The organism is Streptomyces sp. NPDC060031, assembly GCF_042736805.1.
Taxonomy (GTDB): Bacteria; Actinomycetota; Actinomycetes; order Streptomycetales; family Streptomycetaceae; genus Streptomyces.
In genome coordinates this window covers 1-56,922 of record NZ_JBHWVM010000032.1, presented here as the reverse complement: position 1 = coordinate 56,922, position 56,922 = coordinate 1, and the positions used below count along the sequence as shown (strand labels likewise).

At 72.5% G+C, this 56,922-nt stretch carries 47 protein-coding genes, 1 tRNA gene and 1 riboswitch (1 of these 49 only partly in view); of the genes, 17 read left to right on the top strand and 31 right to left on the bottom strand.

Features of this window, described 5'->3' with window-relative positions:
- Positions 1-21: the 3' portion of a peptide MFS transporter gene (locus tag ACFWB8_RS16815; RefSeq protein WP_385226682.1), read on the top strand. It extends 1,497 nt beyond the left edge of the window; the window shows 21 of its 1,518 coding nt (coding positions 1,498-1,518); the start codon falls outside the window, past its left edge; its stop codon occupies positions 19-21.
- Between the two features lie 69 nt (positions 22-90).
- Here the strand turns inward: ACFWB8_RS16815 and ACFWB8_RS16810 are convergent, their stop codons facing one another.
- From ACFWB8_RS16810 to hutU, 8 genes are all read right to left on the bottom strand, one after another.
- On the bottom strand, positions 91-1,326 hold the full coding sequence (locus ACFWB8_RS16810) for a hypothetical protein (RefSeq protein WP_385226680.1): 1,236 nt from the start codon (positions 1,324-1,326) through the stop codon (positions 91-93).
- Between the two features lie 14 nt (positions 1,327-1,340).
- Positions 1,341-2,465, bottom strand: a complete 1,125-nt coding sequence (locus tag ACFWB8_RS16805) for a hypothetical protein (protein WP_385226723.1) — start codon at positions 2,463-2,465, stop codon at positions 1,341-1,343.
- A gap of 110 nt (positions 2,466-2,575) precedes the next feature.
- Complete coding sequence (locus tag ACFWB8_RS16800; protein ID WP_385226678.1) at positions 2,576-3,655, bottom strand: hypothetical protein; 1,080 nt, start codon at positions 3,653-3,655, stop codon at positions 2,576-2,578.
- Positions 3,656-3,672: 17 nt separating this feature from the next.
- Positions 3,673-4,368 (bottom strand): LPXTG cell wall anchor domain-containing protein, encoded by a 696-nt coding sequence (locus ACFWB8_RS16795; RefSeq protein WP_385226676.1) that lies wholly within the window; start codon positions 4,366-4,368, stop codon positions 3,673-3,675.
- Positions 4,369-4,495: 127 nt separating this feature from the next.
- Entirely contained in the window at positions 4,496-5,674 is a 1,179-nt protein-coding gene (hutI, locus tag ACFWB8_RS16790) for an imidazolonepropionase (protein WP_385226674.1), read from the bottom strand.
- Positions 5,675-5,728: 54 nt separating this feature from the next.
- The gene (locus tag ACFWB8_RS16785) at positions 5,729-7,078 is read right to left on the bottom strand and encodes a formimidoylglutamate deiminase (RefSeq protein WP_385226721.1); all 1,350 of its coding nucleotides are present in this window, start codon (positions 7,076-7,078) and stop codon (positions 5,729-5,731) included.
- Positions 7,075-8,265: an allantoate amidohydrolase gene (locus ACFWB8_RS16780; RefSeq protein ID WP_385226719.1), complete on the bottom strand. Its 1,191-nt coding sequence runs from the start codon at positions 8,263-8,265 to the stop codon at positions 7,075-7,077. Before ACFWB8_RS16780 ends, ACFWB8_RS16785 begins: the two co-directional genes overlap by 4 nt.
- Positions 8,266-8,288: 23 nt before the next feature.
- Positions 8,289-9,974 carry a urocanate hydratase gene (gene hutU, locus ACFWB8_RS16775; protein WP_385226673.1) on the bottom strand — a complete coding sequence of 562 codons (1,686 nt, stop codon included), beginning with the start codon at positions 9,972-9,974 and terminating at the stop codon, positions 8,289-8,291.
- A gap of 104 nt (positions 9,975-10,078) precedes the next feature.
- On the opposite strand from hutU, the gene ACFWB8_RS16770 reads away from it, so the two are divergent.
- Positions 10,079-11,443 (top strand): diaminopimelate decarboxylase, encoded by a 1,365-nt coding sequence (locus ACFWB8_RS16770; RefSeq protein ID WP_385226671.1) that lies wholly within the window; start codon positions 10,079-10,081, stop codon positions 11,441-11,443.
- Between the two features lie 128 nt (positions 11,444-11,571).
- Here ACFWB8_RS16770 and ACFWB8_RS16765 read toward each other — a convergent pair whose 3' ends face one another.
- Positions 11,572-12,414: a MurR/RpiR family transcriptional regulator gene (locus ACFWB8_RS16765; RefSeq protein WP_385226669.1), complete on the bottom strand. Its 843-nt coding sequence runs from the start codon at positions 12,412-12,414 to the stop codon at positions 11,572-11,574.
- Between the two features lie 139 nt (positions 12,415-12,553).
- Here ACFWB8_RS16765 and ACFWB8_RS16760 point away from each other — a divergent pair, with 139 nt between their 5' ends.
- Complete coding sequence (locus ACFWB8_RS16760) at positions 12,554-12,928, top strand: hypothetical protein (RefSeq protein WP_385226667.1); 375 nt, start codon at positions 12,554-12,556, stop codon at positions 12,926-12,928.
- A gap of 306 nt (positions 12,929-13,234) precedes the next feature.
- Here ACFWB8_RS16760 and ACFWB8_RS16755 read toward each other — a convergent pair whose 3' ends face one another.
- Positions 13,235-14,620, bottom strand: a complete 1,386-nt coding sequence (locus ACFWB8_RS16755) for a cystathionine beta-synthase (RefSeq protein ID WP_385226717.1) — start codon at positions 14,618-14,620, stop codon at positions 13,235-13,237.
- Positions 14,621-14,740: 120 nt separating this feature from the next.
- On the opposite strand from ACFWB8_RS16755, the gene ACFWB8_RS16750 reads away from it, so the two are divergent.
- From ACFWB8_RS16750 to ACFWB8_RS16740, 3 genes are all read left to right on the top strand, one after another.
- On the top strand, positions 14,741-15,778 hold the full coding sequence (locus tag ACFWB8_RS16750; RefSeq protein WP_385226665.1) for an SGNH/GDSL hydrolase family protein: 1,038 nt from the start codon (positions 14,741-14,743) through the stop codon (positions 15,776-15,778).
- A 115-nt stretch (positions 15,779-15,893) separates the two neighbouring features.
- A complete protein-coding gene (locus ACFWB8_RS16745) occupies positions 15,894-17,114 on the top strand; it encodes an acetyl-CoA C-acetyltransferase (RefSeq protein WP_385226663.1) in 1,221 nt (406 codons plus the stop codon).
- A gap of 469 nt (positions 17,115-17,583) precedes the next feature.
- Positions 17,584-18,399 (top strand): hypothetical protein, encoded by an 816-nt coding sequence (locus tag ACFWB8_RS16740; protein ID WP_385226715.1) that lies wholly within the window; start codon positions 17,584-17,586, stop codon positions 18,397-18,399.
- Here ACFWB8_RS16740 and ACFWB8_RS16735 read toward each other — a convergent pair.
- Positions 18,383-18,730, bottom strand: a complete 348-nt coding sequence (locus ACFWB8_RS16735) for a hypothetical protein (protein WP_385226661.1) — start codon at positions 18,728-18,730, stop codon at positions 18,383-18,385. The two genes, ACFWB8_RS16740 and ACFWB8_RS16735, sit on opposite strands and share 17 nt — an antisense overlap.
- A gap of 101 nt (positions 18,731-18,831) precedes the next feature.
- Between ACFWB8_RS16735 and ACFWB8_RS16730 the strand changes: the two genes are divergently transcribed.
- Complete coding sequence (locus ACFWB8_RS16730; protein WP_365916646.1) at positions 18,832-19,062, top strand: DUF4287 domain-containing protein; 231 nt, start codon at positions 18,832-18,834, stop codon at positions 19,060-19,062.
- Positions 19,063-19,186: 124 nt separating this feature from the next.
- Here the strand turns inward: ACFWB8_RS16730 and ACFWB8_RS16725 are convergent, their stop codons facing one another.
- Positions 19,187-20,041 carry a Bax inhibitor-1/YccA family protein gene (locus tag ACFWB8_RS16725; RefSeq protein ID WP_385226659.1) on the bottom strand — a complete coding sequence of 285 codons (855 nt, stop codon included), beginning with the start codon at positions 20,039-20,041 and terminating at the stop codon, positions 19,187-19,189.
- A 160-nt stretch (positions 20,042-20,201) separates the two neighbouring features.
- Positions 20,202-20,283: transfer RNA gene (locus ACFWB8_RS16720), tRNA-Leu, on the bottom strand.
- Positions 20,284-20,788: 505 nt separating this feature from the next.
- On the opposite strand from ACFWB8_RS16720, the gene ACFWB8_RS16715 reads away from it, so the two are divergent.
- Both ACFWB8_RS16715 and ACFWB8_RS16710 read left to right on the top strand, forming a co-directional pair.
- Positions 20,789-21,556: an ABC transporter ATP-binding protein gene (locus ACFWB8_RS16715; RefSeq protein WP_385226713.1), complete on the top strand. Its 768-nt coding sequence runs from the start codon at positions 20,789-20,791 to the stop codon at positions 21,554-21,556.
- A gap of 55 nt (positions 21,557-21,611) precedes the next feature.
- Positions 21,612-24,161 carry an ABC transporter permease gene (locus ACFWB8_RS16710; RefSeq protein WP_385226657.1) on the top strand — a complete coding sequence of 850 codons (2,550 nt, stop codon included), beginning with the start codon at positions 21,612-21,614 and terminating at the stop codon, positions 24,159-24,161.
- A gap of 99 nt (positions 24,162-24,260) precedes the next feature.
- Here the strand turns inward: ACFWB8_RS16710 and ACFWB8_RS16705 are convergent, their stop codons facing one another.
- Positions 24,261-25,592, bottom strand: a complete 1,332-nt coding sequence (locus ACFWB8_RS16705; protein WP_385226655.1) for a class I SAM-dependent methyltransferase — start codon at positions 25,590-25,592, stop codon at positions 24,261-24,263.
- A gap of 183 nt (positions 25,593-25,775) precedes the next feature.
- Positions 25,776-27,152 (bottom strand): NAD(P)/FAD-dependent oxidoreductase, encoded by a 1,377-nt coding sequence (locus tag ACFWB8_RS16700; protein WP_385226653.1) that lies wholly within the window; start codon positions 27,150-27,152, stop codon positions 25,776-25,778.
- Between the two features lie 634 nt (positions 27,153-27,786).
- Here ACFWB8_RS16700 and ACFWB8_RS16695 point away from each other — a divergent pair.
- Positions 27,787-28,059: a type II toxin-antitoxin system Phd/YefM family antitoxin gene (locus ACFWB8_RS16695; RefSeq protein ID WP_134073792.1), complete on the top strand. Its 273-nt coding sequence runs from the start codon at positions 27,787-27,789 to the stop codon at positions 28,057-28,059.
- Positions 28,056-28,325 (top strand): type II toxin-antitoxin system RelE/ParE family toxin, encoded by a 270-nt coding sequence (locus ACFWB8_RS16690; protein WP_385226651.1) that lies wholly within the window; start codon positions 28,056-28,058, stop codon positions 28,323-28,325. Before ACFWB8_RS16695 ends, ACFWB8_RS16690 begins: the two co-directional genes overlap by 4 nt.
- 64 nt (positions 28,326-28,389) lie before the next feature.
- Here the strand turns inward: ACFWB8_RS16690 and ACFWB8_RS16685 are convergent, their stop codons facing one another.
- The 7 genes from ACFWB8_RS16685 to ACFWB8_RS16655 form a co-directional block, all read right to left on the bottom strand.
- Positions 28,390-29,361: an exopolyphosphatase gene (locus ACFWB8_RS16685; RefSeq protein ID WP_385226649.1), complete on the bottom strand. Its 972-nt coding sequence runs from the start codon at positions 29,359-29,361 to the stop codon at positions 28,390-28,392.
- Positions 29,358-29,912 (bottom strand): DUF501 domain-containing protein, encoded by a 555-nt coding sequence (locus ACFWB8_RS16680; protein ID WP_385226647.1) that lies wholly within the window; start codon positions 29,910-29,912, stop codon positions 29,358-29,360. The genes ACFWB8_RS16685 and ACFWB8_RS16680 overlap by 4 nt, the downstream gene beginning before the upstream one ends.
- Before the next feature lie 44 nt (positions 29,913-29,956).
- Complete coding sequence (locus tag ACFWB8_RS16675) at positions 29,957-30,445, bottom strand: septum formation initiator family protein (RefSeq protein WP_385226645.1); 489 nt, start codon at positions 30,443-30,445, stop codon at positions 29,957-29,959.
- A gap of 90 nt (positions 30,446-30,535) precedes the next feature.
- Positions 30,536-31,822 (bottom strand): phosphopyruvate hydratase, encoded by a 1,287-nt coding sequence (gene eno / locus ACFWB8_RS16670; protein WP_385226643.1) that lies wholly within the window; start codon positions 31,820-31,822, stop codon positions 30,536-30,538.
- A gap of 252 nt (positions 31,823-32,074) precedes the next feature.
- Positions 32,075-32,773: a transglycosylase family protein gene (locus ACFWB8_RS16665; protein WP_385226641.1), complete on the bottom strand. Its 699-nt coding sequence runs from the start codon at positions 32,771-32,773 to the stop codon at positions 32,075-32,077.
- Positions 32,774-32,776: 3 nt separating this feature from the next.
- Positions 32,777-32,949: riboswitch (cyclic di-AMP (ydaO/yuaA leader) on the bottom strand.
- A 276-nt stretch (positions 32,950-33,225) separates the two neighbouring features.
- Positions 33,226-34,296: a transglycosylase family protein gene (locus tag ACFWB8_RS16660; protein ID WP_385226639.1), complete on the bottom strand. Its 1,071-nt coding sequence runs from the start codon at positions 34,294-34,296 to the stop codon at positions 33,226-33,228.
- 103 nt (positions 34,297-34,399) lie between these two features.
- Entirely contained in the window at positions 34,400-35,698 is a 1,299-nt protein-coding gene (locus tag ACFWB8_RS16655; RefSeq protein WP_385226637.1) for a cytochrome P450, read from the bottom strand.
- 148 nt (positions 35,699-35,846) lie between these two features.
- Here ACFWB8_RS16655 and ACFWB8_RS16650 point away from each other — a divergent pair, with 148 nt between their 5' ends.
- Positions 35,847-37,031, top strand: coding sequence for a globin domain-containing protein (locus ACFWB8_RS16650; RefSeq protein WP_385226635.1), 1,185 nt, complete (start codon positions 35,847-35,849; stop codon positions 37,029-37,031).
- Positions 37,032-37,052: 21 nt separating this feature from the next.
- On the opposite strand, the gene ACFWB8_RS16645 is transcribed toward ACFWB8_RS16650, so the two are convergent.
- Both ACFWB8_RS16645 and ACFWB8_RS16640 read right to left on the bottom strand, forming a co-directional pair.
- The gene (locus ACFWB8_RS16645; protein WP_385226633.1) at positions 37,053-38,042 is read right to left on the bottom strand and encodes a nucleoside triphosphate pyrophosphohydrolase; all 990 of its coding nucleotides are present in this window, start codon (positions 38,040-38,042) and stop codon (positions 37,053-37,055) included.
- 28 nt (positions 38,043-38,070) lie between these two features.
- Positions 38,071-38,694 carry a SurA N-terminal domain-containing protein gene (locus ACFWB8_RS16640; protein WP_385226631.1) on the bottom strand — a complete coding sequence of 208 codons (624 nt, stop codon included), beginning with the start codon at positions 38,692-38,694 and terminating at the stop codon, positions 38,071-38,073.
- 178 nt (positions 38,695-38,872) lie between these two features.
- On the opposite strand from ACFWB8_RS16640, the gene ACFWB8_RS16635 reads away from it, so the two are divergent.
- Positions 38,873-41,224 carry a YfhO family protein gene (locus tag ACFWB8_RS16635; RefSeq protein WP_385226629.1) on the top strand — a complete coding sequence of 784 codons (2,352 nt, stop codon included), beginning with the start codon at positions 38,873-38,875 and terminating at the stop codon, positions 41,222-41,224.
- Here the strand turns inward: ACFWB8_RS16635 and ACFWB8_RS16630 are convergent.
- The 5 genes from ACFWB8_RS16630 to ACFWB8_RS16610 form a co-directional block, all read right to left on the bottom strand.
- Entirely contained in the window at positions 41,212-42,708 is a 1,497-nt protein-coding gene (locus ACFWB8_RS16630) for a protein kinase (protein ID WP_385226627.1), read from the bottom strand. The two genes, ACFWB8_RS16635 and ACFWB8_RS16630, sit on opposite strands and share 13 nt — an antisense overlap.
- Positions 42,705-43,343 (bottom strand): hypothetical protein, encoded by a 639-nt coding sequence (locus ACFWB8_RS16625; protein ID WP_385226625.1) that lies wholly within the window; start codon positions 43,341-43,343, stop codon positions 42,705-42,707. The genes ACFWB8_RS16630 and ACFWB8_RS16625 overlap by 4 nt, the downstream gene beginning before the upstream one ends.
- A 307-nt stretch (positions 43,344-43,650) precedes the next feature.
- Positions 43,651-47,181 (bottom strand): transcription-repair coupling factor, encoded by a 3,531-nt coding sequence (gene mfd / locus ACFWB8_RS16620; RefSeq protein WP_385226623.1) that lies wholly within the window; start codon positions 47,179-47,181, stop codon positions 43,651-43,653.
- 172 nt (positions 47,182-47,353) lie between these two features.
- Positions 47,354-49,948: an ABC transporter permease gene (locus tag ACFWB8_RS16615; RefSeq protein WP_385226621.1), complete on the bottom strand. Its 2,595-nt coding sequence runs from the start codon at positions 49,946-49,948 to the stop codon at positions 47,354-47,356.
- The gene (locus ACFWB8_RS16610; protein WP_385226618.1) at positions 49,945-50,721 is read right to left on the bottom strand and encodes an ABC transporter ATP-binding protein; all 777 of its coding nucleotides are present in this window, start codon (positions 50,719-50,721) and stop codon (positions 49,945-49,947) included. Before ACFWB8_RS16610 ends, ACFWB8_RS16615 begins: the two co-directional genes overlap by 4 nt.
- Positions 50,722-51,246: 525 nt before the next feature.
- Here ACFWB8_RS16610 and ACFWB8_RS16605 point away from each other — a divergent pair.
- A complete protein-coding gene (locus tag ACFWB8_RS16605) occupies positions 51,247-52,695 on the top strand; it encodes an MFS transporter (protein WP_385226616.1) in 1,449 nt (482 codons plus the stop codon).
- 116 nt (positions 52,696-52,811) lie between these two features.
- Positions 52,812-53,693 carry a hypothetical protein gene (locus ACFWB8_RS16600; RefSeq protein ID WP_385226614.1) on the top strand — a complete coding sequence of 294 codons (882 nt, stop codon included), beginning with the start codon at positions 52,812-52,814 and terminating at the stop codon, positions 53,691-53,693.
- Positions 53,694-53,796: 103 nt separating this feature from the next.
- Here ACFWB8_RS16600 and ACFWB8_RS16595 read toward each other — a convergent pair whose 3' ends face one another.
- Positions 53,797-54,369 carry a CGNR zinc finger domain-containing protein gene (locus ACFWB8_RS16595; protein ID WP_385226612.1) on the bottom strand — a complete coding sequence of 191 codons (573 nt, stop codon included), beginning with the start codon at positions 54,367-54,369 and terminating at the stop codon, positions 53,797-53,799.
- Positions 54,370-54,460: 91 nt separating this feature from the next.
- On the opposite strand from ACFWB8_RS16595, the gene ACFWB8_RS16590 reads away from it, so the two are divergent.
- Positions 54,461-55,324: an alpha/beta fold hydrolase gene (locus ACFWB8_RS16590; protein WP_385226610.1), complete on the top strand. Its 864-nt coding sequence runs from the start codon at positions 54,461-54,463 to the stop codon at positions 55,322-55,324.
- A 29-nt stretch (positions 55,325-55,353) separates the two neighbouring features.
- A complete protein-coding gene (locus ACFWB8_RS16585; protein ID WP_385226608.1) occupies positions 55,354-55,890 on the top strand; it encodes a DUF6584 family protein in 537 nt (178 codons plus the stop codon).
- A gap of 31 nt (positions 55,891-55,921) precedes the next feature.
- Here the strand turns inward: ACFWB8_RS16585 and ACFWB8_RS16580 are convergent, their stop codons facing one another.
- A complete protein-coding gene (locus ACFWB8_RS16580) occupies positions 55,922-56,818 on the bottom strand; it encodes a cellulose-binding protein (RefSeq protein ID WP_385226606.1) in 897 nt (298 codons plus the stop codon).
- Between the last annotated feature and the right edge of the window lie 104 nt (positions 56,819-56,922).

Below are 56,922 nucleotides of genomic sequence, written 5' to 3'. Positions count from 1 at the left end.
CTGATGGGCAACGTGCACTGACGCACCCCGCCCCGCACGCCGCGAACGGCCCGGCACACCGCAAGGTGTGCCGGGCCGTCGCCGTTGGGGCTAGCGGGTGCCGCGCAGGCGGCGCCACGGGGTGAAGGTGAAGACCGCCGCGCCGAGCAGGACGACCGTGCCGGCGACCAGGGCCAGGGCCTTGATGCCGCCCTCGTCCTGCGCGCCGGTCTGGGCCAGGCTGTCCGAGCCGGTGGTGGTGCCGGTGGTGGTGCCGGTGGTGGACGGGCCGCCGGAGCCGCCCGCCTGGGCGGTGACGTCCAGTTCCAGCGAGACGCCGCTGCTGGCCGCCTTGCAGGGCACCTCGATCGGCTCGGCCGGAGCCGGGGCCATGACGACCTCGATCGTCAGCTGGTCCGGGCTCAGCGTCACCTTGCCGGTCTTGCCCGGCTTGTAGGTGCCGGTCATGTCACTGAGGGTGACCCCGGCCCCCTTCGGGGTCGGCTCCTTGTTCGCGGGGCCGGAGACCTTGACCGTGCCGCTGTCGGCTCCACCGAGCTTGATCGCCATCGAGGGCTTGAGGGCCCCCGCGGGCAGGTCGGCCGGGCTCTTCATCACGTCCTTGGCGGTCTTGACGGTCAGGTCGTAGCTGCCGCCGTTCTTCTTGGCGTTGATCGTCACCGGGGTCTTGATCCCGCCCTCGACGAAGTCGCCGCAGGTGTAGGCCACCTCGATCGGCTTGCCCGGGAAGTCGGTCTGCCCATCGGATCCGGCGGTGGTGCCGCCGTTGGTGGAGCCGCCGTTCGTGGTGCCGCCGTTGGTGGAGCCACCGCCCTCGGTGACCTTGATGGTGGCGCCCACGCCGACCGACTCCTGCGGCGTGCAATGGGTGAGCAGGCCGCTGAAGTCCACGTCGTACTTGCCGGGCGAGATGGTGACGTCCCCGGCCTTGGTCAGCTTGACCTTGGCCTTCATGTCGGAGAGGACCATGGGCGACTTCTTGGGGATGGGCGGGTTCGACCGCGCACCCTCCATCTTCAGCTCACCGCTCTGCGCCCCGCCGAGCTTGGCGTAGCCGATCGGCTTGATGCTGTCCTTGGGCAGGTCCATGAGGTCGGTGTTGTTCGAGGCCGGCTTGACGGTCTTCCAGACCACCTCGACCTCGTCACCGACCTTGGCGGTGGCCGGCGCGGTGACCGAGGCGGTGGTCGTGCCCTGGACCGGGCTGCCGCCGCCGGCCGGCGGTACGCACTCCACCTTGTACGAGACGTCGGCCGCCTGGGCGGGGCTCGCCGCCAGCAGGATGCCCGCGCCGCCGAACAACAGCGCGACTGCGGCCGCACTCATCCTCCGTTGGGTCTTCACGAATGTCCCTTCGTCGTCGGACTGATCTCAGACGGTGCGGACGCCTGTGGTGCAGGTGGTGCAGGTGGTGCAGGTGCTTCGGGTGGTGCAGGTGCTTCGGGTGGTGCGGTTGGCCCCGGCGCGCTGTCCGGGGTGAACCACGGCAGGACCGCCGTGGTGGTCTGGGGGGACCGGGCCGGTGGCCCGGTGCGTGGCTGCGCGAGGCCTCGTACGGCGGGGATCCCGGGCAGCCGGGCCGTCACGGCCGTCGCCGCCTCGGGGAGACGGGCGCCGCGGTGGCGGCCACCGCCTACGGGCTCGCGCGGGCGGACCTTGTCCACCACGGCCATGCCCACGCGGAAGAGCCCGGCGGGGATCACCAGCAGGAGCAGGCCCCAGAACAGCAGCACTCCGTACGGGCGGGCGACGCCCCAGGGCTGGGTGGCCACGACCGTCTCGCCGTACTTGAGGGAGACCGTGTAGTCGCCGTGGGCGCCCGCGGCGAGGGAGACGCCCAGCGAGACCTCGGCCTTGCCGCCGGGCGGGATGGTGCCCTTCCAGCGGACCTCCTCCCAGATCGGCGCGAACACCCCGTGTGCGATGCCGAGTTGGAAGACGGGGTCCTTGACCGGGGCGGAGCCGAGATTGCCGATGGTGACCGTGAACTTCCGGCCGGCCGGGGCGCCGAACCAGGTCAGCACCCCGTCCTCGCCCCCCAGCCGGACCCCAGTGAGCATGGCCAGGCGGGCGGTGCCGCCCTCGGCGGGGAGTTCCGCCACCGGGTGGTCGGTGATCTTCAGCGCGGCGGCGACGGTGGACTGGTCGCCGTTGACGGAGGTGACGTTGACGACGCAGGGGCACGGCTTGGGGGGCGCCACCACCGGGAGCTGGGCGGCGAAGCGGCCGTCGTCGCCGACCGATACGGCGACGCCGTCGGCGTTGGCGCAGCTGTTGGTGCCGCCGATCATGTTCTGCCCGCAGACCAGCAGCATCACCAGGGTCTTGGGCCGCCAGCCGGTGCCGGTGACGGTGATCTCGGTGCCCTTGGCGGCCTCCTGGAGGGAGAGCGCCACGGCGGGTTTGCCCGCGTCGGCCGCGGCGGCCGGGGGCGCCGGGAGCAGCAGGAGCGCGGGGACCGCCAGGAACACCGCCAGCCCTGCCGCGACGAGGGCGCGGCCCAGGCCACGGCCCCGGGCCCGACCCCCGGCCCGGGCACGGGCCTCGTCGCCGACTGCCCCGCCGACCTTGGCGCTCACCTGGGTGCTCCCGTCAACTCGTGTTCCGGTGCCGATGCCTGTTCGGGTACGCCGGCCGGGTCGGGCGGCGGCTCGTCCCGCCGGATCCGCCGCCTGCGTACGAGGAGCAGCGCGGCCGAGGTGGTCGCGCCGAGGCCGAGCAGGCCGACGCCGGTCCGGCCGGCGATGCCCCAGGGCACGAACCAGGCCGAGGCGCGACCTGTGGCCCGGGCGCCGCCGGGGGCCGTGACGGTGAGGATGAGGGAGGCGTGGTCCAGGACCGGGGCGCCGGGCCAGGGTTCGGTCAGCTCGACGCGCTGGCCGGGCAGCAGCTCCACCGGGAGGGGGTGGGCGCCGCGGCCGGGGACCTCGCCGAAACGGCCGCGGGCGGTGAGGGACAGTTCGGGGGCGAGGGCGACGTTGCCGCGGTTGACCAGGGTGTAGGCGACCCGCGTGGCCGCGCCCTTGCCCCGTACGGCGACGTCCTCGACGGTGAGGGCGGCCAGCGTCGGGCCGCTGACGCGCAGGTGGACCCGTACGCCCACCTCGCGGCCGCCCTCGGTGGCGACCACGGCCGCGGGGTGGTCGCCGGGCGGGGAGGCGGGCGGCACGGTGACGGTGAAGGGCACCACCGCGCGGGTGCGGGGCGGGATCTTCACCGTGGCGGAGGCTCCGAAGCTGATCCAGGAACCGGCGCCGGCGGCTGCCTCCGCCCGGCGGCCTCCGGCCGCGGGTGCGGCGGGGCGCACCGCGAAGGCACCGTCGGCGGTGTTGTAGGCGTCGGCCCCGCGCAGGGTGACGGTGCGCTCCTGGTCGGTGGTGTTGGCCAGGGCGAGCCGGTCCTCCATCACGGTGCCGGGGGCGCCCGCGAGGTAGAAGTACGGGCGCGCCGCGGCCGGGCGCCCGGCGGCGGGCTCGGCCGTCCAGCCGGGCTCGTCGGCGCTCGCGGGGCCGCCGTACAGCGCGGCGGCCGCGAGGAGCGCCGCGACGGCCAGGCGGGCCGGCCGGACGCGGGGGGCGCGGCCGGCGCGGCGGAGGCTCCGGTCGGGGGTGGGGGTGCGGGTGGGGATGCGGGTGGGGGTGGGGAGCACGGGCATGGCCGGGGGTGCTCCGTTCAGGACCGGGCCCGCTGGCCGCGTCGGGTCAGCCAGAGCACTCCGGCGGCGCCGGAGAGCAGCACGGTGCCGCCGAGGGTGCCGAGGGCGATCGCGGAGTCGGCGGGGCCGGTCTGCGGAAGGGTGTCCCCGCCGGAACCGCCGGAACCGCCGGCCTGCGGGGTGACGTCCTTGCCCGCGCCGGCGGGGGCCGTGACCTCCAGTTCGAGGGCGGGCTTGGGGCTGTTGCCGGGGGTGCAGGTCGTCGTCGTGCCCATGGCCTTGATGGTCAGGACGCCGGCGGTGAAGGTGACCTTGCCGCTCTTCTTGGGCGTGTAGGTGCCCGAGAGGTCGGTGATCTTGATGGGCGTCTCGGCCGGGACGGCCTCGGGGTTGGGCGGGCCGGAGACGGGGACGGACGCCTTCTCGGCGCCCTCGACGAGGATGACCGCGCTGGGACTCATCGCGCCCTTGCCGAGCTCGATGGGGCTGGAGGAGACGCCCTTCTGGAAGGACATCGTCAGCTTGTAGCCGTCCCCCTCCTTGACCGCCTTGATGTCGATCGGCGAGACCGCCGACTTGTCCCCGATCGGGGTCTTGCAGTCGTACTGGACCTCGATCACGGCGGCGTGGGCTGCGGGGGCAGCCAGCAGTACGGCCGATCCGGCCAGCGCGGAGGCCAGTGCGAGCGCGGTGGAGCGTTTCCGGTCGGACACCTTCGTCTTCCCCTCAAGCCACAAGTTACTGACGGCACATCAGATTGGTGGCTCAAGGTACGCCCGGGGCCTTACGGAGGGAAGACAAAGGACAGGCCCGGATCAACGGCCCGCGGGCCGGGCGGAATCAGGCCGTGCGGACGCCCTTCTGCCAGACGGCGGAGACCAGCGGGACGCCCGGGCGGTAGGCGAGGTGGACGTGGCTGGGGGCGTCGAGCAGGGCCAGATCCGCGCGCGAGCCGGGGGCGAGGGTGCCGATGTCGCCGCGGCGCAGGGCGCGGGCGCCGCCCGCGGTCGCGGACCACAGGGCCTCGTCGGGGGTCATCCGCATGTCCCGGACGGCGAGCGCGATGCAGAACGGCATGGAACTGGTGTAGGAGGAGCCGGGGTTGCAGTCCGTGGACAGCGCGACGGTGGCGCCCGCGTCGATCAGGCGGCGGGCGTCGGGCCACTGGGCGCGGGTGGAGAACTCGGCGCCGGGCAGCAGAGTGGCGACGGTGGTGGCCGCGGCCTGCGCGAGGGCGTCCACGTCGGCCTCGGTGAGGTGGGTGCAGTGGTCGGCGGAGGCGGCCTCCAGCTCCACGGCGAGCTGTACGCCGGGGCCGTGGGAGAGCTGGTTGGCGTGGACGCGCGGGATGAGCCCGGCGGCGGCGCCCGCGGTGAGGATGGCGCGGGCCTGGTCGCCGTCGAAGGCGCCCTCCTCGCAGAAGACGTCCACCCAGCGGGCGTACGGGGCGCAGGCGGCCAGCATCTCCCCGGTGACGAGGTCGACGTAGCCGGCCGGGTCGTCGGCGTAGTCGGGGGAGACGATGTGCGCGCCGAGGTAGGTGACCTCCTCGGTGTGCGCGGCGGCGATGCGCAGGGCGCGGGCCTCGTCGGCGACGGTGAGGCCGTAGCCGGACTTGGTCTCGAAGGTGGTGGTGCCCTGGCGGCGGGCCTCGTCGAGGTGGCGCAGCAGGTTGGCTTCGAGTGCGGCGTCGGTGGCGGCCCGGGTGGCGGCGACGGTGGTGCGGATGCCTCCGGCGGAGTAGCTGCGGCCGGACATCCGCGCGTTGAACTCGGCGGTGCGGTCGCCGGCGAAGAGCAGGTGCGAGTGGGAGTCGACGAAGCCGGGGATCACGGCGCGGCCGTCGGCGTCGTACGTCTCGTCCGCCGCCGGGGCCGTCTGGGCGGGGCCGACCCAGGCGATGCGGTCGCCGTCGATGACGAGGGCGGCGTCCTGGATCAGCCCGAGGGGGGAGCCGTCGCCGAGGGCGGGGTCGTTGGTGACGAGGCTGCCGATGTTGGTGACGACGATGGTGGTCATGATTCCTCTCGGGGGTTTCCTGGGGCTCCGCCCCGGATCTTTGAGCCGCGGCGGTCAGGACCGGAGGGTCGCGATGGCATCGGCCAGGGCGGACGGGACGTCCTGGAGCAGGGTGTGGGCGCCGTCGCGGACCACGTGGCGGCCGGCCACCACCGTGTGGCGGACGTCCGAAGCGGTCGCGGCGAACACCGCCGTCTCGGCGCCCAGCCTCGGCAGGGGGCCGGCCGTCCGTACGGAGTCCAGGGCGATCGTGGTGAAGTCCGCGAGCGCGCCCGCCTCCAGGCGGCCCGCGTCGGGCCGGCCGAGGGCCGCGTGGCCGTCGGCGGTGGCGGCCGCGAGCAGGGAGTTCGCCGTCCAGTGCCCCCGCGTCCGGCTGCTGAGGCGCTCGTTCAGCTCCATCGCCCGCGCCTCTTCGAGCAGGTCGATCACCGCGTGGCTGTCGCTGCCGAGCGACAGCGGGCTGCCCGCGTGCTGGAGGCGGACCGCGGGGCCGATGCCGTCGGCGAGGTCGCGTTCGGTGGTGGGGCACATGCACGTGCCGGTGGTGGTGCCGCCCAGCAGGGCGATGTCCGCGTCGGTGAGGTGCGTGTTGTGGACGCCGGTGGTGCGCGGGCCCAGCACCCCGTGGTCGGCCAGCAGCTGGGTCGGGGTGCGCCCGTGGGCGGCCTGGCAGGCGTCGTTCTCGGCGGTCTGCTCCGAGAGGTGCACGTGCAGCGGCGCCTCCCGCTCCTCGGCCCAGCGGGCCACGGTGGCGAGTTGGCCTGCGGGGACGGCGCGTACCGAGTGGATCGCGGCGCCGATCAGGGCGTGCTCGCGCGGCTTGAGGGCGCCGACCCGCTCGGCCCAGGCCTCGGCGGTTCCGTCGGAGAAGCGCAGCTGGTGCTGGTTCGGGGCCTGCCCGAAGCCCGCCGACAGGTACGCGGTGTCCAGCAGGGTGATCCGGATGCCGGCCGCGGCGGCGGCCTCGATCAGGGCCTCGCCCATGGCGTTCGGGTCGGCGTAGGGGGCGCCGCCGGGGGCGTGGTGGACGTAGTGGAACTCGCCGACGTTGGTGATGCCGGCCAGCGCCATCTCGGCGTACACGGCGCGGGCGAGCGCGAAATACGTGTCGGGGGTGAGGTTCTGGGCGACCTTGTACATGAAGTCGCGCCAGGTCCAGAAGGTGCCCGAGCCGACCTGGACCGTGCCCCGCAGCGCCCGGTGGAAGGCGTGGCTGTGGGCGTTGGCCAGGCCCGGGAGGGTGAGGCCGCGCAGGACCTCCGCGCCGGGCGGCGGGGTCTGCGCCCCGGCCCCGGTGCGGACGGCGGCGATCCGGCCGTCCGTGTTCACGTCCAGGGCGACGCCCGGCTCGACATGGGTGCCGAGCCAGGCGTGCTCCAGCCAGTACGTCTTGTGCGCGGTCAGCGGCACGCGAGACCTTCCAGTACGTCGGCGAGGGCGAGGACGCCGGCCACGCAGTCGTCCTCGGCGGCGAACTCCCGCGGGGAGTGGGAGACCCCGGTGGGGTTCCGTACGAACAGCATCGCGGTCGGGACGGCGGCGGAGAGGATTCCGGCGTCGTGTCCCGCCCCGGTGCCGAGGACGGGGACGGCCCCGCCCAGGATCCGGTTCATCTCGTCGCGCAGGGCGTGCTCGAACTCGACGACCGGGGTGAAGGACTCCCGGACGATGTCCAGGTCGATGCCGTCCTGGTCGGCGCGCTCACGGGCGGCCTTCTCGATGGCGGTGACGACCGTGTCGAGGGTGGCCTGGTCGGCGGCGCGGGAGTCGAGCCAGCCCCGTACGAGGGAGGGGATGGCATTGACCCCGTTGGGCTCGACCGCGATCTTCCCGAAGGTGGCGACGGCCCCGGCCAGGGCCGCCTCACCGCGGGCGGCCAGCACGGTCGCCGCGTACGTGAGCATCGGGTCCCGGCGGTCCACCAGGCGGGTGGTGCCCGCGTGGTTGGCCTCGCCGTGGAAGTCGAACCGCCAGCGGCCGTGCGGCCAGATCGCCGAGGCGATGCCGACCCGGTCGCCGGAGAGGTCCAGGGCCCGGCCCTGCTCCACGTGCAGCTCGACGTAGGCGCCGATGCGGGCGAGGCGCTCGGGGTCGGCCCCGATGGCCTCGGGGTCGTACCCGGCGGCCTCCATCGCCCGGGGCAGGGAGATGCCGTCCGCGTCGCGGAGCTCGTACGCCTTCTCCCGGGTCAGCTGCCCGGCGGCGAGCCGGGAGCCGACGCAGGCGAGGCCGAAGCGGGCCCCTTCCTCGTCACCGAAGTTGGTGATGGCCAGTGGCCTGGCGAACTCCGCGCCCCTCCTGCGGAGTTCGTCCAGGGCCGCGAAGGAGGACACGACCCCGAGGGGGCCGTCGAAGGCACCGCCGTCGGGGACGGAGTCCAGGTGGGAGCCGGTGACGACGGCGTCACCGGCCAGGGGGTCGCCGAGCCAGGCCCACTGGTTGCCGTTGCGGTCGGTCTCGTACGCCAGTCCGCGCGCCTCGGCCTGCTCCTGGAACCAGTTCCGGCAGTCGGCATCGGCCCCGGTCCAGGCGTACCGGCGGTAGCCGCCGGTGTCGGCGTTGCGCCCGAGGGGCGCGAGCTGCGCCCACATCTCGTGGAACGAGGGGGCGTCGCTCACGCGGTGTCACCCTCCCGCATGGGGACGCGGACGCCGCGCTCGTCGGCCACCGTCTCGGCGATGTCGTAGCCGGCGTCGACGTGACGGATGACGCCCATGCCGGGGTCGTTGGTGAGGACGCGGCGGATCTTCTCGCCGGCCAGCGGGGTGCCGTCGGCGACCGTGACCTGGCCCGCGTGGATGGAGCGGCCCATGCCGACGCCGCCGCCGTGGTGGATGGAGACCCAGGACGCGCCGGAGGCGACGTTGACCATGGCGTTGAGCAGCGGCCAGTCCGCGATCGCGTCGGAGCCGTCGAGCATGGCCTCGGTCTCGCGGTACGGGGAGGCCACCGAGCCGCAGTCGAGGTGGTCGCGGCCGATGGCGAGCGGGGCGGCCAGCTCACCGGAGGCGACCATGTCGTTGAAGCGCTCGCCGGCCTTGTCGCGCTCGCCGTAGCCGAGCCAGCAGATCCGCGCGGGCAGGCCCTGGAAGTGGACGCGCTCGCCGGCCATCTTGATCCAGCGGTGCAGCGACTCGTTCTCCGGGAAGAGTTCGAGCATCGCCTTGTCGGTCTTGTGGATGTCCGAGGCCTCGCCGGACAGGGCCGCCCACCGGAAGGGGCCCTTGCCCTCGCAGAACAGCGGGCGGATGTAGGCCGGGACGAAGCCGGGGAAGTCGAACGCCCGGTCGTAGCCCGCCAGCTGCGCCTCGCCGCGGATGGAGTTGCCGTAGTCGAAGACCTCGGCGCCGGCGTCCATGAAACCGACCATGGCCTCGACGTGCTTGGCCATGGACTCGCGGGCGCGGGTGGTGAAGCCCGCCGGGTCCTTGGCGGCGAAGGTCGCCATGTCGTCGAAGTCGACGCCGACGGGCAGGTAGGCGAGCGGGTCGTGCGCGCTCGTCTGGTCGGTCACGATGTCGATCGGCGCGCCCTCGGCCAGCATCTGCGGGAGCAGCTCGGCTGCGTTGCCGAGCAGGCCGATGGAGAGCGGCTTGCGGGCGTCGCGGGCCTCGACGGCCAGCTGGAGGGCGTGGCGGAGGTTGTCGGCCTTCACGTCCAGGTAGCGGTGCTCGATGCGGCGCTCGATGGCGCGCGGGTCGACGTCGATGCAGATGGCGACGCCGTCGTTCATCGTCACGGCCAGCGGCTGGGCGCCGCCCATGCCGCCGAGGCCGGCGGTGAGGGTGATGGTGCCGGCGAGGGTGCCGCCGACCCCTCCCTTACCGATTGAATGCAGCTTGGCCGCGACGGCGCCGAAGGTCTCGTAGGTGCCCTGGAGGATGCCCTGGGTGCCGATGTAGATCCACGAGCCGGCGGTCATCTGCCCGTACATGGTCAGTCCGAGGGACTCCAGGCGGCGGAACTCCTCCCAGTTCGCCCAGTCGCCGACCAGGTTGGAGTTCGCGAGCAGGACGCGCGGCGCCCACTCGTGGGTCTGCATCACGCCGACCGGGCGGCCGGACTGGACGAGCATCGTCTCGTCCTGCTTGAGGGTGCGCAGGGTGCGGACCATCGCGTCGTACGAGCGCCAGTCGCGGGCGGCCTTGCCGGTGCCGCCGTAGACGACCAGCTTGTCGGGGTGTTCGGCGACCTCGGGGTCGAGGTTGTTCTGCAGCATCCGCAGCGCGGCCTCCTGCTGCCATCCCAGGGTGCTGAGCTCGGTGCCTCGCGCGGCCCGTACGGGGCGGGGTCCTGACATGGCGGTGCCTCCTCCGATGTTGGTCAATCTATTCACATCCTTGCTCGCTGAATAGATTCAGTCAACAGCTGCGCGCGGCCCCGCCGGATGATGGGATGGCGGACATGGCTGCCGAGACCCCTGCGGGTACGCCCGCGCACGACCCCGCCACCCGGCGGGACCTGGCCGTACGGGCCGCGGTCGAGCAGGGCCTCGTGGGCGGCGCGCAGGACGCCGAGCCCCTGGCGTGCCTGCTGGACGTGGCCGGAATCCGCGCCTCGGCCGCCGCGCTGACCGAAGCCTTCGCGGCCGCGCTGCCGGCCGGAACGCCCGTGCTGCACGCCTTCGCGGTCAAGGCCGCCCCGCTCGTCCCGGTGCTCCGGCTGCTCGCCGACGCCGGGATCGGCTGCGAGGTGGCCAGCCCCGGCGAGCTGGCGCTGGCCCGCGCCGCGGGCGTCGCGCCCGAGCGGACCGTGCTGGACTCCCCCGCCAAGACCCCGGCCGAGCTGCGCGAGGCCCTGGCGCTGGGCATCGCCGTCAACGCCGACAACCCGCAGGAGCTGGAGCGGCTCGACGCGCTGGTGGGCGCGGGGCCGACCGCCTCGCCGCTGGGGATGCGGATCAACCCGCAGACCGGCGCGGGCACGATCGGCGCGCTGTCCACCGCCACCGCGACGTCGAAGTTCGGCACCGCCCTGCGCGACCCGGGCGCGCGCGAGTGGCTCGTACGGGCGTACCTGGACCGGCCGTGGCTCACCCGGCTGCACACCCACTCGGGCTCCCAGGGCGTGCCGCTGCCGCTGATCGCGCAGGGGGTACGGGAACTGCACGCCCTGGCCGAGGAGATCAACGCGGCGGCCGGGCGACGGCAGGTCGACACGCTCGACATCGGCGGGGGGCTGCCGGTGAACTTCGCCTCGGACGCCGAGACCCCGACGTACGCGCAGTACGTGGCGGCCCTGCGCGAGGCCGTCCCCGGCCTGTTCGCCGGCCGCTACGGCCTGGTGACGGAGTTCGGCCGGTCCCTGCTGGCCAAGCACGGGCTGGTGCTGTCCCGGGTCGAGTACACCAAGACCTCCGGGGCGCGGCCGATCGTGCTCACGCACGCGGGGGTCCAACTGGCGACCCGTACGGTGTACGCGCCGGCGGCGTGGCCGGTGCGGATCCTGGCGTACGACGCGAAGGGCCTCCCGAAGACGGGGGCGCCCGTCGCGCAGGACATCGCGGGGCCGGCCTGCTTCGCGGGGGACCTGCTGGCCGAGGGGCGGGAGCTCCCGCCCCTCGCCCCCGGTGACGTGATCGCCGTCCCGGACACGGGCGCGTACTTCTTCACCGCGCACTACGGCTACAACAGCCTGCCCCGGCCTGCGGTGCACGGCTTCGCACTCACCCCGGGGGGCCGGGTCCGCTTCACCCTGGCCCGCGAGGCGCAGCCCCTGTCCGCGATCGCCGCCGAAGCGGGCGCCGCCCTCCGCGACGCGCTGCTCTGACTGCCGGGGGGGGCTGGATTCGAGCTGCTGCCGTCTTGTGGCGAATTGCAGCGCCGCCCGGCAAGGATCAGCCTCGCCGGCGTTGAGGCGCGGGGTCTGGGGCGGAGCCCCAGGTGCCCCGCGCGGGCCTACTCCACGAACAGGCCCCGCGCCGCGGCCCGCGCGTCGAAGGCCTCCAGGCGCGCCTGCGCGTCCGGCAGGGCGTCCGCCATCGCCTCCAGCAGCACCCGCCCCAGCAGCATCGGCGCACACGCCGTGTCGAAGGCCAGGCCGGTGCCCACCGGCGCCGGAATCAGCAGATCCGAGTACGGGGCCACGGGGGCGAACGCCGAATCGGCGACCGTCACCACGGTCAGCCCGGCCGCGCGCCCGTGCTCCAGGGCCTCGGACACCTCCTTGGGGTGCCGCGGCAGCGCGAAGCACAGCAGCGCCGAGGCCCCCGCGGCCACGGCGGCGTCGATCCGGTCGGCGAGCATCGAGCCGCCCTCGTCGAGGAGCCGTACGTCCGGGTGCACCTTGGCGGCGAAGTACGCGAACCCGCGCGCCTGCGAGGACGCCGCCCGCAGGCCGAGCACCGGCAGCGGGGCCGACGCGGCGAGCAGCCGGCCCGCCTCCTGCACGGGAGCGGGATCGGCGAGCAGGGTCGCCAGCTGCCGCAGGTTCTCGATCTCGCCCTGTACGGCCTGCTGGTACTCGTTGTACGCGTCCTCCCGCACGGCGCCGGCCCGCTCGGCGGGTGCCACCTCGCGCAGGTGCCGGCGCAGCGCCGGGTAGCCGTCGAAGCCGAGGGCCACCGCGAAGCGGGTCACCGAGGGCTGGCTCACCCCGGCCAGCTCGGCGAGCTCCACGCTCGACAGGAAGGGCACCTCCGCCGCGCCGCGCACCATGCAGTGCGCGATGCGCCGCTGGGTCGGCGTCAGCCGGTGCCCCTCGAACAGCTTCTGCAACCGCGCGGCCGGGTTCTCGCCCATCCCGCCCCCTCAGTCCAGGTGATTATTCAGTCACCCAGCACTCTGCATGCGGTTATGCAGGACGGCAAGCCGCGGACCGTTCCGCGAGACGGGGGCTAGCCCCAGGGCCGGTATTCCGTCGGCTTCCTACACTGGCGGGATGGAGTCTCAAGAGCTGAAGAAGGAACTCGACGCCGCGCTGGACGCCCGGCGGGAACTGGGGCCGGAGTACGAGTCCGCGCTGGTGGACTCCTTCGTCGAGAAGGTCGACACCCAGGTCCGGCGCCGGCTGGCGGAGGACCGCCTGCTCGCCGCCCGCGGCGGCTCCGGTCGCCCCGGCGCGTCGGACGGCACCTTCGGCGAACGCTACGGCTTCGCCATCATCACGCTGGTCCTGGCGATGCCGCTCTCCGCCATCGGCGCGGCCCACGCGCACCTGAGCGGCCTGCTCGTGGCGTGGGCGGGGATCCTGGGCGTGAACTTCATCCACGCCAGGAAGAGCCTGGGCCGCCGCGACCGCGACCCGCGGGACTGACGCCGACGGCCCCGCGAACGGACAGCGCGGGAACCGCCGCACCCCGGTTGCCCGGGGGCGGGACGACGGCGGTCCCCGCGAAGGACACGGGCCGGGTCAGGGCCGTCCGCGCGTCCGTGACGTCGGGCGCTGTCCGGGAGCCGCTCCGGAGTAGCGCCGACGCCGTTGGTGGCGCCGGCCGGGTCCCGGTTTCCCGGGCTTCCCTGCCGACAACCACCACTGTGCCGGAGCCGTGTTAAGCCGGTGCTGCCGCCACGTGACGGGCCCGTACCGTTTGGGAGACGGACGCACGCGGTCCCGTAACGGCTACTTGGCGCCCTTGGCGAGGAACGCCAGCAGGTCCTGGCGGCTCACCACACCGGTCGGCTTGCCCTCGACCAGCACGATCGCCGCGTCCGCCTCGCCCAGCACGGCCATCAGCTCGGAGACCGGCTCGCCCGAGCCGACCTGCGGCAGCGGCGCGCTCATGTGCTTCTCCAGCGGGTCGCCCAGCGAGGCCTGCTTGGCGAACAGCGCCGCCAGCAGCTCCTTCTCCACGACCGAGCCGATGACCTCCGCGGCCATGACGTCGGGGTGGCCGGCGCCCGGCTTGACGATCGGCATCTGCGAGACGCCGTACTCGCGCAGGACCTCGATGGCCTCGCCGACGGTCTCCTCGGGGTGCATGTGCACGAGGGAGGGGATGCCGCCCTCCTTGTCGTTCAGCACCTCGCCGATGCGCGCGGAGGGGCCCGCCTCCTCCAGGAAGCCGTGACCGGCCATCCACTCGTCGCTGAAGATCTTGCTGAGGTAGCCGCGGCCGCTGTCCGGCAGCAGGACGACGACCACGTCGTCCGGGCCCAGGCCCTCGGCCGCCTTCAGCGCGGCGACGACCGCCATGCCGCAGGAGCCGCCGACCAGCAGGCCCTCCTCCTTCGCGAGGCGGCGGGTCATCTGGAAGGAGTCCTTGTCGGACACCGCGATGATCTCGTCGGTGACGTTCGGGTCGTACGCGGTCGGCCAGAAGTCCTCGCCGACGCCCTCGACGAGGTACGGGCGGCCGCTGCCGCCGGAGTAGACCGAGCCCTCGGGGTCGGCGCCGATGACCTTGACCTTGCCGCCGGACACCTCCTTGAGGTAGTTGCCGGTGCCGGAGATCGTGCCGCCGGTGCCGACGCCCGCGACGAAGTGGGTGATCTTCCCGTCCGTCTGCTCCCACAGCTCGGGACCGGTGGTCTCGTAGTGCGAACGGGGGTTGTTCGCGTTGCTGTACTGGTCGGGCTTCCAGGCTCCCGGCGTCTCGCGCACGAGGCGGTCGGACACGTTGTAGTACGAGTCCGGGTGCTCGGGGTCCACGGCGGTCGGGCAGACCACGACCTCGGCGCCGTACGCGCGCATCACGTTGATCTTGTCCATGGACACCTTGTCAGGGCAGACGAAGATGCACTTGTAGCCCTTCTGCTGGGCCACGATGGCGAGTCCTACACCAGTGTTGCCGCTGGTCGGCTCCACGATGGTGCCACCGGGCTTGAGGGCTCCGCTCTGCTCGGCGGCCTCGATCATCCGGACGGCGATCCGGTCCTTCACGGACCCGCCCGGGTTGAAGTACTCGACCTTCGCAAGGACGGTGGCCTGCAGGCCTTCGGTCACACGGTTGAGCTTCACCAGCGGGGTGTTGCCGACGAGGCTGATCATCGAGTCGTGGAATTGCACCATGTTCTCCAAGGAGGGGACTCCACGGGTTCTCCGGGAGGTCCGGCCAGAGTATGCGGAAAGGGATTGGCCGACCGGCAGTACGGGGCAGGTAGGTCACGGGGCCGGCAGGAAAGCGAGGTGGCTCGAAGGGTGTCCAGGGCGAGGACGGCCCGCCGGATCGCGGCGGGTGCGGCGTACGGCGGCGGCGGGCTCGGGCTGGTCGGAGCCGCCGCGGTGGGACTGGTACTGGCGGAGATGCAGTTCGCGAAGCGGACGGTCGGCACCGGGCTGCCGGACCCGCCGCGCGCGGACGGGCTGTACGGGAGCGAGTTCGGCGGGCCCGAGCTGAGTCCGGGCCCGCTGCGCCTGGGCATGCTGGGCGATTCCACGGCCGCGGGGCTCGGCGTGCGCAGAGCCAGACAGACCCCGGGAGCCCTGCTGGCGTCGGGGCTGTCCGCCGTGGCCGAGCGGCCGGTGCAGCTGCGCAACGTCGCGCTGTCCGGGGCCATGTCGGACGACCTGGACCGGCAGGCGGCCCTGCTGCTCGACGGGGACGAGCCGCCCCCGGACGTCTGCGTGATCATGATCGGCGCCAATGACGTGACCCGCCGGATGCCGCCGACCCAGTCGGTGCGGCTGCTGACCTCGGCCGTACGCCGGCTGCGGCTCGCGGGCTCCGAGGTCGTGGTCGCCACCTGCCCGGACCTCGGCACCATCGAGCCGGTGTACCAGCCGCTGCGCTGGCTGGCCCGCCGGGTCTCGCGCCAGCTGGCCGCCGCCCAGACCATAGGGGTGGTCGCGCTGGGCGCCCGTACGGTCTCGATGGGGGACCTGCTGGGCCCCGAGTTCGCCGCCAACCCGCGCGAGATGTTCGGCCCGGACTCCTACCACCCCTCCGCGGAGGGCTACGCGACCGCGGCGATGGCCGTCCTGCCCACCCTGTGCGCCGCCCTGTCGCTGTGGCCTGAGTCCGACCGGCTGGACGTCTCCCGCAACGAGGACATGCTCCCGGTGGCCAAGGCCGCCTCCGCCGCCGCGGGCCAGGCCGGTACGGAGGTCACCGCGGCCCGCGGCCCCTGGGTGCTCCTCAAGCACCGCCGCCGCCGGCGGGTGCCGGGCACGGACCCGGACCCGGCCCACGCCGGAGCCGAGGCCCCGGACACCCCGGTGCCCTGATCGCCCGAGTGCGGTCCGCATCACATGACAGGGGCCGTGACCTGGACCGTACGGGGCGGTAACTTCGCATGCGGTCCCGGTACGAGCCGCAACTCACCACCCCCTTGGAGCCCCGATGCCCGAAGCCGTCATCGTTTCCACCGCCCGCTCCCCGATCGGGCGCGCCTTCAAGGGGTCCCTCAAGGACGTCCGCCCGGACGACCTGACCGCCACGATCATCCAGGCCGCCCTCGCCAAGGTCCCCGAGCTGGACCCGCGCGAGATCGACGACCTGATGCTGGGCTGTGGCCTGCCGGGCGGCGAGCAGGGCCACAACCTCGCCCGCATCGTGGCGGTGCAGATGGGCATGGACTACCTGCCCGGCGCCACGATCACCCGTTACTGCTCCTCCTCGCTCCAGACCTCCCGCATGGCCCTGCACGCCATCAAGGCGGGCGAGGGCGACGTCTTCATCTCCGCGGGCGTCGAGATGGTCTCCCGCTCCGTGAAGGGCTCCTCCGACGGCCTGCCGGACACCCACAACCCGCTCTTCGGCGACGCGGAGGCCCGTACGGCCGCCGTCGCGCAGAGCGAGGGCGCGTCCTGGCACGACCCGCGCGAGGACGGCCTGATCCCCGACGCGTACATCTCGATGGGGCAGACCGCCGAGAACCTGGCCCGCCTCAAGGGCGTGACCCGCCAGGACATGGACGAGTTCGGCGTCCGCTCGCAGAACCTGGCCGAGGAAGCCGTCAAGAACGGCTTCTGGGCCCGCGAGATCACCCCGGTCACGACCCCGGACGGCACGGTCGTCTCCACCGACGACGGCCCGCGCGCCGGGGTCACCCTGGAGGGCGTCCAGGGCCTCAAGCCCGTCTTCCGCCCCGACGGCCTGGTCACGGCCGCCAACTGCTGCCCGCTCAACGACGGCGCCGCGGCGCTGGTCATCATGAGCGACACCAAGGCGCGGGAGCTGGGCCTGACCCCGCTGGCCCGGATCGTCTCCACCGGCGTCACCGGCCTCTCCCCCGAGATCATGGGCCTGGGCCCGGTCGAGGCGTCGAAGCAGGCGCTGAAGCGGGCGGGCCTGACCGTCGGCGACATCGACCTGTTCGAGATCAACGAGGCCTTCGCGGCCCAGGTGATCCCGTCCTACCGGGACCTGGGGATCCCGCTGGACAAGCTGAACGTCAACGGCGGGGCCATCGCGGTGGGTCACCCCTTCGGGATGACCGGTGCGCGCCTCACCGGCACGCTGATCAACAGCCTGCAGTTCCACGACAAGCAGTTCGGCCTGGAGACGATGTGCGTGGGCGGCGGCCAGGGCATGGCCATGGTCATCGAGCGCCTGAGCTGAGCCGTAGCGGAGGGTAGGGGCCGTCCCGAGGAACGAGGGGCGGCACCTGCCCGCAGCGGTGGCGAAGATCAGCGCGACCGAGGAAGAAGAGCGCCTGAGCTGAGCCGTAGCGGAGGGTAGGGGCCGTCCCGAGGAACGAGGGGCGGCACCTGCCCGCAGCGGTGGCGAAGATCAGCGCGACCAGGTAGCGGCCCAGTCGCCGCAAGGGATCCGGGTGGATCCCTTGCGGCGTACTGACACCGATTCCAATCCCGTCGCGGCCGACCTGTGACCGAATCTCCCCCAGGATGTGACCTATCTCCTGGGGGATCGGCATATCCGCAGGTCAGGTGCCATGCGAAGGGGACCTCCGGGACGAAAGACCTGTCCAATTCGTGACGTAATGCACTGCACGCCATTCCCAGGTCAGGACACTCTGATGTAGGAAGTCGGGGGATCGAATCACATCAGGAGTTAGTCAGTGAGCGCCATGTCTCTTGCCCTGCTGCTGACCACGGCCGCTGCCACGGCCGTGGGCGCTGCTGCGCTGCACGCCGTCCACGGCCTGCGCAAGCAGGTCACGGCCCTGCGCCGTGAGCTGGTCGTATCGGCCCACCCCCGCGCCGCGACCGTCCCGCACGCCCGCAGCGCCGTGGATTCGCCCGCCGCGGAGATACGAGCCGCCGTGGCCGAGGCCCTCGCCGAGGAGCGCGAGCGCGAGCTCGCCGAGGCGCGTGCCTTCTGGGCCGCCCAGGAGGCCCGCGACGCCGCCGACGCCCCCTCCCTGCTGGGCGGCCTGCCCGGCCTCGGTGGCGAGGACAGCCCGGTCTTCCTGCCCCGGCAGGCCGACATGGCCGGACTGGAGCCGGTGCTCGGCGACGAGCTCGACGAATACCCGGTGTACCCCGAGGATTCGGCCGAGCTGGCCGCCGCCCGCCGGCGCCACCCCTCGCACCCCGACTTCGTACCGGCCCAGGCCTCGCACCCCGGCGCCGACCACGAGCGCACGGTCAGCCGCCTGGAGGAGCTCGCACAGGCCCGTACGGCCCTCGCGGACGTCCGCCCCGGCCCGCTGGGCACCCTGGACGTGTACGTCTTCACGGACGGCACCACGCTGTGCATGACCCCGGGTCACCGGGAGACCGCGGAGCGCCTGGCCGAGGCCCTGCGCTCGGGGACCGCGCCGGTCCTGCTGGGCGGCTCGGGCATCTCCGGCGCCTACGCGCTGACCTTCTCCTGCGGTGACTCCGAGGACCCCGACAACAACGTCTACATCCTCGCGGACCGCGTCATCGCATCGCTCTGACTTCCGCCTGCTCCACCAGCCGCACGGCCTCGTCCAGCAACTCGGACGGGGCCGTCGTGCCGTCCCCCTCGGGTACGCCGCGCAGCGCCTCGGCGAGGTCCTGCCCGGCCACCGCCACCTGGTCCCCGACGACGAACACCCCGGCGTCGGGCATCCGGCGCGCCGGAGCCGCCCCCGCGGGGTCCTCCAGCCGCTGTGCCCGCGCGGCGAGCTCCCGGGCCAGCTCCAGCGCCTCGGCGGCCGCTCCGCGCTGCAGACGGCTCTGCGGCGCGGCCCGCAGCCGGTCGGCGAAACGCTCCACGGCAGCGGTCAGGGGCGAAGTATCAAGCACCCGGCCGACCTTACGCGCCGTCCGGGCGCCATTGCCAACGGGCGAACTCTCCGGCACGGTGGCGTGAAGAGAACAGCACGGCGATACCTCCGGAGGCGCCCATGTCCGTAGAGTTCTCCGAGCAGACACACCGCAACATGATCGACAGAATTCCCCAGAGCACCGGTCGTGAGGTCTCCGACTGGCTCCGCGCCGTGGACGACGGGCCCTCCCTCGTCCGGTTCGAGGAGAAGGTCAGCTGGCTCCTCGGCGCGCATGAGCTGTCGTACGGCCAGGCCAAGGCGATCATCCACGAGTACGACCTGCGCAGGGCCGCCCGCAGACTCGGCTGAGCCCCTGCCGGTCCCCTTCCGAATCCCCCGACCCCCGTAGCCCTCACAGACACGCGAAGGCCCCGCGAGCAGTGCGCTCGCGGGACCTTCGCCGTGCTCGTCGCCGCAGCGGACGGCGGCCGTGTTAGTCGCCCTTGAGGATCGACAGCACGCGCAGCATCTCCAGGTAGATCCACACCAGGGTCATGGTGAGGCCGAAGGCCGCCAGCCAGGACTCCTCGCGCGGGGCGCCGTACGTCACGCCGTCCTCGACCTGCTTGAAGTCGAGGGCGAGGAAGCAGGCGCCGAGGATGATGCCGATGATGCCGAAGACGATGCCGAGGCCGCCGCTGCGGAAGCCGAGGCCGTCGCCGCCGCCGAACATCGAGAACAGCAGGTTGACGACCATGAGCAGGACGAAGCCCATGGCCGCGGCCATCACGAAGCCGTAGAAGCGGCGGGTCACGCGGATCCAGCGCATCTTGTAGGCGAACAGCACGCCGGCGAAGACGCACATCGTGCCCAGGACGGCCTGGATGACCACGCCCTCGCTGATGTAGGTGCTGGTGGCCGAGCTGATGACGCCGAGGAAGACGCCCTCGAAGGCCGCGTAGGCCAGGATCAGCGCCGGGACCGGCTTGCGCTTGAAGGACTGGATCATCGCGAAGACGAACGCGACGAGCGCCGCGACGACGGCGATGCCGTACGACTTGTTGATGTTGGCCGGGTCGACCGGCAGCGTGAGCCAGGAGATGACGGCCGTCAGGACGACGGTGCCGAGCGTCAGGGACGTACGGCTCACGACGTCGTCGATGGTCATCGCGTTGGCGCGCGCCGGCGCCTGCGGCATGCCCGTGGACGGGTCGGTCGCGTACGGGTTGGTCGCGTACGGGTTGGCGGCGGTCCCGGCCTGCTGGTGCTGCTGCGTGCCGAAGCCCGCGTAGCCACCGTTGTCGCGGCTGAACCCCCGTCGCGAGAAGACCGGGTTACTGCTCCTCATCTCACTCCTCCATGGCCACCGTGCGCGGCCTTGCATCAAGAGTAATGCGTTAGCAAAGGAAGCACGCTACTGCTGAAGGAGGATCTTAAGAGAAGGCATGGCAAAACGCAGAGGATGATTGAGGAGGATCCCCTGCGAAGTCGCACAAGAGTCGCGAGAGTGCCCGGAGCCGGACTTGAACCGGCACGACCCGAAGGTCAGCGAGGTTTAAGCTCGCCGTGTCTGCATTCCACCATCCGGGCAGGCTGGCGACTCCCGTGCAGAAAAGCCTTGAACGCTGTCCCGAGCCTATCCGGAACACCCTCATCGCCAGACGGCCGGCAATCCGATGTTGTCTGATTTTATTGATGTTTGATGGGTCGTCAGGCCCGAGAAAGCACGGTCGGCCCCGGTACGGACGGCGATCACCGGTGCCACGGGAATGACGGGATTTCGATGGCTCCCGCCACCCGCCCGCCACCCTCCACGCCACCCCGGGCCACCCCCGGCCTCCGCGGGCGGACCCGGACGCCCCTCAGACGCCCGTCGGACGCCCGTCGGACATCCGTCGGACATCCCTCGGACGCCCCCGAACCGCGTCAGGGGCCGCGTCATACCAAAGGAGGAGGCGGGCAGCCCTCCGGTCAGTCTCGAGTGGGCCGTGGAACGGGCACACCGGCTGATCCGGAACGGGGGTGTCCGCGGCGAGGATTGACGTGTCCCGCCCCACCGCAGCACCCGCTCGACAGGAGTCCCTCCGTGACCGCCATGAACTACGCCCCGCAGCACACCGCCCAGGCCGTGGCCGCACGCGCCACGCAGCTCTCCAAGGTGTACGGCCAGGGCGAGACCCAGGTGGTCGCGCTCGACAACGTCTCCGTCGACTTCGGCCAGGGGCAGTTCACCGCGATCATGGGCCCCTCCGGCTCCGGCAAGTCCACGCTGATGCACTGCGTCGCCGGCCTGGACACCTTCTCCGCCGGCTCCGTGCGCATCGGCGAGACCGAGCTGGGCACCCTGAAGGACAAGCAGCTCACGCAGCTGCGCCGGGACAAGATCGGCTTCATCTTCCAGGCCTTCAACCTGCTGCCGACGCTGACGGCCCTGGAGAACATCACGCTCCCCATGGACATCGCCGGCCGCAAGCCCGACAAGCAGTGGCTGGACACCGTGATCCGGATGGTCGGCCTCTCCGACCGCCTGTCCCACCGCCCCACCCAGCTCTCCGGCGGCCAGCAGCAGCGCGTGGCCGTGGCCCGCGCCCTGGCCTCCCGCCCCGAGATCATCTTCGGCGACGAGCCCACCGGCAACCTCGACTCCCGCTCCGGCGCCGAGGTCCTCGGCTTCCTGCGCAACTCGGTGCGCGAGCTCGGCCAGACCGTCGTCATGGTCACCCACGACCCGGTCGCCGCCTCCTACGCGGACCGCGTCATCTTCCTCGCCGACGGCCGCATCGTCGACGAGATGACCAGCCCGACCGCCGACGGCGTGCTCGACCGCATGAAGGCCTTCGACGCCAAGGGCCGTACCAGCTGAGGCTTCGCGCCCGGCTCCGCCTCCGCTGACCCCCGACTCCCTGGACTCCTCCACCATGTTCCGTACCGCCCTGCGCAACGTCCTCGCGCACAAGGCCAGGCTGTTGATGACGGTGCTCGCCGTCGTCCTCGGCGTCGCCTTCGTCTCCGGCACCCTCGTCTTCACCGACACCCTCGGCACATCGCTGCGCGGCCAGTCCGCGAAGAGCTACGAAGGCGTCGCGGTCTCCGTCACCTCCTACGGCCAGAGCCGCGACGACAACGGCCAGAAGGAGGGCGAGCCCGGCATCAGCCAGCAGACCCTCGACAAGGTCAGGGCCGTCAAGGGCGTCGACGCCGTGAGCGGCCGGGTCGGCGGCTTCGCCGGCGTCGGCGACGAGAACGGCAAACTGATCGGCCAGGGCTGGTCCAACAAGGGCTCCAACTTCGTCCCCGTCAAGGACGGCAAGGACCCGCGGTACACCTTCACCGAAGGCACCGGCCCGGCCCAGGACGGGCAGATCGCCCTCGACAAGGAGACCGCGTCCAAGGGCGGGTACGCGGTCGGCGACCAGGTCCGCGTCGCCACCAACGGCCCGGTCAAGGAGTACGCCCTCGCCGGCGTCTTCACCACCGAGGACGGCTCGGTCAACGCGGGCGGCAGCCTGGTGCTGTTCGACACCGCCGTCGCGCAGCAGCTGTACCTGAAGCCCGGCTTCTACCAGGAACTCTCCGTCAGCGCCCAGGCCGGCACCACCGCCGACCAGCTGCTCTCCGAGATCAAGCCGCAGCTCGACGGCAAGAACACCAAGGCCCAGACCGGCGCCCAGCTCGCCAAGGAGGAGGCCAAGGGGATCGAGGAGGGCATGAGCGGCATGAACACCATGCTGCTGATGTTCGCCTTCATCGCGCTCTTCGTCGGCGTCTTCCTGATCTACAACACGTTCACCATGCTGGTCACCCAGCGCACCAAGGAGCTGGCCCTGCTGCGCGCCGTCGGCGCCAACCGCGGTCAGGTCATGCGCTCGGTGCTCGCCGAGGCCCTGGTCGTGGGCATCACCTCCGCCGCGATCGGCCTCGCCACCGGCATCGGCCTCGCGGTGGGCATGCGCTCCCTGATGGACTCCCTCGGCGCCAAGATCCCGGCCGGCGACCTGGTGATCGCGCCGGGCACGATCGTCGCGGCCCTGGTCATCGGCGTCCTCGTCACCGTCCTCGCCGCGCTGCTGCCCGCCTGGCGCACCGGCCGGATCGCCCCGGTCGCGGCCATGGGCAGCGCCCACCTGCCGGCCAGCGCGAAGTCCCTCGTCCTGCGCAACGTCATCGGCAGCCTCCTCGGCCTGCTCGGCGTCGGCGTGGTCATGCTGGGCGTGTCCATGGGCGGCGACGGCCGGATGGTCATCGGCGCCGGCGCGTTCTTCCTGCTCATCGGCCTGATCGTGCTGCTGCCGCTGCTGTCGCGGCCGGTCATCTCGGCCCTGCGGCCCCCGCTGCAGAAGATCTTCGGGGTGCCCGGCAAGCTGGCCGCGCAGAACGCCCTGCGCAACCCGCGCCGTACGGCCGTCACGGCCGCCTCGCTGGCCATCGGCCTGACCCTGGTCACCGCGCTCTCGGTCGTCGGCATCACCATGGGCAAGGCCGTGGACCGGATGAGCACGGACAAGATCAAGGCCGACTACAAGATCTCCATGAACGGCGGCATCGGCAGCCTGGACAAGTCGGTCGCCGAGGCCCTGACGAAGGCCCCCGGCATCAAGGCCGTCTCCCCGCAGACCGCCTCCTCGCTGAAGATCGGCGACGAATTCCACTCGGCGTCGGGCGTCAACCCGGCCGCCATCGCCGAGATGCTCAACGTCGACGTCGTCAGCGGCTCGCTGAGCAGCCTGGGCAAGGGCGAGGTCGCCGTCGCGGACAAGACCGCGACGAAGGCCAACCTCTCGGTCGGCTCGACGTTCGAGGTCATGTACGACGACGGCCAGAAGGGCACGCTCAAGGTCGGCGCGGTCTACAAGGACCTGGGCGGCCTGCTCTCCCCGTACGTCCTCGACGACAAAGTCCTCACCGCGCACACCGACGACCCCTACATCCCCGAGGTGTACGTCAACGCCACCGGCGGCGAGTCCAAGGCCGGCGAGAAGGCCATCCTGGACGCGCTCGGCAACAACCCGGCGATCGGCATCGCGACCCAGCAGGACATGCGCAACGAGATGGGCGGCATCGTCAACCTGGCGCTGAACATCATGTACGGCCTGCTCGGCATGGCCCTGATCATCTCGGTGCTGGGCGTGGTCAACACCCTCGCGATGTCCGTCTTCGAGCGCAAGCAGGAGATCGGCATGCTGCGGGCGATCGGTCTCGACCGCAGCCGGGTCAAGAACATGATCCGCCTGGAGGCCGTGGTCATCTCGCTGTTCGGCGCGATCCTCGGCATCGGCGTCGGCGTCTTCCTCGCCTGGGCCGTCGGCACCACCTTCAGCAAGTCCATCGAGGGCTACGAGCTGGTCATCCCGTACGACCGGATCGGCCTCTTCCTGCTGCTCGCCGGCGTGGTGGGGGTCCTGGCCGCCATGTGGCCCGCCCGCAGCGCGGCCCGGCTGAACATGCTGACCGCCATCAAGACCGAGTAGCCCGGCGGTACGCCGCCGCACGCGGCGCGGCACTCAAGGGACACGGAAGGGCCCCGGGGCAACACGCCCCGGGGCCCTTCCCGTTGTCCCGTACGGGTCCTACGCGCCCCAGGTGCGCAGGCGCAGCGGCAGTCCCGAGTCGCCGCCCGGCCCGGGTTTGACGGCGAGGACCTGGTTGACCCCGAGCCGGCCGTGCTCGAAGCCGAGCGCCGAGGCCGCCATGTACAGCAGCCAGACCCTGGCGCGCCCGGGCGAGGTGAGGCGTACGGCCTCGTCCCGGTTCGCCTCCAGCCGGGCCACCCAGGCCCGCAGGGTGAGCGCGTAGTGCTCGCGCAGCGCCTCCACGTCGCGGACCTCGAAGCCGGCCCGCTCCAGCTCGCCGACGGTGGTGCCGAGCGGGGAGAGTTCCCCGTCGGGGAAGACGTAGGCGTCGATGAACTCGTCGACCCGGTACGCCTCCTCGTCCGGCTCGGGGGGCCGGGCGATCTGGTGGTTCAGCAGCCGGCCGGCGGGGCTCAGCAGGGCGTGCAGGGTGCGGGCGTACTCGCGGTAGCGGTCGGCGCCGACGTGCTCGGCCATGCCGATCGACGAAATGGCTTCGTACGGGCCGTCCTTGACGTCCCGGTAGTCCTGCACCCGGATCTCGACCAGGTCGGCCAGGCCCTCCTCGGCGACGCGCTTGCGGGCGTACGCGGCCTGCTCGACGGAGAGCGTGATGCCGGTGACCCGGGCGCCGTACTCGCGGGCCGCGTGCAGGGCCATGGAGCCCCAGCCGCAGCCGACGTCCAGGAGCCGCTCCCCCGGCCGCAGGGCGAGCTTCTTGCAGACGAGGTCGAGCTTGTCGCGCTGGGCGTCCTCCAGGGTCGCGCCGGGGCTCCAGTAGGCGCAGGAGTACACCATGGAGGGGCCGAGGACATGGCCGTAGAACGCGTTGCCGACGTCGTAGTGGTGGCTGACGGCCGCGCGGTCGCGGCCCTTGGAGTGCGGGGGGCCGCCGCGGCGGACGGCCTCCTCGGGCGGCGGCGCCGGCGCGGGCCACGGCCGCGCGAGCCGCAGCAGGTCCCCTACGGCGGCCCGTGTGCGCGGATCGCGCAGCAGCGCGAGGCCGCCCGCTGGCCGGGCCTGCTGGGCGGCCGCCACCTCCGCGGAGTGCGGCCGCCGGTCGCGCGCCCAGAGCAGGCCCGCCACCCGGTCCAGCAGCTCGAACAGGTCCCCCTCGACCGTCAGCTCGCCGGCCACCCAGGCCCGGGCCAGCCCCAGTTCGCCCGGCCTCCACAGCATCCGGCGCAGCGCGCGGCGATGACGGAAGACGAGCACGGGTCCGGTGGGCGGGCCCGCCTCGGTGCCGTCCCACGCGCGGACGCGCACGGGCAGGGGGGCGCCCAGCAGGGTCTCGGTAAGAGCGGCAAGCCGCGGCGCGGCGTCGTCCATGCGCACCTCCAGAAGCTCCGCCCCAAGGCTCTACCCCGGCCGGGCTCCGCGTAAGCGGCGCGCCGGAGCGACGGGCGGAAAGGGCGCGCGGACACGCCGAAGGGGCTGCCCGCACCACGGATGGCGGGCAGCCCCTTCGGGGACGTGCTGGTACTGCTCAGGGTCCTGTCGGCCCGCGCCGGGTCAGGAAGCCTTGGCCTTCTGGGCCGGTGCCGCGGCGGCCGGAGCCGGCTTGGCGGCCTCGTAGAACTCCTCGCGGGGGGTCTCCAGCGCACCGAGGGAGACGACCTCGCGCTTGAGGAACATGCCGAGGGTCCAGTCGGCGAAGACGCGGATCTTGCGGTTCCAGGTCGGCATGGCCAGACCGTGGTAGCCACGGTGCATGTACCAGGCCAGCCGGCCCTTGAGCTTGATCTTCATCTTGCCCATGACGATCATCGCGACGCCCTTGTGGAGGCCGAGGCCCGCCACCGCACCCTTGTTGGAGTGCTCGTACTCCTTCTGCGGGAAGCCCCGCATGCCGGAGATCACGTTGTCGCCGAGGACCTTGGCCTGGCGCAGCGCGTGCTGGGCGTTCGGCGGGCACCAGGCGTTCTCGACGCCGGCCTTGCGGGCGGCGACGTCCGGGACCTGGGCGTTGTCGCCCGCGGCCCAGATGTAGTCGCTGCCCTGGACCTGGAGGGTCGGGGCGGTGTCCACGTGGCCGCGCGGGCCGAGCGGCAGGCCGTAGCGGGCCAGCACCGGGTTGGGCTTGACGCCCGCGGTCCACACCAGGGTGCTGGAGTCGACCTCGAGGCCGTTCTTCAGCACCACGTGGCCGTCCACGCAGGAGTCCATGGAGGTGTTGAGGTAGATCTCGATGCCGCGCGACTCGAGGTGCTCCTTGCCCCAGGTGCCGAGCTTGGGCCCGACCTCGGGGAGGATCTTGTCGGCCGCGTCCACCAGGATGAAGCGCATGTCCTCGCGCTTGACGTTGGTGTAGTACTTCGCGGCGTCGCGGGCCATGTCCTCGACCTCGCCTATGGTCTCCGCGCCGGCGAAGCCGCCGCCGACGAAGACGAAGGTGAGGGCCTTGCGGCGGACGTCCTCGTCCGTCGTGGACTCGGCCTTGTCGAGCTGCTCGAGGACGTGGTTGCGCAGGCCTATGCCCTCTTCGACGCCCTTCATGCCGATGCCCTGTTCGGCGAGGCCGGGGATCGGGAAGGTGCGGGAGATGGCGCCGAGCGCGACCACCAGGTAGTCGAAGGGCAGCTCGTACGCCTCGCCGACGAGCGGCGTGACGACGGCGACCTTGCGGTCCTGGTCGATGCTGGTGACCCGGCCGGTGAGAACCTCTGCCTTGGGCAGCACGCGTCGCAGCGGGACGACGACGTGCCGAGGCGAGATGCTGCCTGCGGCCACTTCGGGGAGGAAGGGCTGGTAGGTCATGTACGAGCGCGGGTCGACGACCGTGACGGTCGCCTCGCCGTAACGCATCTTCTTCATGATGCGCTTGGCTGCGTACAGGCCTACGTACCCACCTCCTACAACGAGGATCCTGGGACGCTCCGTGGTGCTCATGGAACGAGTATCCAGCACCCGGAAGGGGGACGCTCGTGAGCCCCTTCACAAGGTGCCGGAAGCCCTCTGCTACACTTCGCCGCCCACGTGACCGAGGTCATGGCACAAAAGGGGAACCAGGGTGTAACGGGAGTCGTTGTTCACCCGTGCTGAACTGGCCTCCAGGGCCGTAAGCGGAGTAGACCACCGGCTTCGTGGATACCTACCGACGAGACCCGACGGCGCCCGCAATTCGCACGAACACTCGCATGAAACGGGCCTGCGGATCTCCGGAACGCCTCGAAGGGCCCTTCCGGCGGCCCCCCAGGCCCCTTTTCCTTGTGAAGAACTTCACGAACTTCATGCGGATCACGGGACTTTCGACCCCCGAGAGGCCTCCCGGGGCCCTCATCCAGGCCCCGTCCAGGCCCCGTCCAGACCCGGTCAAGGCTCACTCAGGCGCGACCGCACCGCGGCGGACCGGCCCCAACGGCGAAGCGCGGTGCCCCTGCGGATGCGCCGGGGCACCGCGCTTCCCACGCCCGAACCGGTCAGGCGGCCACGGACCAGGCGATTCCGTCCGGCATCGCCGGTGAACCCGCACCGATTTGGCGCCGGACAGGCACGTGTACACACCGGCGCGTACACTGCTGTCATGAGTGAGAACGCTGTGACCGTGCGCGAAGCCCGTGCCCATCTCGCGGACCACATCAATCGTGCGGAGCAGGGCGCGCCGACCATAATCACCCGTAACGGCGCTCCGGTGGCCGCCCTGGTCCCCATCGCGGACTTCAACGCGCTCGAAGAGGCAGCCGACGAACTGCTCGCCCGCGAGGCGGAGGCCGTGCTGGCCGAAGGCGGTCCGACCGTAACCATGGCCGAGCTGCTGGCCGACCTGTTCAGCGAACGGGGTGACGGCGCGGCGTGAAGTACGCGTTCCGGTTCACCACCGCGGCACAACGGCAGCTCTGGGCGATCGACAAGCCTGCCGCGATGCGCATCCTCGCCGCACTGACCGCGCTGGGAGACGATCCGTACCGCGAGGACGCCGACGTCAAGAAGCTCACGGGACCGTCCGGCCTCTGCCGGCTCCGGGTGGGCAGCTGCCGGATCGCCTATCAGGTCCTGGACGGCGAGCTCGTCATCCTCGTCGTCGAGGTCGGCGACCGGCGCGACATCTACCGCAACATCTGAGTCCGACGCGACGACGGTGCTCCGGTCGGCCGACCGGAGCACCGTCTTTCAGCGATCCGGCAGGTCAGACCCGCCGCTTGGCGGCCTCGGCCTCTTCTGCGGTCTTGATCGCGATGCCGTCGAGGATGTCGTGTTCCGAGACCACGACCTCCGAGGCCCCGGTCCGCTCCATGATCGCCAGCAGTACCAGGGCACCGGCTGCGATCACGTCCACCCGGCCCGGGTGCATCACCGGGATCGCCGCACGTTCGGCGTGCGTGGCCGTCAGCATCCGCTCGCTGATCTCACGGACCTTCTCGTACGGGATCCGCGCGTGGTGGATCGCCGCCGAGTCGTACTCCGCCAGCCCCAGCGCGATGCCCGCCACCGTGGTCACCGAGCCGGCCAGGCCCACCAGGGTGCGGGCCTCGGCCAGCGGGACCGTCTGCGCGGCCAGGTCCAGCGCCGCCTCGATGTCGGCCCGTATGGCGGCGATCTGCGCCTCGGACGGCGGGTCGGTGACGACCCCGTCCACGACCAGGTGCCGCTCGGTCATCCGTACGCAGCCCACGTCCACGGACCGGGCGGCCCGGACGTGCTCCTCGCCGACCACGAACTCGGTCGAGCCCCCGCCGATGTCCACCACCAGGAACGGCTTCTCGAGGTGATCGGTGCCGGTCAGCTCCTTGGTGGCGCCGGTGAAGGAGAACTCGGCCTCCTGGTCCCCGGAGATCACCTCGGGCTCGACGCCCAGGATGTCCAGGACGCCCCGGACGAACTCGTCGCGGTTCTCGGCGTCCCGCGAGGCCGAGGTGGCCACGAAGCGCAGACGCTGCGCCCCGAGCTCCTTGATGACCGCCGCGTACTCGCGGCACGCCGCGAAGGTGCGCTCCAGCGCCTCCGGGGCGAGCCGGCCGGTCTTGTCCACGCCCTGGCCGAGCCGGACGATCGTCATCCGGCGGTCCAGCTCGACCAGCTCGCCCGTCGCCGGGTCGCAGTCGGCGACCAGCAGGCGGATGGAGTTCGTGCCGCAGTCGATGCCCGCGACCCGGGTCACTCGGCCCCCTCCCCGGCCTTCTTGCCGCCCTTGTCGCCGCACGGGGTGACGCAGGGGCCCTTGGCCCACCACTCGGGCAGCATCGCCAGGGCCTCGTCGCCGAACGGGTTCACGCCGGGGCCGGCGGCCAGCGAGTGGCCCACCAGCACGTGCAGGCACTTGACCCGGTCCGGCATCCCGCCGGCGCTCGGGAAGCCCTGGAGCACCTCGATCGCGTCGCGTCGCGTGATGTAGTCCTCGTGCGCGGCCCGGTAGGCGGCGGCGAGCTCCGGGTCGTCGGCGAGCCGGGCCTGCATCTCCTTCATCACGCCGTTGGCCTCCAGCGTGCCGATGGCACCGGCGGCGCGCGGGCACGTCAGGTAGTACAGCGTCGGGAAGGGCGTGCCGTCGGGGAGCCGCGGGGCGGTCTCCACGACGTCCGGCTGGCCGCAGGGGCAGCGGTGCGCGATGGCGCGCAGCCCGCGCGGCGGGCGGCCGAGCTGCTGCTCGAACGCCTCGATGTCCGCGTCGGTCGGCTCGGTCCGGTCGGTCTGGGGCGGGGGCGTCTGCATGCCTGGAGGAAGTCTCTTCGTTCGTTGTGCTTGGTGTGGGTGGGTCAGTCGCCGGGGCGGTCGGCCTTGTCGACACCGTCCCAGACGTTCGAGTACCAGGGGCGGTCGCTCGCGGACTGTCCGCCGCGACGGTGCTCCGGTGCCTCGGCGCCGGGGTCGGTCATGATGTAGCTGACCTCGCCCGGACGCACGAAGTGCAGGTGCTTGCGCGCCTGTTGCTCCGCGTACGCGTCGTCCTGCCAGCGGGCCTTCTCGTCGCGCAGCCGTTCCAGCCGGGCGCGCGCGGTGACCGCGTCCTTCTGCTGCTTCGCGATCTCCGAGCGCTGGGAGACGTACTGGCGCATCGGATACGCGAGGGCGACGACCAGGGTACAGAGGACGAGCACGAGCAGGGCGGCCCTGCCGGTGAGCCGGCTGCGGCGGACCTGGCGGCGCGACTGCGAGCGGTAGACGTGGGCGGCGGTCCGCTCGCCGAGCTGCCTCAGCCTGGTCGCGGTCGAGAAGGTGGAGAACCGATCCCGGTTCCCGGCCATGGTCCCGCCTCCCCTGTGTCCGCACTACGCAATACGTCCCCGCACACGGTACGGGACCGAGTGCGGGGACGTACGGAAGCCGGGGCGTGATTAGCCCTTGAAGCGGGGGAAGGCCGAGCGGCCCGCGTACACCGCGGCGTCGTCGAGGATCTCCTCGATGCGCAGCAGCTGGTTGTACTTGGCGACGCGGTCCGAGCGGGCCGGGGCGCCGGTCTTGATCTGACCGCAGTTCACGGCGACGGCGAGGTCCGCGATGGTGACGTCCTCGGTCTCACCGGAGCGGTGCGACATCATGCACTTGAAGCCGTTGCGCTGGGCCATCTCGACGGCGTCGAGCGTCTCGGTCAGCGAACCGATCTGGTTCACCTTCACGAGCAGGGCGTTCGCGGAGCCCTCCTCGATGCCGCGGGCCAGGCGCTCCGGGTTGGTGACGAAGAGGTCGTCGCCGACGATCTGGACCTTGGAGCCCAGCTTGTCGGTGAGGGTCTTCCAGCCGGCCCAGTCGTCCTCGTACAGCGGGTCCTCGATGGAGACCATCGGGTACGCGGAGACGAGCTCCTCGTAGTACTCGGTCATCTCGGCGGCCGAGCGGGACTGGCCCTCGAACTCGTACTTGCCGTCCTTGTAGAACTCGGACGCGGCGACGTCGAGCGCGAGCGCGATGTCCTTGCCCGGGACGTAGCCGGCCTGCTTGATGGCCTCGACGATGAGGTCCAGCGCGGCGCGGTTGGACTCCAGGTTCGGGGCGAAGCCGCCCTCGTCGCCCAGACCGGTGGAGAGGCCCTTGGTGTGCAGGACCTTCTTCAGGGTGTGGTAGACCTCGGCACCCCAGCGCAGCGCCTCGGAGAAGGACTCCGCGCCGATCGGGGCGATCATGAACTCCTGGATGTCGACGTTGGAGTCGGCGTGCGACCCACCGTTGAGGATGTTCATCATCGGAACGGGCAGCAGGTGCGCGTTCGGGCCGCCGAGGTAGCGGAAGAGCGGGAGGTCCGAGGCCTCGGACGCGGCGTGCGCGACGGCGAGGGAGACGCCGAGGATGGCGTTGGCGCCGAGCGAGCCCTTGTTGTCGGTGGCGTCCAGGTCGAACATGGCCTGGTCGATCAGGCGCTGCTCGGTGGCGTCGTAGCCGACGAGCTCCGGGCCGATCTGCTCGATGACGGCCAGGACGGCCTTCTCGACGCCCTTGCCGAAGTAACGGTTGGGGTCACCGTCACGCAGCTCGATGGCCTCGAATGCACCGGTGGAGGCGCCGGACGGAACTGCAGCACGGCCGGTGCTGCCATCGTCGAGGCCCACCTCGACCTCGACCGTGGGGTTGCCTCGGGAGTCCAGGATTTCCCGGGCTACGACGACGTCGATGGACGGCACGAGCATCTCCTTCTGGGATGTGACGCTGGATGTGCGGTGGCGTCAGGCCGTGGGATGGCCTCGCCGCCTAGAGCCTAACCGGCTCCGGGCACTGGGCCGGCCGACCGCCCGGGTCCTGGGACGAAAAAGGGTCCGAATACCCCTCTTCCGGGACATAGGTCCCTTGAACATCGGGCTGCCGCCCGCCGCTGGGCCCGGCACGCGCCACCGCCCGGCGCGTCGGGCGGACGCGCCGGGCGGTGGGTGTTACCGCGGGATTCAGCTGAGCTTCAGCTTCTGCCCCGGGAAGATCAGGTCGGCGTCGGACACGATGTCCTTGTTGAGCTCGAAGAGCTTCTCCCAGCCGCCCTTGACGCCGTTGGCATCGGCGATGGTGCCCAGCGTGTCGCCGGACTTGACCTCGTACGAGCCGTTGCCGGTCTTGGGGGCCTCGGACTTCGGCTGGGCCGTGGTCCCGGTCTTCGGCTTGGAGGGGGCCGCGGTCTCGGAGCGCTTGGTCTCCTTCTTCGGCGCGGCCTTCTGCTCCTTCTTGGGCTCGGCCTTCGGCTTGGCCGGGGTCTCGGCCGCGCCGCCGCCGTTGTACGAGGCGCCGGACAGGCCCACGCCACAGGACGGCCAGGCGCCCTTGCCCTGGCCCTTGAGGACCTTCTCAGCGACGGCTATCTGCTGGGCCTTCGAGGCCTGGCTGGCCTGCGCGGCGTACGCCTTGCCACCGTAGGCGGCCCAGGTGGAGGACGAGAACTGCAGACCGCCGTAGTAGCCGTTGCCCGTGTTGATGGCCCAGTTGCCGCCGGACTCGCAGGAGGCGACGCGGTCCCACTCCGAGGCGGTGGCGGCGGAAGCGGTGCCCGCGGCCATCAGGGGGGCCGCGACGGCTACACCGGCGACGCCGGCGAGCGTGACGATGCGGACGGCCTTGGAACCGCGACGGTGCTTGCCCTTGCCGGAAAGCAGCATGGAGTTTCTCCTCACCGACGCCTACGAGGTGAGCTGTCGGGTTCGGGCGAGTGAGTTGCCCGGCGGTGCGACCTAGCGCACCGCTTAACCCCTAGCCGGTGGCGTGACCGTCTCTCAACGGCCGCTCCCGGCACCTACCTTGGTTCCCCCGCTCCTGCCTTCGGCGCTTGACGCGACGACTGTTCCCTCCGTCCGCCGGCAGGATTCGGCGATGCGGTCGAAGGAGCCCGCGGTGGCGAGCGATTCAGAAGGTAGACAGGTCCCTCCCCGATGTTCAACGAGCGCCATCGGGGAGAAACGGGGCCTACTTGCGTCCCTCGGACCAGTGTTTGCGCAGGTGAGGACGGGGTTTGCGGAAGCCTCGGGGCCGGACACGCCAGTTGACCGGAAGAGACACATGTCTCACTTAACTAAACCGGACAATCAGGTGTTTACGGGTGCCCGAACTGCCCCTATTTCTTAGTTAGATCCAGGTTTTGACCGGGCTTGATCAAGTTGGCGTCCTCGCCGATGACCTGCTGGTTGGCCGTATAGAGCGCGTTCCAGCCGCCCTTGAGGTCGTTGGCGTCCGCGATGGCGGCCAGGCTGTCGCCCGGCCGCACGGTGTAGGTCGGGTCCGACGCGGCGTCAGATGTGACGGGCGCCTCGACCGCGGCCTCTCCGCGGTGCTTACCGCCGCCCGCGGCCGGGGCCGCGGGGTCGGTGGAGGCTCCGGGGGCCGCCGGGGCGCTCGGGCCGGCGGCGGGGGTGCTCGGGTCGCCCGGCGCCGTGGGGGCCGTCGGCCCCGTCGAGGGGGCGTTCGGGTCCGTCGGGCCGGTGGCGGGCGCCGTGGGGTCCGTGGCGGGCACCGTCGGGTCGCCCGGGGTCGTCGGGGCGGTCGGGGTCGTCGGGTCGGCCGGGGCGGTCGGGGTCGTCGGCAGGTCCGGGTCCGGCATGACGGGCAGTCCGCTGGGCGGCCCGAGCGGGATGTCGGGCAGCACGAAGGACGGCGAGCCGGAGGGGCTCGGGGAAGCCTGGGCCGGAGCCCCGAAGTCCGTGGCGCGGTCGTCCGAGCCGCCGACCGGTACGGAGCCGTCCGGGCGGGACGCGGACGGGGCGGCGGACCCGCGGCTGCCGGGCCCGCCCGGGTCCACGTCCGCGGCCGGCGCCTGCCGGGTCAGGCCGGCCGGCTCCGCGCACATCGGCCACGCCTGGGGGCCCTGGGAAGCCAGCACCCGTTCGGCGACGGCGATCTGCTGCGAGCGGCTGGCCAGGTCGGCGCGGGTCGCGTAGTCGAGACCGCCGGCGCCCTTCCACTGCTCCTCGGTGAACTGCAGTCCGCCGTAGGCGCCGCTGCCGAAGTTCGCGCTCCAGGTCCCGCCGCTCTCGCACTCGGCGACCTTGTCCCACGTGGAGGCGTCGGCCGCGCTGGCGCCCGTGGCCGCGAGCAGCGGCAGGGCCAGCGCGGAGCCGGTGACTCCGGCGGTGACGACAATCGCGGGGATCTGTCGGGGGCGTCTGTGGCGGCCGTTCCCGGAACGCATGAGGGTGCACCTTTCGCATAACGGCGGGGTAACGGCAGAACCTAGCGGCCTTCGAACGCTTGTCACAAGTTTCGACGGAAACTGACTTCCAGTCAGTCGGCCTTCACTCGTTGCGGGGTGTAAAGCGGACCGGAAGAGTGCGCAGGCCACGCATGATGAGCCCGCCGCGCCAGCGCAGGTCGCTCGGCGGAACAGCGAGTTCCAGATCCGGCAGACGCGTGAGCAAAGTCGCAAGCGCGGTCTGCCCTTCGAGCCGCGCGAGCGGCGCACCCAGGCAGTAGTGGATCCCGTGCCCGTATCCGAGGTGCTGGTTGTCGGTCCTGGAGAGGTCGAGCGTGTCCGGTTCGGCGAACCGCTCGGGGTCCCGGTCGGCGGCCGCGAGGACCACCAGCACCGGATCGCCCGCCGCTACGTCCTGCCCGCCGAGGGTCAGCGCCTCGGTGGCGAACCGCCAGGTGGCCAGCTCCACCGGACCGTCGTAGCGCAGCAGCTCCTCGACGCCCGTCTCCAGCAGCCCGCTCTCCCCGGCCGCGAGGGAGGCCTGGAGGCGCTCGCGCTGGTCCGGGTTCATGAAGAGGGAGTGGACCCCGTTGCCGATGAGGTTCACGGTCGTCTCGAAGCCGGCGAAGAGCAGGATGAAGGCCATGGCGGTGGCCTCGGCCTCCGTCAGGTGGTCGCCGTGGTCGCTGGCCCGGATCAGATCGGAGATCAGGTCGTTGCCCAGGTCGTCCCTTTTGCGGTGGATGAGCTCGCCGAGGTAGGTCCTCATCTGCTTCACCGAGCGGGCGACCCCGCCGCGCGGGCCGCCGCCGTGCCGGATCATCATCCCGGCCCAGTCGCGGAAGTCGTCCTGGTCCTCACGCGGTACGCCGAGCATCTCGCAGATGGCGTAGATGGGGAGGGGGAAGGCGAACTCGTGGATGAGGTCCGCTTCCCCCTTGCTCGCGAACTGCTCGATGAGGTGGTCGGTCAGCTCCTGCACCCGCGGGGTGAACTCGGCGACCCTGCGCGGGGTGAACGCCTTCGACACCAGCCGCCGCAGCCGGGTGTGGTCCGGCGGGTCGATGTTGAGCAGATGCGTCATCAGCTCCGCCTTGCGCTCCCCCGGGATGCCGGTCTTCCCCTTGGCGTGCGCGGGCTCGGCGTGGTGCGCCGGATTCTTGCTGAGCCGCTGGTCGGCGAGGGCCTGGCGGGCATCGGCGTACCGGGTCACGAGCCAGGCCTCGACCCCGCTGGGGAGCCGGGTGCGGTGCACGGGCGAGTGCTCGCGCAGCCAGGCGTAGGCGGGGTACGGGTCGGTCGCGAACTCCCAGTCGAACAGGGTCGGGCCCTGGGCCGCGGGGGTGTCGGCCGGGCCCGGGGCGGGGGTCTCGGCGGGGTCTGCGGGGGTCTGCTGATGCACCCGCTGACGGTATCCCGTACATCGACCATCACCCCATATGGGTACTTCGTCGCGGCTGTCCGCAGATCCGCCATGGCTTGACCTGGCCTTGTCCGGCATTCCTACTTTCGGTTTTGTGGATGTGAGGATCTTGAAAAGCAGCTTCGCGGTGGTGGAGAGACGGGCCGAGCACACGGTCAAGTTCTTCTACACCCACCTGTTCTGGCACAACCCCGGCATCCGTGAGCTCTTCCCGGCTTCCTTCGAGGACATGGAACGGCAGCGGGACCGGCTCTTCGCCGCGCTCACCCACGTGATCGCCCACCTCGAGAACGAGAGCCTTCTCCCCTATCTACGCGACCTCGGCCGCGACCACCGCAAGTTCCTGGTCGGCCCCGAGCACTACGCCGCCGTCGGCACGAGCCTGCTCGCCGCGCTCGCCGAGGCCTCCGGGACGGCCTGGACCCCCCGGGTGGAGAAGGCCTGGGCCGAGGCCTACCAGGTGATGGCCGACGCGATGACGGACGGCGCCGGCGCGAGCGGGGATCCGCCGTGGTGGGACGCGGAGATCGTGCGCCACCTCCGGTACGGGCAGGACATTGCCGTGCTGACCCTGCGGCCCCACGCCCCGCTGCCCCATCTCCCCGGCCAGTACGTGAGCGTGAGCAGCGACCGCGTCCCGAGGACCTGGCGCACGTACTCCATCGGCAACGCGCCCCGCCCCGACCACACCCTCGACCTGCACGTCAGCCGCGTCGAACAGGGCCGGCTCAGCACCGCCCTGGTCCGCACCGTGCGGCCCGGCGAGATGCTGCGCCTCGGCGCGGCCGGCGGGCAGCTGACCTTCCGCCGCGCGGACCGCCCGGTCAGCCTCATAGCCGCCGGCACCGGCTGGGCGCCGATCCGCGCCATGCTGGAGGACCTCGCGCAGCACCCCCCTGATCAGGTCGTACGGCTCTTCGTGGTCGCCCGGGACGCCGCCCACCTCTACGACCGCCCGCTCATCGACGAGTACGCCGCCGCCCTGCGCTGGCTCGGCGTCACCTACATCACCCCCGCGCCGGGGCGGCACCGCAACGAGGCCACCGCCCGGCTCGCGACCGCACTCGGCAACCGCGCGCTCTGGCCGGACCAGGACGTCTACCTCAGCGGGCCGTCGCCGTTCATCGAGGAGACCGCGTACCTCCTGGAGGAGCTCGGCGCCCGCCCCGGCCGGATCTTCCACGACTCCGTGCCGTCCATGGGCAGGGACCACGGCCACGAGGGCCGCCCGCTGGGCTTCGGCGAGTGGTTCCTGAACCGCCCCGCGCCGCACTGGCACAACCCCTCGGGCCGCGCGCCCCGGGAGCACTGACACGCGTACCGCAGCCGGGGGCTACTCGCCGACGCCCTCGGCCGCACGGATCGCGTCCCGGTAGACGCGGGCCGCCGCACGCAGCGCGGTCTCGGGGTCGACCCCGGCCGCCTCGGCGCGTGCCGCCAGCTCCAGCAGTTCGTACCCGATGCCCTCGCCACGGGGCAGCTCCACGGGCACCGCCGCCGCACGGGCGCGGCCGGCCAGCTTGGCCGCGAGCGCGAGACCCGGCTGTCCCAGCGGGATCCCGTCGGTCACCGACTCCCGCCGCTTCTCGTCCGCCTTGGTCCGCTGCCAGTGCGCCTTGACGTCCTCGGCGGTCCGGGCCTGCGCGTCGCCGAAGACGTGCGGGTGGCGGCGGATCAGCTTCTCGACGAGGCCGCCGGCCACGTCGTCGATGGAGAACGGCTCCTCTCCGTCCTCCGGACGGCCTTCCTCGGCGATGCGCGCGTGGAAGACCACCTGGAGGAGTACGTCGCCGAGCTCCTCGCGCAGTTCCTCGCGGTCGCCGTCCTCGATGGCCTCGACCAGCTCGTACGCCTCCTCGATGGCGTACTTCACCAGCCCCCGGTGGGTCTGGCTCGAGGTCCAGGGGCATTCGCGGCGGACCCGGTCCATGACCTGGACCAGGTCGAGCAGCCGCGCGCCCGGCAGATCGTACGAGCCCGGCAGCAGCTCCAGGTCGGGCATGGCGACGCGGCCCGAGCCGGCCAGGCGCGCGAGCCCGTCGGTGAGCCGCTGGTCGCCCTCGCCGCCCGGGAGCACCACGACCGTGCGGCCGCCGGCGCAGGCCTCGACCAGCTCGTGCGCGTCCGGGGTCCCGTACGACACCTCGACGCCGGCCTCGCGCAGGAACGGCAGCTGCGGGTGGCCCGGGTCGGCGCACAGCACCCGGTCCGCGGCGTGCAGGGTCTGCCACGCCGGCCAGGACAGCACGCCGGGGGCGACCCGGTGGCTGGTGGTCAGCAGGACGATACGGCCGGTGGGCTCGGCGGGCGCTTGGTCGGTCACCCTGCGAACCTACCTCCGGACGCGGGCGTCAGGCTCCGGCGGGGGGCTGCACGGGCCGGGTCACCTGGGTGATCCACGGGGTCTGCGCGTCGCCGAGGACGATCTGCTGCGCATCCCACGTGCCGTAGCGCGGGTTCACCTCGACGTGCAGGGTCTTGGCGGCCTTCGAGAGCTCCGCGAGGGCCTTCTCCTGACTGCCGTAGTGCTCGAAGAGCTTGTCGCGCAACAGGTTGAAGCGGGTGTTCGCGTCCATCTGGCCCGGCGCGAGATTGGCCTGCTTGAGGGCCGCGGCCTCCAGCGCGTCGGGCGAGCCGGCCTGCTGGAGCTGGGCCTTGCGGAAGTCCTCGGCCTCCTTGGTGCTCACGCTCACCCCGGCGGCCTCGGCGGCGCGCTGCAGGACGGCTGTCTGGATCATGCGGTTGAGCTTGGTGCGGTCGAGTCCGGGGGTCGCCTGGACGAGCTCGGCCGCGTCCTCGGAACGGTTCTGCGCGGCGCGGACGTCCTTCACCTGGGCCTGGAGCGCGGAGGTGGTGATCCGTTCGCCGCCGACCACGGCCGCGGTGCCGGGGTGGGTCTCGCCCGAGCAGGCGGACAGCAGGGGGGCCGCCGCGAGCAGGGCGGCGGATACGGAGAGCGCAGTGCGACGGTGCAAAGGAGCCTCCAGGGCCGGGGAGATTGTGCGTCGGTGCACAAGGGCCGTGCGGTGATCGATGTTATGCAGTCAGGGTGATCGGAGCCACTGGTTCGACCAACGATTCCCGGGCTGTTGGGGTGCGCGTTCACTCTGCGGCCACTTGCCCGCCCTCCGGCGCTGCCAAGGTCGGCCCACCATGTCGACTCCGCAATCCTCGCCCCGGCGCCGGAGCCTGCTCGGCTCGGTGCTCGCCGCCCTGATGACGACGGCGGCCGTGTGCTCCGGGGACGCCGTCGCCCGCGTCTTCCCGTACGGACCGCGCCACCGCAGCATCAACGACCTCGGCAACCAGTTCGTGCCCTTCCACGCCCACCTGTGGGACCTGCTGCACGGGCGGGCGCGGGGCGGGCTGCTCCTCAACTGGCAGTCCGGTTACGGAACGAGCTTCCTGCCCGACCTCGGGACGTACCTGACCAGTCCGTTCGCGGTGCTGGTGGGACTGTTCCCGCGGGCGGACACGGACCTCGCGGTGTACGTCGTCACCGTGCTCAAGACGGCCGCCGCGGCCGCGGCGATGGCCTGGCTGCTGCGCACCCAGCGGCGCGGGCCGTGGTGGGCGGCGGGGCTGCTCGGGGCCTCGTACGCGCTGTGCGGCTGGTCGGTGATCGAAGCCTCGTACAACCCGATGTGGCTGGACGGGCTGATCTCCTTCCCGCTGCTGTGCCTGACGGGCGAATGGGCGTTGCGGCAGCGGCGGTTGGGGCCGGCGACTGTGATCGTCGCGGTCGGCTGGACGGCGAACTTCTACACCGCCTACATGGCGACGCTCGGCGCCGCGCTGGTGCTGCTCGTACGGGTCGTGTTGACGCGGGAGGGCGTGCGCGAGCGGGTGCGGGTGCTGGGCCGGGCGGCCGGGACCACGCTGCTGGGCATCGCCCTGTCGGCGCCGGTCCTCGTCCCCCTCTTCCTGAGCTCGAAGCAGGCGTACCCGGGGTGGTTCAAGCCGTTCCGGCCGGTGCCCTGGTCCGACCTGTTCGCGAGGCTGCTGCCCGCCACCTACTCCTTCTCCTCGCCGGCGCTGTTCGTCGGGACCGGGACGCTGCTGCTGGTGGCGGCCCTGCCGTTCCACCGGGCGGTGCCCGTGCGCACCCGGCTGTGGTGGGCGGGGCTGGTGGTGGCCGTGGTGCTCTCCTTCCAGTGGACGCCGACGCACCTGGCCTGGCACGTCTTCGCGACCCCGAACGGCAGCCCGTACCGGCAGACGTTCGTCCTGGCCGGGATCCTCGTGATCGCCGCCTGGACGGGCCTGGCGGCGGGCCTGCCCGGGCCGCGGGCCCTGGCCGGCGGGGCCGGCGTACTGGCGGGCGCCGCCTGGTGGGCGAGCGGCAGCGCCCTGGCCACCGGGTGGGGTTACCTGCTCTTCTGCGGCGGCCTGGCGCTGGCGGGCGCCGCCTGGTGGGCGCTGCGGGACCGCCGGTGGGCCCGGCCCGCGGCGGGGCTGCTGGCCCTGGTCCTGGTGGCTCAGGCCGCGGCGACCACCGCCTACGGCCATCAGGGCAAACTGGCCGGCCTGGACGACTACCCCTCCTGGGGCGCGGCCCACACCGCGCGCGCCGCGGCCCTGGCGGGCGCCGACGGCTGGCCCGCGTACCGCACCGACCCGAGCCGGCCGGCGCTGTCGGGCAACGACCCGCTGCTGCTGGGCGGGGAGGGCGGCTCGTACTACAGCAGCCACACCCCGGACGTGTTCACCCGCACGATGGTGGCCCTCGGCGCGGGCTGGACCTCGCGCGGCCGCAACGTCCAGAGCCTCGACAACCCCGTGACGGACGCGGTCTTCGCGGTCGGCGCCCGGCTGCGCCCCGACGGCACGATCGCCCGCGCCGAGGTCCCGCCCCTCGTCACCACCCGCCCGCCGGGCCCGGACCCGGTGTACGGCCCCTCCCCCTTCGCGAACCAGGAACTCCTGCTGGGCGCGCAGGTGTACGAGGACCCGGTCGCCCCCGGGGTGTGCCGCGCGGGCACGGAGGCCTACCTGTGGGCCCCGGAGTACAACGCGACGGCCCGCCTCGCGGACGGGCCGGCCTTCCGGCTGAACGCCAGCCCCCCGCGCAACAGGGCGGCCCTCCAGCCCCTGGGCCCCTCCCACGGCCCGGCCTCCGCGCTGGTCTTCGACCAGAGCGCGCCGGCCGTGTGGACCCTGTCCTGCCTGGACCGCGAGCGGCTCGCCTCGGCCGTCTCGCGCCTGCGCCGCACGGCGGCGCCTTCGCTGCGGGTCTCCGCCTCGGGCGTGCGCGCCACCCTCCCGCCGGGCGCCACGGGCACGGCGGTCCTCTCGGTCCCCGCCATCGCGGGCTGGACCTGCAACGACCGCCCGGCCTCGGCGTACCTGGGCCTGGTCGCCCTCCCGCTGGACGGCCGCACCACCACCCTGGACTGCACCTTCCGTCCCCCGGGCCTCCTACCGGGCGCGGCGGTGGCCGGGGTTGCCCTCGCGATCCTGCTCGGCCTGCTCGGGCTGGGCCGCGGACGGCGTCAGCGGACCTGACCGAGCCACTGGAGGGTGCGGCGGACCTCCGTGGCGAAGGGGTGGGCCGGGCCGTGCAGGCGTTCCGCGTCGAAGAGGAGGCGGGCCAGGGTGTCGTGGGCCGCCGGGCGGTCACCGAGCGAGAGCAGCAGGTGCGCTATGCGGCGGCGGACCTCCAGCGGGAGGCCGGGGTCGGGGTTGGCGTAGTGGTTCTCGAACAGCGGGAGCAGCGCGCGGTATTCGGCGAGCGCGGCCGCCGGTTCGCCGAGCTGCTCCAGGCACTGGGCCGCGTCGTAGCGAAAGCGCAGGGACTGCGCGTCGCCGGCCGGGAAGTCCTCCGCGAGACGGCGCAGTTCGGGCAGGGCGCGGCGGTACTGGCCGTCGTCCATCAGGGTGGCCGCGTACTGCTTGCGCAGGGAGCGGACCACCGGGGAGTGCTCGCCGTGCTGCGCGGCCGCCGCGGGGAGGATGCCGCCGAGGATGTCCACGGCCTGGGTGAGCAGGCCCTGGTCCAGGAGCTTCTTCGCCTCCTCCACCGCCGCCGGGACGTCCGGCCTCGCCGGCGGGGCGGTCGGCTGCGGAGGGATGGTCTGCGCCCGGTCGGGCCAGGGGGCCTGCGGGCGCAGGAAGGGACGGGTCGGGTCGAGCGGCCCCGCCGGGGTGCCCTGCTGGGGCAGCAGCGGGGTCAGGGCCTCGTACACCTCCTGCGCGGAGGCGGGGCGGTCCTGCGGGTCCTTCGCCAGGAGGTGCAGGAGTACGGCCTCCAGCTGGTGCGGGATCTCCGGGCGCAGCCGGCGCACCGGGAGCGGGGGCTCGTACAGGTGGCGGTGGAGCACGCCGAGCGCGGTGGAGCCGGCGAAGGGGACGTTGCCGCTGAGGAGTTCGTACAGCAGCACACCGAGTGCGTACAGGTCGGTGTAGGGGCCTACCGCGCCGCCCATGGCCTGCTCGGGCGCCATGTAGGCCGGGCTGCCGATCGGTGAACCGGTGCTGGTGAGGCGGGTGGTGTCGGTCTCCATCACCGAGGCGACACCGAGGTCCAGGACGCTCAGCGTCCCGTCCGGGCGGACCATCACATTGCGCGGCTTCAGGTCCCGGTGGACGATCGGGACCGCGTGCACGGCCGAGAGCACCGAGCACAGCTGCGCGGCCACCGCGACCGCCCACGGCCACGGGTACGGGTCGAACCGCGCGAGGTGGTCGGCGAGGTCGGTGCCTTCGACGTGCTGCATGACGAGGTACAGCTCGTCACCGTCGTTGCCCGCGTCGTGCACGGTGACCAGCCCGGGGTGGTCCACCTGCGCCGTGACCCGGCACTCGCGCACGAAACGGCGGCGCAGTTCCTCGGCCACGCTGCCGGGGCCCGCGACCCGGTCCGGGCGCAGCAGCTTGACGGCGACCCGGCGGTCCAGGCGGCGGTCGTACGCCGTCCAGACCTGGCCCATGCCGCCCTGGCCCAGGATGGCGGCGAGCTGGTAGCGGTCGCCGATGAGGCGGTCGGTCACTGGTTCGGGCCCTCGTTGCGGGGCGGGGTCTGGCGGCGCAGGAGTTCGCTCAGCTCGTCGAGCTCGGCGCGGACCTGCCCGATGCGCGGCGGCGCCACCGGGCCGGGCACCGGCGGCAGGGGCTGCGGCTGCGGCTGTTGGGGCAGCGGCTGTCGCGGCTGGTCCGGGGCCGCGGGCGGGTACCCGTACGACGGCCGGGTCTGCTGCGTCGAGCCCGCCGCCCCCAGGGTCTGCCGCGTCGGCGGGGCGTACGGAGCGGGCGGCGCCGGGTACCAGGGCGCGGCCTGGGCCTTGACCTGCTCGTAGTGCCGGATGTCGGAGACGAGGAAGTACACGCAGACCGCGAGCCCGGTGCCGATCGTGCCGAACGCGCCGACGTTGCCCTGCCAGCCGTTGGTGTCGGGCGTCGGGTCGGCGCCGATCAGGGCCACCCAGGCGACCTCGGCCGCGGCCGTGGCGGCGAGCAGCCACCAGTCGCGGGACTTGCGGGTGACGAGCGCGAGTCGGAGCATCGAGCCCCACACCAGGAAACCGCAGCTCAGGATGGGCAGCAGCGTGAACAGCACGCGCAGCGCCACCACACCCCCGGTACTGGGCTGGGGACCATGCTGCGGCGGGATGCCGGGGCCGTGCATCGCTGCTCCTGACGGGCCGTTCGGGCTGGGTTTCGGGCTGGGTTACGGAAGAAGTTCCGGGTCTGAGCGTATACAGCGTTTCCAGCCGGGAGTGAGGGGATGCGCCCAACCGTTGCACGGTCGCCGCATGGGGCTGACCTGGGACTCCCGCCCCCCGTCGAGTGGATCACCCGAAACGGGCATAACGGAGCGAACGGGATGCGGAAGGAGCCCGCGTCACACGCGGGAACGGCCGCGGCCCGGGGACCACAGGCCCCCCGCCGCGGCCTTCGCCGTACCGCGGCCGGTACGGCGAAGGCCGGTGGCGCTACGACCCGAGGATGGTGGCGAGGAACTCCCCCGTCCAGGCCAGCAGTTCCCTGCCGACCAGCGGCTTCCCGCCCACCCGGGCGGTCTTCGGGCGCGGGATCAGCGCCTGCGAGGTGGCGGGCTTGAGCACCGACCCCGGGTAGAGCCGCCCCAGGCGCAGCTCCTGCGACTCGCGCAACTCCACCGGCCCGAAGCGGATGTTGGCTCCCTGCAGGGTGATGTCGCCGACTCCGCAGGCGCGGGCGAGCATCCGCAGTCCGGCCACCAGCAGCAGGTTCTCCACCGGCTCCGGCAGCTTGCCGTAGCGGTCCGTGAGCTCCTCCCGTACGGCCTTGACGTCGGCCTCGGAGTTGGCGGAGGCGATCGACCGGTACGCCTGCAGGCGCAGCCGCTCGCCCGGCGCGTAGTCGTGCGGGACGTGCGCGTCGACCGGCAGCTCGATCTTGACCTCCAGCGCCGGCTCCTCCTCCACCCCGCCTTCGACGGCCGCCCGGTAGTCGGCCACGGCCTCGCCGACCATGCGGATGTACAGGTCGAAGCCGACCCCGGCGATGTGCCCGGACTGCTCGCCGCCGAGCAGGTTGCCCGCGCCGCGGATCTCCAGGTCCTTCATCGCCACGTACATGCCGGCGCCCATCTCGGTGTGCTGGGCGATCGTCGCGAGCCGCTCGTGCGCGGTCTCGGTCAGCGGCTTCTCCGGCGGGTAGAGGAAGTACGCGTACCCGCGCTCGCGGCCGCGGCCCACGCGGCCGCGCAGCTGGTGCAGCTGCGAGAGGCCGAAGTTGTCGCCGCGCTCGACGATGAGGGTGTTGGCGTTGGAGATGTCGATGCCGGACTCGACGATCGTCGTCGAGACGAGGACGTCGAACTTCTTCTCCCAGAAGTCCACGACGACCTGCTCCAGGGCCTGCTCCGACATCTGGCCGTGCGCGGTCGCGATCCGCGCCTCGGGCACGATCTCGCGCAGCTTGGCGGCCGCCCGGTCGATGGACTCGACCCGGTTGTGGATGTAGAAGCACTGGCCCTCGCGCAGCAGTTCACGCCGGATGGCCGCGCCGATCTGCTTCTCCTCGTACGGGCCGACGAAGGTGAGGACCGGGTGGCGCTCCTCGGGCGGAGTGGTGATCGTCGACATCTCGCGGATGCCGGTCACCGCCATCTCCAGGGTGCGCGGGATCGGCGTCGCGGACATCGTCAGCACGTCGACGTTGGCGCGCAGCTTCTTCAGCTGCTCCTTGTGCTCGACGCCGAACCGCTGCTCCTCGTCGACGATGACCAGGCCCAGGTCCTTGAACTTCGTCTCCTGCGAGAAGAGGCGGTGGGTGCCGATGACGATGTCGACGGAGCCCTCGCGCAGGCCCTCCAGGGTGGCCTTGGACTCGGATTCGCTCTGGAACCGGGACAGCGCCTTGGTGACGACGGGGAACTGCGCGTACCGCTCGGAGAAGGTGCCGAAGTGCTGCTGCACGAGCAGGGTGGTCGGCACCAGGACGGCGACCTGCTTGCCGTCCTGGACCGCCTTGAAGGCGGCGCGCACCGCGATCTCGGTCTTCCCGTAGCCGACGTCACCGCAGATGAGCCGGTCCATGGGGACCGACTTCTCCATGTCCTCCTTGACCTCGGCGATGGTGGTGAGCTGGTCGGGCGTCTCCACGTACGGGAAGGCGTCCTCCAGCTCGCGCTGCCAGGGGGTGTCGGGGCCGAAGGTGTGGCCGGGGGCCGCCATGCGCGCGCTGTAGAGCCTGATCAGGTCGGCGGCGATCTCCTTGACGGCCTTCTTCGCGCGCGCCTTGGTCTTGGTCCAGTCGGCGCCGCCGAGCCGGTGCAGGGTGGGGGACTCACCGCCGACATACTTGGTGACCTGCTCCAGCTGGTCGGTGGGGATGTAGAGCCGGTCGCCGGGCTGGCCGCGCTTGGCGGGGGCGTACTCGACGAGCAGGTACTCGCGGGTGGCGCCCTGGACGGTGCGCTGGACCATCTCGATGTAGCGGCCGACGCCGTGCTGCTCGTGGACGATGTAGTCGCCCACCTCCAGGGTGAGGGGGTCGATGGTCTTGCGGCGCCGGGTCGGCATCCGGCCGAGGTCCTTGGTGGCGGTGCGCTGGCCGGTCAGGTCCGTCTCGGTGAGGACGGCGAGCTTCAGGGCCGGGTCGACGAAGCCGGTTTCGAGGGAGCCGCAGGCGACGTGGACGAGGCTGGGCTCCAGGGTGCGCAGGTCGGCTTCCAGCCGGGCCGCGATGCCCTCGCCGCCGAGGACCTCGACGGTGCGGGCGGCCGGCCCGTGCCCTTCGGTGAGGTACACGGTGTGCCAGCCGTCGGCGATCCAGGCCTTGGTGTCGGCCAGGGCGCGGGCGGTGTCGCCGCGGTAGGCCTCGGGGGCGTGCATGCCGAGCGCGAGGGTGTCGCCGCCGGCCTCCACGTCGGCCGCGAAGGGGGAGACCGACCACCACATCATGCCGAGCTCGCGGGCGTGCTCGCGGACGTCGGCGATGCCCCGCAGGGAGGCGGCGCCGACGTCGATGGGGGCCTCGCCGCCCCCCGCGGTGGCTGCCCAGGAGGCCATGAGGAACTCCTGCGAGGTGGCCACGAGGTCGGCGGCCCGGGTGCGTACCCGCTCCGGGTCGCAGACCACGGCCATGGACCCGGCGGGCAGCACGTCGATCAGCAGTTCCATGTCGTCGACCAGGACCGGGGCGAGGGACTCCATGCCCTCGACCGCGATCCCCTCGGCGATCTTGTTCAGCAGTTCGCCCAGCTCGGGGTGGGCCGCGGCGAGGGCCGCGGCCCTCTCCCGCACCTCGTCCGTGAGCAGCAGCTCACGGCAGGGCGGCGCCCACAGGCCGTGCTCGGCGATCTCCAGGGACCGCTGGTCGGCGACCTTGAAGTAACGGATCTCCTCGACCTCGTCGCCCCAGAACTCGATGCGCAGCGGGTGTTCCTCGGTGGGCGGGAACACGTCGAGGATGCCGCCGCGGACGGCGAACTCGCCGCGCTTCTCGACGAGTTCGACGCGCGCGTACGCGGCCGCGGCGAGCGCCGCGACGGTCTCCCCGAGGTCGACGCTCTGCCCCTGGCGAAGGCTCACGGGCACGAGGTCGCCGAGCCCCTTGACCTGCGGCTGGAGCACGGACCGGATGGGCGCGACGACCACGCTGACGGGCCCGGCGGCCGGGTCGTCCTTGCTCGGGTGCGCGAGCCGGCGCAGTACGGCGATCCGCCGGCCGACGGTGTCGCTGCGCGGGCTCAGCCGCTCGTGCGGCAGCGTCTCCCAGGACGGGTAGTCCACCACCTCGTCGGCGGGCAGCAGCGAGCGCAGCGCGGCGGCCAGGTCCTCGGCCTCACGCCCGGTGGCGGTGACCGCGAGCACGGTCCGCTCGGTACGGGCGGCCAGCGCGGCGATGGCGAAGGGCCGCGCGGCGGCCGGGCCGACGAGGTCCACGTACATGCGGTTGCCGTCCCCGGCCGCGGCGACCGCCTCGGCGAGTGCGGGGTCCCTGGTGACGGCGTCGAGCAGTCCGTGCAGGCTCATGAATGCGGCATTCCATCCGGTGAGGGGGCAACGCGAAGGGCCCGACACGTCGCACGGGCCAGGGGTTCCCAGCCTACGCCCGCACGGTGGTGGCGCGCCGGACATGACTCCGGCCCCGGCCCGCCCGTGTGGGCTGGCCGGGGCCGGTGACTCCCCCGTGACGACCGCTGAGCTAGTCGCTCGCGATCGCGTTCAGTACGTTCATCCGCCCCGCCCGGAAAGCCGGGAACAGTGCGGCGAACAGGCCCACCACGGCCGACGCGGCGAAGACGCCGATGATCGTCGGCCACGGGATCTCCAGGACCTTCAGCCCCTGCAGGGCGAGGAGCTGCTGGGCGGTGGCTCCCCAGCCCATGCCGAGCCCGAGGCCCAGCAGGGCGCCGAAGAGCGAGATGACCACCGACTCCAGGCGGATCATGCGACGCAGCTGGCGGCGGGAGAGGCCGATGGCGCGCATCAGGCCGATCTCGCGGGTCCGCTCGACCACCGAGAGGGCCAGGGTGTTCACGACACCCAGGACCGCGACGATGATCGCGAGGAAGAGGAGCCCGTAGACCATGTTCAGCAGCTGGCCGACCTGGTCCTTCAGCGCCTTCTTGTAGTCGGTCTGGTTGAGCACCTTGTACTGCGGGTACTCCTCCAGCCCCGCCTTGACCGCGGTGTACGCGGCGTCCTCCTGGCCGTCCTTGGCGGTGGCCAGCAGCATGAAGGGCCGCGGCAGCTTGTCGGCCGGCAGGTTCGCCTCGGCGACCGCGGTGCTCGTGTACTTCATGCCCTTGTCGAGGTTGCCCTCGTCGCTGGTGATCGCCGCGACCTTGAGCTTGGCGGTCTTGCCGCCGACGAAGGCCACCGTCAGCTCGTCACCGAGCTTGACGTTGTGCTTGGTGGCGTAGAGCGAGCCGACCGACATCGCGTTCGCCCCGTACGCCGCCGCGTGCTCGCCGGCGACCATCTTGCGGCGGATGTCCTTGGCGTAGCTGGGGTCCTGGGCGCCGAGGCCGTCCTCCTCGGTGGTCCCGTCGGGGGCGGTGATCTTGGCCTGCAGCTCCCGGTACGCGGTGACGTGGTCCAGGTCCTTGGTGGCCCGCAGCTTCTGCTCGGCCTGCGGCATGACCGGCTGCCCGGTCTGGGACTGGACGATGTAGTCCGCGCCGACCGACTTGTCGAGCTCGTCGGTGGCGGAGGCCACCATCGAGGAGCCGACCACCGACAGGCAGGCGACCAGCGCCAGGCCGATCATCAGCGCGGCGGCGGTGGCACCGGTGCGGCGCGGGTTGCGCAGCGCGTTGCGCTCGGCGAGCCGGCCGACGGAACCGAAGGGCCGCAGGACCGCGCCGGAGAGCACCCGCACCACGACACCGGCGAGCAGCGGGCCGATCACGATGAAGCCGATGAGGGTGAGCACCACGCCCAGGCCCAGCCACAGGGATCCGGGGGCGGCCTTCTCGGCGGCGGCGGAGAGGAACAGGGCCGCACCGCCGATGCCGGTGAGGACCAGGCCGAGGGCGGCGCGCACCCGGCCGGCCTTCTTGTCGCCGGGCGTGCCCGACTCGCGCAGGGCCGCCATCGGGGAGACCTTGCCGGCCCGGCGGGCCGGGATGAAGGCGGAGACGATGGTGACGACGACACCGAGGAAGATGCCGAGGGCCGGGGTGGTCCAGGCGACGGTCAGGTCACTGGTGGACAGGTGCATGCCCATCTGGCCCATGAGCTTCATGAGTCCGACGGCCAGGCCCACGCCCGCGCCGACGCCGAGGACCGAGCCGACGACGCCGAGGAGGAAGGCCTCGACCACGACGGACTTGAGCACCTGGCCGCTGTCGGCGCCGATGGCGCGCATCAGGCCGATCTCGCGGGTCCGCTGGGCCACCAGCATCGAGAAGGTGTTGAAGATCAGGAAGATGCCGACGAGGAAGGCGATCCCGGCGAAGCCGAGCATCACGTACTTCATGACGTCGAGGAAGGAACCGACGTCCTTGCGGCCCTGGTCCGCGGATTCCTTGGCGGTCTGGAGCTTGTAGGTGCCCGCGCCGACGGCGGTGGCGATGTTCGACTTGAGCTGCTCGTCGCTCACCCCGTCCTTGGCGGTGACGTTGATGTTGGTGAACAGGCCGGGCGCGCCGAGCAGTTCCTGCTGGGCGGTGGCCGTGTCGAAGTAGACGACGGTGGCGCCCGGGTTGGTCACCTTGAAGGTGGCGATGCCGGAGATCTTCGCGCGGAAGTCGCCGGTGACGGCGATGGTGCGCAGCTCGTCACCGATCTTCAGCTTGTGCTTCTTCGCCGTGTCGGAGTCGACGAGCACCTCGGTGGGGCCGCGCGGCTCGTGGCCGGAGCTGACCTCCATCGACTTGAGCTCGTTGTCGTTCCAGCTGGCGGCGATCGTCGGGGCACCGGAGCTGGGACCGACGTTCTTGTTCTCGGCGTTGACGACCGTGACGGACAGCGAGACGACGCTGCCCTGGGCGGACTGCACGCCCGGCGCCGCGGCGACCTTCTGGACGGCGTCGCCGGGGATGGTGGCCGGCCGGCCGCTGCGCGGGTTCTCCGCGTCGCCGTCGCCACCGCCCTCGACGGGCTTGGCGGAGACGGTGACGTCGGCGCCGGTGGTCGCGAAGAGCTTCTCGAAGGTGGTGTTCATCGTGTCGGTGAACACCAGCGTGCCGCAGACGAACGCGACGGAGAGCAGGACGGCGACCGCGGAGAGCGCCATCCGACCCTTGTGCGCGACGAAGTTGCGCCGCGAGGTCTTCAGGACGGTGTTGCTCATGACGTCCGCCCGCGCGCGTCGAAGTCCTTCATCCGGTCCAGGACCTGGTCGGCGGTGGGCCCGTACATCTCGTCCACGATCCGGCCGTCGGCGAGGAAGATGACGCGGTCCGCGTACGAGGCGGCGACCGGGTCGTGGGTGACCATGACGATGGTCTGGCCGAGCTCGTCCACCGAGCGGCGCAGGAAGCCGAGGACCTCGGCGCCGGCCCGGGAGTCGAGGTTTCCGGTCGGCTCGTCGCCGAAGATGATCTGCGGGCGGGCGGCGAGGGCGCGGGCCACGGCCACGCGCTGCTGCTGACCGCCGGAGAGCTCGGTCGGGCGGTGCTTGAGGCGGCCCGCGAGGCCCACCGTCTCCACGACCCGGTTCAGCCACTCCGCGTCGGGCTTGCGGCCGGCTATGTCCATGGGGAGCGTGATGTTCTCCAGGGCGTTGAGCGTCGGCAGCAGGTTGTACGCCTGGAAGATGAAGCCGATCCGGTCGCGGCGCAGCTGCGTGAGCTTCTTGTCCTTGAGACCGGTGATCTCGGTCTCGTCCAGGTGGATCTGACCGCTGGTCACCGTGTCCAGGCCGGCGAGGCAGTGCATCAGCGTGGACTTGCCGGAGCCGGACGGGCCCATGATCGCGGTGAACTGCCCGCGCTTGATGTCCACGTCCACCGAGTCGAGGGCGACGACGCGCGTCTCCCCGGAGCCGTAGGCCTTGACGACCTGGCGTGCCCGGGCCGCGACGGCTTCATGCCCTCCAGTGCCCCCGTGCCTGGTTTCGGTCATAGCCGTTGTCACGGTGTTTCCCCTCGTTCGATGCGTTCGGTTGAAGACTGCCGGTCAGCCGGCTCCGGCACGCTGGTGCCCGTCGCCGTATCCGCCCGGGGGTTATCCCCACCCCCCGGTCCCTGTCCGTAGGAACCAGTTAAGGACAGGACGGGACCTTCTGCCTCCTACGCCGGGACGAAAGGCCCCTGGCTCTTTGTGAGGAGCTACCCCTAGGGGTTCTCCACCCTTCGGTGGACTCGCACTCGGGGATCCGAGGCCGGATGAGATGGTGAACGCGGCACGGGAGGGGTGGCCATGGACCCAATGGAGTCAGGGGCGGGCAACGACGCCGACGGCGGCATACCGGGTAGGAACGTTCGCGCCGATTCCGCGGGCGCGCGGGGTACGGGGGACTCGCGGGATACGGGTGGCTCCCGGGCCACGGGTGACCCCCGGGATACGGGTGGCGGCGGGACGCCCGGTGCGGCCGGCGGGGTGCGGCCGCCGGGGAGGCGGCCGCGGTCGGCCGTCGTCGCCTCGCTGATGCTGACCATGGGCCTCGTCGCCCTCGACGGGGCCATCGTCTCCACCGCGGTCCCCCAGATCGTCGGCGACCTCGGCGGCTTCGCCGTCTTCTCCTGGATCTTCTCCGGCTACATGCTGGCGAGCACCGTGACCCTGCCCGTCTACGGGAAGCTGTCCGACACCCTGGGCCGCAAGCCCGTACTGCTCCTCGGCATCAGCCTCTTCCTGCTCGGCTCCCTGCTGTGCGCGGCCGCCTGGAACATGGCCGCCCTCGTCGCCTTCCGGATCCTCCAGGGGCTGGGAGGCGGCGCCCTGCAGGGCACGGTCCAGACGCTGGCCGCCGACCTGTACCCGCTGAAGGAGCGGCCGAGGATCCAGGCGCGGATGTCCGTGGTGTGGGCCGGCTCGGCGCTGGCCGGGCCGGCCCTCGGCGGGCTGATGGCCTCGTACGTCAACTGGCGCTGGATCTTCCTCATCAACCTGCCGCTGGCCCTCGCGGCCCTGTGGATCATCGCCCGCCATATGGTCGAGCCCGTACGGGCCCGGGCGCGCCGGGGGCGGATCGACTGGGCCGGGGCGGTCGGCATCTTCGCCTGCGGCGGGCTGCTGCTCTTCGCGCTCGTGCAGGGCGGGGTGGCCTGGCCCTGGCTGTCGGCGCCCTCGGTCACGCTGTTGGGCGCGAGCGCCGTGCTGGGCGTCCTGGTCGCCTGGGTGGAACGCCGGGCCGCAGAACCGATTCTGCCTGGCTGGGTGTGGCGCCGGCGCCCCATCGCCGCCGTCAACCTCGCCATGGGCGCGCTCGGCCTGCTGATGGTGGCGCCGATGGTGTTCATGCCGACGTACGCCCAGTCCGTGCTGCGGCTCAGCGCGGTCGAGGCCGGGCTGATCACCTCCGCGATGACCCTGAGCTGGCCGATCAGCGCGATGTTCGTGCAGCACGTCTACCGCCGCGTGGGCTTTCGCGACAGCGCCGTCATCGGTGTCGGACTGGCCGCGCTGATCCTGTGCGCCTTCACCCTGCTGCCGTACCCGGCCGCCCCGTGGCAGCCCGCACTGATCATGCTGCTGCTGGGCGCGGCCCTCGGCCTCTTCCAGCTCCCGCTGATCATGGCGGTCCAGTCCACGGTCGGCTGGGCGGAGCGGGGCACCACGACCGCCTCGGTGCTGTTCTGCCGCCAGGTGGGCATGAGCGTCGGGGCCGCGCTGATGGGGGCCGTCGCCAACGCGACGCTGGCGGGCCGGCTGGCGGACGCCCCGATGCCGGGGCTGCCGCGGCACGTGAACGACGTGCCCGAGGCCCTGGACCGGCCGGCGCTGCTCGCGCCCGAGGCCGCCGACTACCTGCGGCGGGCCGTGGCCGCGGCCGTGGACCACATCTTCGTGGGCGCGACGGTGGCCGCGGTGGCGGCGGTGGCGGTGCTGCTGCTGTTGGCGCCGCGGCGGTTCCCGGTGCTGCCGGAGGACTGAGCGGGGGCGGGGGCGGGTACCGGGAGGGCGGGGTGACGGGCGGTCGGGCGGTCGGGTTGTCATGCTCGCACCGAGTGGGTAAGTCTCTGCGGAGGCGCATTCTCCGGGGGGAACACATGACTTCAGCACTCTGCGCACTGGCGTTACTGGCCGCCCTGGCCGGCTCGCTCGGGTGGCGGCTCCACCACCACCCCGGCTTCATCACCGGCCGCGACGGCCGGCTCTCCACCTCGACCACCCTGGCCCTGGCGTGGACGGTGATCCTCCTCTGGCTGCTGCTCTCGATCCTGGGCTACGGGCTCACCGCGGGCGGCGGCGTCGACTGGTTCCGGGCCGAGGACAGCCACGGCCCGCTGTCCTCCCTCACGGACGTCTACCTGCCGCTGCTCGGGGGCCCGTACGTGGCCCTGATCGGCGCGAAGACGGTCGTCGGCATGCGGGTGCAGAGCGGCAGCATGGCCAAACCGGCCCCGCGGCCGACGCGGTCGGGACGGCGGCCGCTGCGGGAGCTGATCACGAACGACGGCGGGCGCACGGACCTGGTGGACCTGCAGTACGTGGCCCTGAACGCGGTCACGATGCTGTACGTGGTGGCGTTCTTCCTGGCCGACGTGGGAGGCGGGCTGCCGAGGCTGCCCGCCGAGATCTGGGCGCTGACGGGGGCGCCGGCGGGGGCGTACCTGCTGAACAAGATGGCCACCCGGGCGAATCCGGTGATCACGGACGTCACGCTGGCCGGCGGGGTCCTGACCGTCGAGGGCGGCGGCTTCGGCGAGGATGCGCGGGTCGAGGCAGACGCGGCGCCGCTGCCGACGGCGTTCCACGCCGCCACGGGAACCCTGACGGCCCCCCTCCCCACACCCACCCCACCCGCGACCATCACGGTCACCACCCACGGCCTGCGCAGCGACCCCTTCCCACCCGGGGGCACCCCGACCCCGCCCGTGAGCCCGGTCCTGCCCGTGAGCCCGGTCCCGGCACAGCGGGCGGCCGACTGAGCACCGCGCGGCGGGGGTTGCCGTGACCTCTGCGCGGAGCCGTGCCCCGGCGCGGCCCGAAGACCCGGGGCTCGGGGCCCGGACCCCGCGCCTCGGGGCCCGGTCAGGCCGGGGTGGGGCGGTGGCGGGCGTAGTGGCGGGCGACCCTGGCCCGGTTGCCGCAGAGCGACGCCACGCACCACCGCCGCCGCGGATTCGCCGGGAGGAACAGCAGTACGCACCCCGGCCCCTCGCACCGCCGGACCTCCCCCACCCGCGGCCCCGTCACCAGCTCCGCCACCGCCTCGGCGAGCTCCGCCGCGAGCCGCCGCGCCGCCGGCCCGGCCCGCCGCGGGGCCGCCGTCAGGCCACCGCCGGTCCAGGCCAGCTCGCGGTGCGCCGGCGCCCCCCGCATCGCCTCGTTGAGCACCCGCAGCGCGCCCCCCGGCGGCCGCTCGCCGCACCGCGCGGCTTCGACGGCTGCCCGCGCCGCCTCCCGTACGGCCTGCACGGCGGCCACCTCGGCCGCGCCCACCTCCGCGACCGGGCCCAGCCGCCCGTCCTGCCCGGCCAGCCACGCGCGGAGCCCCGCCGGATCGGCGATGAGGTCCCCGTCCGCGGGCCGGGTGTTGAGCAGGTCCAGAGCGAGGGGCTCACCGGTGAGGGGGAAGTCGGTCGGCGTCGTCGTCGCGGTCATATTGCTAATGCTACACACACCCCTTGACCCATTAGAGATCTTCCGTGAAGCTAAGCGCAGCTCATGGGACCGAAGCCACTGGAGGCATGTGATGACCACCGCACTGACCCACCACCGCACCGTGGACGTGGCCGGCGTGCGCGTCGCCTACCGCGAGAGCGGCCCGGCCGACGCCCCCGTCCTGCTCCTCCTCCACGGCTTCCCGACGTCCTCGCACCAGTTCGCCCGCCTGATGGACGCCCTCGGCGACACCCCGTACCGGCTGATCGCCCCGGACTACCCCGGCTTCGGCCGGACCCTGGCCCCGGACGGGTTCACGTACACCTTCGACCGGCTCGCGGACATCGTGGAGGGGTTCACGGACGCCCTCGGGCTGGACCGCTACGCGCTGTACGTCTTCGACTTCGGCGCCCCCGTCGGCCTGCGCCTCGCCGAGCGCCGCCCCGAGCGGGTGACGGGCCTGATCGTGCAGAACGGCAACGCGTACGAGGAGGGACTGTCCGACGCCGCCCGCGAGTTCGCCGGGCTGCGCCGCGAGGTGCCCGGCAACGAGGAGCGGGTCCGCAAGCTCTTCACCGAGGTGGGCACCCGCTTCCAGTACGAGACCGGCGTCGCCGACACCGGCCTCGTCTCCCCTGACGGCTGGACGCTCGACCTGCACTACCTCGGGCTGCCGGGCCGCGCCGACGCCCAGGCGGACCTCGCCTTCGACTACGCCTCCAACTTCGCCCGCTACCCGGCCTGGCAGGCCTGGCTCCGCTCCGCACGGGTGCCGGTCCTGGTCGTCTGGGGCGCGGGCGACCCCTTCTTCACCCCGGCGGGCGCGAAGGCGTACCTGCGCGACGCCCCCCACGCCGAGGTCCACGTCTTCGAGGGCGCGGGCCATTTCGCCCTGGAGACCCACCTCCCCCGGATCGCCCCCCTGATCGAGAGCTTCCTCACGAAGCTCCCCTGACGGCGCCTTCCGTCGGGGACCATGCGGCCATGACGCTCGTGGACACCCTCGCCCGCATCGACTCGGACCTCGCCGCCGGCCGGGTCCCCCTGGCGCGGCAGCGCCTGCGCGGCCTGGTGTCTTCCTTCCCCTGGGACCTGACGCTGCGGCGCCGCCTGGCCGAGGTCTACCGGCTGTACGGGGAACCGGCGGAAGCCGGGCGCTGGATGTATCTCGAAGCGGACCGGGACCCCGCGGAGAGCGCCGCGTTCGAGGCGCGGTACCGCCTGCCGCTGCGGCGGATGCGGGCACTGGCCTGGGACGGGCCGGAATCCCTCGCCGGCACCGCGTTCGCGGCCGAGCAGCTGGCGGCCCTCCGCGCGGCCGGCTCCGACCAGGTCGGCCGCCCCGTCGACTGGACCGCGATCCCCGCCGACGACGACCTTGACGACGGCGGCGGCCCGCTGCACGAAGGCAGCCCGTTCCCCGGCCGCCTGATCGGTGCGGGCTACATCCTGCTGGCGCTGGTGGTCGTCGCCGTCTGGTCAGTCGGCTTCGTCACTTCCGCCCGCTGGCTCTGGCGGTAGAGGTCCGGGGGCGGGGCGGGGCGAGAGGACCTCAGTCCGCCAGGCCCGGCGCAGCCGATCCGGCGCGACCCGTCAGGGCAGCCAGGCTGGAGCGGACGTGGTTCATGTGGGCCCGCATCTCCTCCTGGGACTCCGCGTGCTCCCGCAGGACCCGCTCCGTCTCGCGCGCGATCCGCTCCTCGCGGACCCGCGCCGCCGCGATCAGTTCGGCGGCGCGCGCCTCCGCGTCCTCCTGGCCGTGCCGCGCCGCCTCCTCGGCCTCGGCGAAGCCCCGCCGGGCCTCCGCCAGCCGGGACTCGGCGTACCGCTCCAGCTCCAGGTGGCGCGCCTCCAGCTCCGCCTCCCGCACCTCCAGCTCCCGCTCCGCCGCGTCCCACCGCTCCGCGTGCTCCTGCTCGTGCTCCGCCAGCAGCGCGTCCGACCGGCGGCGCATCTCCACCAGCGCCGCCTGCGCCTCGGCCCGCCAGGCCTTCGCGTCCTCGCGGGCCTCCGCGCGCGCCTCGTCCGCCTCCCGCTGCGCCCTCAGCAGCCCCTGCCGGGCCCGGACCTCGGTCTGCTCGCGCACCGCCTCCGCGTCCTGGCGGGCCAGTGCCGCCACCCGGTCGGCGTGCGCCTCGGCCGAGCCCAGCGTCGTCGACACGTCCGCCCGCGCGTCCGCCCGTACGGTGTCAGCCTCTTCCTCCACCAGCAGCAGGATCCGCCGGGCGCGCTCGCCGAGTTCGTCGTACGTCTGCGGGGCCAGCGAGGACACCACCTCGCGCAGCCGCTCCGCCTCCGCCTCCATCCGCTTCGCCAGTACGGTCAGGCGTGCCACCCGCTCCCAGGCCTCGTCGCGGCTCCCGGAGAGCCGGGCGAGATACCGGTCCACCTCTTGCGGGCGGTAGCCGCGCACGCGCACGGTCGCGAAACCCGGACCCTGAGGTGACATGGGTGCACTCATCCTGGAAGCGCCTCTCTCGCGGGGATTCCCGTCAAGGATGCGTCATTTGCGCGCAGAAGCCGGAATGGCCGGGCCGGGACCCCTGTCTCTTA

Bases quoted from the DNA above. Each gene is read 5' to 3' on its own strand.
- ACFWB8_RS16595 (WP_385226612.1), bottom strand. From the start codon at position 54,369: ATGACCGCGACGACGACGCCGACCGACTTCCCCCTCACCGGTGAGCCC.
- ACFWB8_RS16780 (WP_385226719.1), bottom strand. From the start codon at position 8,265: ATGTGGGCGCAGCTCGCGCCCCTCGGGCGCAACGCCGACACCGGCGGC.
- ACFWB8_RS16625 (WP_385226625.1), bottom strand. From the start codon at position 43,343: ATGCACGGCCCCGGCATCCCGCCGCAGCATGGTCCCCAGCCCAGTACC.
- ACFWB8_RS16660 (WP_385226639.1), bottom strand. From the start codon at position 34,296: ATGCGTTCCGGGAACGGCCGCCACAGACGCCCCCGACAGATCCCCGCG.
- ACFWB8_RS16705 (WP_385226655.1), bottom strand. From the start codon at position 25,592: ATGGACGACGCCGCGCCGCGGCTTGCCGCTCTTACCGAGACCCTGCTG.
- eno (WP_385226643.1), bottom strand. From the start codon at position 31,822: ATGCTCGTGCCGTCCATCGACGTCGTCGTAGCCCGGGAAATCCTGGAC.
- ACFWB8_RS16615 (WP_385226621.1), bottom strand. From the start codon at position 49,948: ATGAGCAACACCGTCCTGAAGACCTCGCGGCGCAACTTCGTCGCGCAC.
- ACFWB8_RS16680 (WP_385226647.1), bottom strand. From the start codon at position 29,912: ATGCAGACGCCCCCGCCCCAGACCGACCGGACCGAGCCGACCGACGCG.
- ACFWB8_RS16810 (WP_385226680.1), bottom strand. From the start codon at position 1,326: ATGAGTGCGGCCGCAGTCGCGCTGTTGTTCGGCGGCGCGGGCATCCTG.
- ACFWB8_RS16605 (WP_385226616.1), top strand. From the start codon at position 51,247: ATGCTGACCATGGGCCTCGTCGCCCTCGACGGGGCCATCGTCTCCACC.
- ACFWB8_RS16800 (WP_385226678.1), bottom strand. From the start codon at position 3,655: ATGCCCGTGCTCCCCACCCCCACCCGCATCCCCACCCGCACCCCCACC.
- ACFWB8_RS16665 (WP_385226641.1), bottom strand. From the start codon at position 32,773: ATGCTGCTTTCCGGCAAGGGCAAGCACCGTCGCGGTTCCAAGGCCGTC.
- ACFWB8_RS16765 (WP_385226669.1), bottom strand. From the start codon at position 12,414: ATGGGCGAGAACCCGGCCGCGCGGTTGCAGAAGCTGTTCGAGGGGCAC.
- ACFWB8_RS16760 (WP_385226667.1), top strand. From the start codon at position 12,554: ATGGAGTCTCAAGAGCTGAAGAAGGAACTCGACGCCGCGCTGGACGCC.
- ACFWB8_RS16590 (WP_385226610.1), top strand. From the start codon at position 54,461: ATGACCACCGCACTGACCCACCACCGCACCGTGGACGTGGCCGGCGTG.
- ACFWB8_RS16675 (WP_385226645.1), bottom strand. From the start codon at position 30,445: ATGGCCGGGAACCGGGATCGGTTCTCCACCTTCTCGACCGCGACCAGG.
- ACFWB8_RS16585 (WP_385226608.1), top strand. From the start codon at position 55,354: ATGACGCTCGTGGACACCCTCGCCCGCATCGACTCGGACCTCGCCGCC.
- ACFWB8_RS16700 (WP_385226653.1), bottom strand. From the start codon at position 27,152: ATGAGCACCACGGAGCGTCCCAGGATCCTCGTTGTAGGAGGTGGGTAC.
- ACFWB8_RS16600 (WP_385226614.1), top strand. From the start codon at position 52,812: ATGACTTCAGCACTCTGCGCACTGGCGTTACTGGCCGCCCTGGCCGGC.
- ACFWB8_RS16635 (WP_385226629.1), top strand. From the start codon at position 38,873: ATGTCGACTCCGCAATCCTCGCCCCGGCGCCGGAGCCTGCTCGGCTCG.
- ACFWB8_RS16730 (WP_365916646.1), top strand. From the start codon at position 18,832: ATGTCCGTAGAGTTCTCCGAGCAGACACACCGCAACATGATCGACAGA.
- ACFWB8_RS16725 (WP_385226659.1), bottom strand. From the start codon at position 20,041: ATGAGGAGCAGTAACCCGGTCTTCTCGCGACGGGGGTTCAGCCGCGAC.
- ACFWB8_RS16695 (WP_134073792.1), top strand. From the start codon at position 27,787: ATGAGTGAGAACGCTGTGACCGTGCGCGAAGCCCGTGCCCATCTCGCG.
- mfd (WP_385226623.1), bottom strand. From the start codon at position 47,181: ATGAGCCTGCACGGACTGCTCGACGCCGTCACCAGGGACCCCGCACTC.
- ACFWB8_RS16710 (WP_385226657.1), top strand. From the start codon at position 21,612: ATGTTCCGTACCGCCCTGCGCAACGTCCTCGCGCACAAGGCCAGGCTG.
- ACFWB8_RS16715 (WP_385226713.1), top strand. From the start codon at position 20,789: ATGAACTACGCCCCGCAGCACACCGCCCAGGCCGTGGCCGCACGCGCC.
- ACFWB8_RS16580 (WP_385226606.1), bottom strand. From the start codon at position 56,818: ATGTCACCTCAGGGTCCGGGTTTCGCGACCGTGCGCGTGCGCGGCTAC.
- hutU (WP_385226673.1), bottom strand. From the start codon at position 9,974: ATGTCAGGACCCCGCCCCGTACGGGCCGCGCGAGGCACCGAGCTCAGC.
- ACFWB8_RS16770 (WP_385226671.1), top strand. From the start codon at position 10,079: ATGGCTGCCGAGACCCCTGCGGGTACGCCCGCGCACGACCCCGCCACC.
- hutI (WP_385226674.1), bottom strand. From the start codon at position 5,674: ATGACCACCATCGTCGTCACCAACATCGGCAGCCTCGTCACCAACGAC.
- ACFWB8_RS16745 (WP_385226663.1), top strand. From the start codon at position 15,894: ATGCCCGAAGCCGTCATCGTTTCCACCGCCCGCTCCCCGATCGGGCGC.
- ACFWB8_RS16740 (WP_385226715.1), top strand. From the start codon at position 17,584: ATGTCTCTTGCCCTGCTGCTGACCACGGCCGCTGCCACGGCCGTGGGC.
- ACFWB8_RS16610 (WP_385226618.1), bottom strand. From the start codon at position 50,721: ATGACCGAAACCAGGCACGGGGGCACTGGAGGGCATGAAGCCGTCGCG.